Here is a 57,671-nt window from a genome sequence, read left to right on the forward strand (position 1 = left end):
GCACCTGGGACTGCTTCTACTCCCGGAACGAAGGAGCGAGAGGCGCTACCCACGAGTCGTAAAGATAAAAATGAGCAACTACGACAAGAAGTGGGTGAAACGCCCCCGCCCTAACTGACCGGCATTGCGGCTAGCTGTCCCGCGGCACGTCAGGGGGCGTGGGGTGCCACGCCGCCCGGCAGCAGGGCCTCCAGCGCGGACTCCACGTCCGCCGAGGACTCCTCCTCCAGCGACAACACCCGCCCCAGCTCGGCGCGAGGCAGCCGCAGCAGCTCCTTGCGCGACAGCCCGAAGACGTGCGCCAGGTGCCCCATGGGCCAGCGGGACTGCATGTGCAGGAAGGCCGCCTCGTCCAGGTCCTCGGGACGGCCCTCGGGCAGCTCCACGCGGTCGTAGACCACCCGCTCGCCCCCCACGCGCCGTCCGTTGCCGTAGGCGACGACCTGCTCGCCCTCGTCTGGATCAAACACGTAGACGTGCACCGTGGCGTTGGCCGCCCGGGACAGCAGGCGGGGCAGCGCATGGTGCGCCGCATACCAGTGCGCCCCCGGCCGGCCCTGCGTGAAGGGGGCCACGTAGGCCAGTCGCACCACCTTGCGGCGCCGATTGACCGACACCTGCAGGCCGGTGGCGCCCGAGGCACCGTCCAGCCGCAGCGCCTCACGGGCCTGCCGGAGCAACTCCAGCCCGTTGAAGCTTTCGAGTCGAATGAGATAGCCGCCGTGCGCTTCCAGGTTCAGCCCCCCGTAGGTGGGCGCCGCCTATAACCGAGCCTCCACCCTGCTGGCAACTCAAGCACCTCGAAAACCCAGCCGCTACCAGGAGTCCAAAGTATTCCGTTTCCGGCGCAGGGGTGACGCCACGCGTTAATTAAGCCCAGCCGTTTGCCAAGCCCGAGTCGACTCTTACGTTGAGTGTATGCGACTCGATAAGTTCACGGTGAAGGCGCAGGAAGCCATCACGGAAGGCCAGACGCTGGCCCGCCGCGCCGACAATCCCCAGTACGAGCCGGAGCACCTGGCCGCCGCGCTGTTGGGACAGAAGGACGGCATCGTCGACCCCTTGCTGCGCAAGCTGGGCGCGGACGTGAAGCTGTTCTCGTCCCGGCTGGGCGAGGCGCTGGGCAAGCTGCCCAAGATGCAGGGGGGCGAGAGCGCGATGCTCGGCCAGCGCCTGCTGAAGACGTTCGACAAGGCGGACGACGAGGCCAAGGCGCTCAAGGACGAGTTCATCTCCTCCGAGCACCTGCTGCTCGCGTTGACCCAGGACAAGGGCACGACGGGCGAGGTCATGAAGGCGTCCGGCATCACCCGTGAACGGGTGGTGGCCGCGCTCAAGGAGGTCCGCGGCTCCGGGCGCGTGACGAGCCAGGACGCGGAGTCCACCTACCAGGCGCTGGAGAAGTACGGCCGGGACCTCACGGAGGCGGCGCGCGCGGGGAAGCTGGACCCCGTCATCGGCCGCGACGAGGAGATTCGCCGCTGCATCCAGGTGCTCAGCCGGCGCACGAAGAACAACCCGGTGCTCATCGGCGAGCCGGGCGTGGGCAAGACGGCCATCGCCGAGGGGCTGGCGCGGCGCATCATCGACGGCGACGTGCCCGAGGGCCTGAAGAACAAGCAGCTGATCACCCTGGACATGGGCGCCCTGGTGGCCGGCGCCAAGTTCCGCGGTGAGTTCGAGGAGCGGCTCAAGGCGGTGCTCAAGGAGGTCGCCGACGCGGCCGGGCAGGTCATCCTCTTCATCGACGAAATCCACACGATTGTGGGCGCGGGCAAGGCCGAGGGGGCCATGGACGCGGGCAACATGCTCAAGCCGGCGCTGGCGCGCGGCGAGCTGCACTGCATTGGCGCGACGACGCTGGATGAGTACCGCAAGCACATTGAAAAGGACGCGGCCCTGGAGCGCCGCTTCCAGCCCGTCTTCGTGGGCGAGCCCAGCGTGCACGACACCATCAGCATCCTTCGCGGCCTGAAGGAGCGCTACGAGGTGCACCACGGCGTGCGCATCCAGGACAGCGCGCTGGTGGCCGCCGCCACGCTCAGCCACCGCTACATCTCCGACCGGTTCCTGCCGGACAAGGCCATCGACCTCATCGACGAGTCCGCCAGCCGCCTGCGCATCGAAATCGACTCCATGCCCACCGAGCTGGACGACATGCGCCGGAAGATGACGCAGCTCCAGATTGAGAAGGAGGGCCTGCGCAAGGAGACGGACCCGCACTCGCAGGAGCGCCTGGCGGCCATCGAGAAGGAGCTGGCCAACCTGCGCGAGCGCTTCGACGCGCTCAAGGTCCACTGGGACGCGGAGAAGACGGCCATCGCCGCCATCCGGACGCTGAAGGAGAAGCTGGAGAAGGTGAAGAACGACCAGGTCGCCGCCGAGCGCCAGGGCGACCTCAACCGCGCCGCGGAGCTGAAGTTCGGCGTCCTGCCCTCCCTGGAGAAGGAGGTCCAGACGCAGAACAGCAAGCTCGCCGAGCTGCAGAAGAAGCAGAAGTTCCTCAAGGAGGAGGTGGACTCCGAGGACATCGCCGCCGTGGTGGCCAAGTGGACGGGCATCCCCGTCTCGCGGCTGATGGAGGGCGAGGTCCACAAGCTGGTCCACATGGAGGAGCGGCTGGCCCAGCGGGTGATTGGTCAGCGCAGCCCGATTGAGGCGGTGTCCAATGCCGTGCGCCGCGCGCGCAGCGGGTTGCAGGACCCCAACCGGCCCATCGGCTCGTTCATCTTCCTGGGCCCCACGGGCGTGGGCAAGACGGAGACGGCGAAGGCGCTGGCGGAGTTCCTCTTCGACGACGACACGGCCATGGTCCGCATCGACATGTCGGAGTTCATGGAGAAGCACGCCGTGGCCCGACTGGTGGGCGCGCCTCCGGGCTACGTCGGCTACGAGGAGGGCGGTCAGCTCACGGAGGCGGTGCGCCGGCGTCCATACACGGTGGTGCTCTTCGACGAAATCGAGAAGGCACACCCGGACGTCTTCAACATCCTGCTCCAGATTCTGGACGAGGGCCGGCTGACGGACAGCCAGGGCCGCACCGTGGACTTCAAGAACACGGTGCTCATCATGACGTCCAACCTGGGCTCCGCCGACATCCAGGCGGGCATGGCGGGCAAGGAGGAGCTGGACGCCAAGACTCGCGAGAACGTCATGGACGCGCTGCGCGGCCACTTCCGCCCGGAGTTCCTCAACCGCGTGGACGAAATCGTCATCTTCGAGCCGCTGCGCAAGAAGGACATCTACCGCATCGTCGACATCCAGCTCGCCAAGCTGGCCAAGCTGCTCGCCGACAAGCGGCTGGCGCTGGAGCTGACGGACGCGGCTCGGGAGATGCTGGCGGAGCGCGGGTACGACCCGACGTACGGCGCGCGGCCCCTGAAGCGCGCGGTGCAGAAGAACCTGTTGGACCCGCTGGCGCTCAAGGTGCTCAGCGGCGACTTCCTCCCGGGTGACACCATCCAGGCGGACGCGGGCCCCACCGGGCTCACCTTCGCCAAGGTGCTGGTGGACACGGCGAAGAAGGTGAAGCGCGCGGAGTAAGGGCCGGGCTCTTGCGTGCTCCGGGGCTCCACTGTCTCTTGGTGGGGCCCCGTGCGTTTTCGGTCAGTCAGTGTCGGACATGCTGTCGGACATCTCGGCCTCGGAATCCGAGGCGGCGTTGTCCTGCCAGTGCTGCTCCATGGCGGCCACCATCGCGTTGATGGGATTGGCGGCAGTGCCATAGAGCTGGCCGAACGCGGTGGGATAGCCCTTGCGGATGGCGAGGGCATGCTGCCGGAAGGCCATGGCCCTGAGGGCATCCAGGCTCACTCCCGCCGTGGCCATGCGGGTCGGGTCCAATCCGAAGATTTCGTACTCCTCGTCGGCATCGGTGCCATCCGACGCGGTCATCGTGTCCTGGACCGTCTTGAAGTCGAACATGCTGAACAGCGCGGCCTCGAGGTCGTCATCTTCGACGTCGCCTCCCGTATTCGCGTCGCGCGCCACCAGCGCGTCGTCCGCCACCGTGCCGGCGCCTCCGCCGAAGTCCGCCTGGGCCAGGGGGAGCTTGCTGCGCACCACCAACCACTGCTGGATGTAGCGCTGGAGCGCAATCGCCAGCAGGGGTGAGTCATCCCCCAGGGCGTTGGCGTTGGCGCGTCGGGTCTGCAGCTCCGCGACCTCCGCCTGCAGCGCCGCCCTCTTGGCGGTTTGCAGTTCATTGCGCAAGCCCCAGCCCGGGAGGGCCGTCAGGTGGTTGTCCAGCCCGTTCATGCTCTGGACCGCCTCGGCGAAGGACAGTCGCGACAGCTCACCGTCGAGCGTGTCCAGATACGACTGCCAGGGCGTGGTGTGGTGGCGCTCACTGGGCCAGAGCGAGCCCGCGCGGCCGCCCACGTTCACCTCGGTGATTTCTCCATCATCATCCGCGCCGAGCTGCACCGCCACGCGCTGGATGGGAGCACCGCCCGCCCCCAGCGGTGCATCCACCTTGCGTTGAATCGGCTCGGTCAGCTTCAAGCCCGAGGCGCGCGAGCCCATCACGTCCGCTTCGTGCTCCAGGCCCGGCGCGTCGTTGAGGGACTCGCCTTGAAGCTGTGTCGTGGGCTGCACGCGCCCCTGCTTCTGCTGCACGACGTGCCACGCCTCATGGGCCAGGTGCTTCTCCTGCCCGGGGGCCACGTGGATGTCCGAGCCCTGTGTGTAGGCCAGGGCCTGGAGCTGCGCGGGCGCCGAAGAGTTGTAGTGGACCCGCACGTCGTCCATGGACATTCCGGAGAGCGACTCCACTCCGGACTTCAAGCCGTCGGGCAGCCCTGTGTCGTTGCGCGGCGAGGCGCGACGCTGGAGCGTCTGGGCCTGCTTCGCCTGGGCCACCACCCGGGGCGATGAATCGAACGCCTGCTGGAGCTGGGTGAGCGCACGTGTCCGGGAGCTTCCCCCCTGGGTGGCACCCGCTGGAGCGGACGGTGACTCATCCCGCGTGGACAGCGACTCCTGAATGAACGCGCCCATGCGAGGTCTCCCGTCGAGACGCGCAATGTACCGCGCGGGATTCAGGGGCTGACAGGATGCCCCGGGTGTCGCGCGCGTCCGACGGCTTCACGCCGGGGCAGGTCCTTTCCGAAGAGGAGACGTGGAGGGTGGCCTCCCCACGTCTCCGTCCACGGGCTCAAGAGGGAGAAGGCGGCGACTGCGACGCGTCCGCGCTGTCCGAGCGAATCTTGCGCGAGTTCTCCATCAGCTCCCGCCAGGAAGCCTCGTAGTCCTGGCGCAGGCGGGACCACTCACCGCCCTTCGCGGACATGAGGCGACGCAGCGCATCCCCCGTGCTCTTGAAGGAGCCGCGCAGGAACTGGAGTTCCTGCTTCGTGAGCAGCGAGTCCTCGGCCCGCGTCTGGGAGACGTTCGACTCCCAGGCATCGAACTGCGCGCCCAGCTCGCGCAGCTCCGCCTCGCGCTTGCGCTCGTAGGTCGCGCGCCTGACGCCCGCCTTCTCCTCCGCGTCGACCAGGGACTTGTTCGTGTCGTCACAGACCCGGAGCAGTTCCTGCTTGCCCCGCTCGAAGTCCTCCGTGCCGCGCTGCCGCCACTCCTCCAGCTTGCGGTGGAAGGCCTCGCGTCGCTCCTTCACGCCTCGCAGCTCCTTCAGCTCGTCGTCCGCCTGGCGGATGTCGGACTGCGCCTCGACCTCCGCGATTCGCGCGTCGATTCGTTGCTTCTCGGCGTCCATCTTCTTTAGATATGCCTCGCGCTCGTTCATGTCTGAGTGCCTCCTCCATCGCGCCGCTCGATGACGGCTTTCCGCGAGGGTATGGACGGGGACGGAGCCCGGCAGCGCGCCCAGGCGGAGGAACGAGGGGCTGGCGTGTCGTGCGCGGTGCTTGACCCCGGGCCGGCTCCGAGCGAAGAGCCGTGCCCATGAAGCCCTGGGAGACACTCGAGAGCGCGAACCTGCCGGACGTGGGGGAGCTGACCCTGGTCCGCCGAGCGGACGAGTACGTCCTGCGTGTGCGCGGCCAGACGCTGATGTCCAGCAGGATGCACGGCTCGGAGGAAGCGCTCGCGAAGGCGGGGTGCGCTGGAGTGGTGACGGCTGGAACCGGGCGGGTGCTCGTCGGAGGGCTTGGCTTTGGCTACACCCTGCGCGCCGTGCTGGACACCGTGGGCCCAGGCGTCCGCGTCTCCGTCGTGGAGTTGCTGCCCATCGTCGTCGCCTGGAACCGGGGCCCGAACCTGGCGCCCCTCGCCGGGGCTCCGCTCGAGGACAAACGCGTCACCGTCATCGAAGGGGACGTTGGCGACGTGATGGCGCACCACTCGGCCACCTTCGACGCCATCCTGCTCGACGTGGACAACGGCCCCAGCGCCCTCACCCACCCCGACAACCAGGGGCTCTACGGCCTGCGTGGCATCTCCACCGCCGCGCGTGCCCTGCGCTCCGGAGGCACGCTCGCGGTGTGGAGCGCGGGCCCCGCCCCCGCCTTCGAGCGCCGGATGGAGAAGTGCGGCTTCACCGTCGAGGTCCTCCACCCCCACGCCCACGGCACCAAGGGCCCCCGCCATGTCCTCTTCATCGGCAAGCTGGGCAGGGGCCGTCGCTGAGTCGGGCCCCAGAAGGGCTCGACAGAATATGATGACCGGTATATTCATCTCCTCGTGAGCAAGGGAGAGGACACACGGAGGAGGATGATCGCCGCGGCGGCGGAGATGCTGGAGCGCTCGGGGTACGCGGGCGCGGGCATCCAGGAGCTGCTGGAGGCCGGCAAGGCGCCTCGCGGGTCGCTGTACTTCCACTTCCCGGGCGGCAAGGAGCAGCTCGCGGTGGAGGCGCTCCAGGCGTCCTCCCTGGAAGTCACGCGGGTGTTGGGCGAGCACCTCGTCAGCGAGAAGGGCCTCGTCTTCGGGCTGCGTCGCGCGCTGGCCACGCTCGCGGACCGGGCGGAGGCGTCAGGCTTCGAGAAGGGCTGCCCCGTGTCGGCCGTGGTCCTCTCCTCGGGCGCCACCCCTGAGCCGGTGCGCGCCGCCGCCGCCGAGGCGCTGAGCACCTGGCAACAGCTCCTCACCGAGCGGCTCCGCGCGGAGGGCCTCACGCCCACCGAGTCGCGGCGACGCGCGGCCCTGTTGCTCTCTTCCATTGAAGGCGCGCTGCTGCTCATGCGCGCCCACCGCAGCCGCGCTCCCGTCGAGGAGCTGTCGAAGGAACTGGAGCGCCTGCTCTCGCTGGACCGATAGCGGGCCTGAGTCAACGCGGATGGGCCGCGTTGGCTCGGCTCCATAATATGTAGACTGGTCTATATATACCGAGGTCATCATGAAGATGTCGTCACCGGATGCGCTCGTCATCGGCTCCACGGGATTGATAGGGCGCTGGCTCGTGCCGGAGCTCACGCGGCGCGGGCAGCGGGTAGCGCTGCTGTCGCGCAACGCGGAGGCGCGGGCTCACGGGTATCGGGACTGGGTGGCCGCGCTGGGAGGGGCTCCGGAGCGGCTCGTGTTCCTTGAAGGTGACCTGGATGCACCGCGCCTGGGGCTGAGCGTCGAGGACGAACACGCGCTCCATGGCGTGCGCGACATCTTCCACATGGGCGCGCGCTTCGCCTGGCACCTGCCCGCTGACGAGGCGAGGCGCACCAACGTGGAGGGCACCCGAGCCGTGGTGGAGCTGGCCTCCCGACTGCCGTCCCTGCGCCGGCTCGTCCTCGTGGGCGGCTACCGCATCGGTCCTCGCCTCAACGCCTCGGGCGAAGTCGTCCCCGCGCCTCCATTGGGCTTCACGGGCCCTGGCGCATATGAGGCCTCGAAGGCGCTCGCGCATCAGGTGGCGCTGGAGACGGCCGCGCGGCTCGGGGTTCCCGTCACCACCGTGCACCCGTCCACCGTCATCGGTGACAGCCGCACCGGGGCCACGGTGCAGAGCCTGGGCCTCGGGGACACGTTGCAGCGCGTCCACGCGGGGACGATGCCCGTGCTGCTGGGCTCTCCAGACACCTTCGTCCCCGTGGTGGCCGTGGACACCCTGGCCCAGTTCCTCGCTGGCGTGGCGGAGCTTCCCGAGACACGCGGGCAGGAATACACGCTGATGGATCCAAGCACGCCTCCCCTCCATCAGCTCATCCGGTGGGCGGCGGAGCGCTCCGGTCGACGGGCACCGCGCTTCACCCTGCCCGTCTCGTGGGTGCGCTGGCTGCCGGAGCGACTGCTCGGCGCGGCCACGGAGTCGCTCGGCTTCCTCGACACGGCCCGCTACCCGGTGGAGCCCGCACTCGCGCTGGCCCGACGCATGGGCGTGGAGCTGCCTCCTGTGCACACGGTGATGGACCGCTGGTTCGACTTCCTGCGCGCCACCCACTTCGCCCCTGACATCGAGCGGGCTCGCGCCGCGGCGGTCCGTCCCGCCTGACCCCACCTGTCCGGAGCAGGCCTCCGCGCGCTCCTCGCACCGAGCGCCCTGTCCTGTGGTGTAGTGGCGCCGCCCTCGATACGGACCGGAGACCTCCTGGTGAACCGCCCTTCCCTGCTGGCCTTGCTCGTCGTCCTCCTGACCGCGCCCGTGGGGCGTGCACTCGCGGCGCAGCCCTCCGCCGTGCTGGGGGGCCTGGACGGCCTCTACCCGGAGCTGGACACCTTCTATCGGGACCTGCACCAGAACCCGGAGCTGTCGTTCCAGGAGGAGAAGACCGCCGCGAAGCTCGCCGAGCGCCTGCGCAAGCTGGGCTTCGACGTCACCACTGGCGTCGGGGGCACGGGCGTCGTCGCGCTGCTGCGCAACGGGCCGGGCCCCACCGTCATGCTGCGCACGGACCTGGACGGGCTGCCCATGGAGGAGAAGACGGGTCTGCCCTACGCGAGCAAGGTGACGGTGAAGAACCCCGAGGGCCAGCCGGTGTCGGTGATGCACGCGTGCGGACATGACGTGCACATGACGGTGTGGCTGGGCACCGCCACGCTGCTGTCCAAGAAGAAGGACCAGTGGCGCGGCACGCTGATGCTGGTGGGCCAGCCCGCGGAAGAGGTGGGCGCGGGCGCTCGGAAGATGCTGGCCGACGGCCTCTTCAAGCGCTTCCCCAAGCCCGACTTCGCCGTGGCCCTCCACAACACCACCGCCGCTCCCGCCGGACGGGTGGAGTACGTGGCCGGCTATGCGATGGCGCACGTGGACTCGGTGGACATCACCCTCTACGGCAAGGGCGGCCACGGCGCGTATCCCCACACCACCGTGGACCCCATCGTCATGGCGGCGCGCACCGTGCTCGCGCTCCAGTCCGTGGTCAGCCGGGAGAAGCATCCCCTGGAGCCCGGCGTCATCACCGTGGGCGCCATCCAGGGCGGCACCAAGCACAACATCATCCCGGACGAGGTGCGCCTCCAGCTCACCGTGCGCTCGTACAAGCCGGAGGTGCGCAAGGCGCTGCTCGACGGAATCGAGCGCGTCGCGAAGGGCGAGGCCCTCGTCTCCGGCGCCCCCCGTCCGCCCAAGGTCGAAGTCACCGAGGGCACGCCCGCCACCTACAACGACCCGGCGCTCACCCGCCGCCTCACCGACGCCGTGACGCGGGTGCTGGGCGAGAAGAACGTGGGCGAGGCCCAGCCCGTCATGGGCGGCGAGGACTTCTCCGAGTACGGCCGCGCGGGCGTCCCCGCGGTGATGCTCTGGCTCGGCGCCGTGGAGCCCCAGCGCTTCACGCAGTCCCGCTCGGGCGGTGAGCCGCTCCCCTCTCTCCATTCTTCCGGCTTCATCCCGGACCGGGAGCGCACGCTGCGCACGGGTGTCACCGCACTGACAACGTCGGCCCTGGAGCTCTTGGGCAAGCCCTGAGGCGCCTTGGTAGAACGGCGGCATGCCCAAAGCCGCCCTCGCACGCGCGCTCCTCCTCTCCGCCTGCTGGCTCTTCTGCGCCTGCGCGCGGCAAGTGCCCGCCTCCGCCCCCGAGTCCTCGTCAGGGGGTGCCCATCCGCCCGAGAACTTCTCGAAGCTGGTGGACACCGTCTTCGAGGCCTCGTTCGACTTCTCGCCCTCCAATGGCACGGCGGTGGGGCTTCACGCCTACGACAACAGGCTGGAGGACCTGAGCCGGCCGCGCATCGAGGCCCGCATCCGCGAGCTGGACACCCTGCTCGCGCGACTGCGCGCCGTGGACAAGGGCGCGCTCTCCTTCGACGACACCATCGACGCGGAGGCCCTGGAGGGCCAGCTCCTCGCGGAGCACTACGAGCTGAGCGTGCTCCGGAGCTGGGAGCACAACCCCATGCTGTACGCGGGGCTGCCGGGCGGCGCCATCGACGGGCTGATGAAGCGCGACTTCGCGCCGAAAATCGAGCGGCTGCGCTCGGTGATTGCGCGTCTGAAGGCCGTGCCCGCGGTCTTCGCGGCCGGCAAGGCCAACGTCCAGACGCCGCCGCGCGAGTTCACCGAGCTGGCGTTGCGCATGGCGAAGGGCTCCGTGGGCTTCTTCGAGGGCTCGGTGGCGACGTGGGCGAAGGACGCCGCGGGCAACGACGCCGTGCTCCAGTCCTCGTTCCTCGTGGCCAACCGCGCCGCCGTGGCCGCCGTGAAGGACTACGCACAATGGCTGGAGAAGGACCTGCTGCAGCGCTCCACCGGCAAGTACGCGCTGGGCGAGGAGCGCTTCCTCACCAAGCTGCGCTACGAGGAGATGATTGACCTGCCCCTGCCGGAGCTGCTCGCGCGCGGCGAGGCCAATCTGGAGAAGGACTACCGCGACTTCGTGGCCACCGCGAAGCGCATCGACCCGCGCCTCTCGCCGGCCCAGGTGATGGCCAGGATTGAAGTGGACCACCCCACGGCCCAGGAGCTCATCCCCACGGTGCGCCGCTCCGTGGAGGGCGTGCGCGAGTTCCTCGTCGCCAAGGACCTGGTCACCATCCCCTCGGAGGTGCGTCCGCACGTGGAGGAGACACCGCCGTATGCGCGCTCGGGCTCCTTCGCCTCCATGGACACGCCCGGGCCCTACGAGCAGAAGGCCAGCGAGGCCTTCTATTACGTCACGCCCGTGGAGCCCGACTGGGACGCGAAGCACAAGGAGGAGCACCTGCGCCTCTACAACGCGCCCGTCGTGTCGGTCATCAACATCCACGAGGTCTGGCCCGGCCACTACCTCCAGTTCCTCTACGCGCCCCGCTTCCCCACCAAGGTCCGCAAGCTCGTCGCGGTGGGAAGCAACGCGGAGGGCTGGGCCCACTACGCCGAGCAGATGATGTTGGACCAGGGCTTCGGCAACGGCGACCCGAAGCTGCGCCTGGCACAGCTCTCCGAGGCCCTGCTGCGCGACTGCCGCTACGTGGCCGGAATCAAGCTGCACACCGCGGGCTGGACGGTGGAGGAGGCCGCGCGTCTGTTCGTCGAGAAGTGCTTCCAGCAGCCGGCCAACGCCCACGAGGAGGCCCGACGCGGCGCCTACAACCCGACGTACCTCTACTACACGTTCGGCAAGCTGGAGGTGCAGCGCCTGGCCCAGGACTACCAGGCCGCGAAGGGCCAGGGCCTCAAGCAGTTCCATGACGCCTTCGTCGCCCAGGGAAGCCTCCCCCTTCCGCTGGTGCGGCGGCTGCTCCTGCGCTGAGGACCGCGTGCCGCGACGAGGGCCTCCGGGCCGGAAGACCCTCGCCGCGACTCGCGGGAGCACGCGCGTCCCCCAAGACGCCCGTGCTCCTCATTCCCCGGCGGCTACATGCAGCGCCCCGGGAAGATGCTGAGGCAGCCGTCACTCCCGCACCGGGTGAAGAGGGCGCAACGCCGGGCCTCGAAGTCTCCGAAGGCCCTCACCGACGTGGTGCGCCGCCCCTCCGCCGACGTCTCCACGCACATCTCGTAATCGGTGATGGGCGTATTCGGCACCTCGAAGAACGACTCGCCCGCGTTGAGCATGCCGCTGGTGGTCGCGCACGTCATCGCGTTCGCCGCCGTCGTCGCGCGGACCTCGACGGTGCGCACCGCGCAGAGGTTCATGTCCTGGATGCCCACGACGAAGATAGCGCCCGAGGGGTCACACGCTCCGCCCGTCACGGACCGGCAGCTGCCACCCACGCAGTTGCCTCCCGGGTTGCACATCTGACCGCTGGCCGAGTTGCAGCACGCCTCACCCAAATCACCGCAGTTGCGGCACAGCTCGCCTCCCGACTCCATCACGCACATCAGCGAGCCGCTGCACGTCCCGGTGGCGCTGACGACGCAGCACTCCTGGCCTTCGGCGCCACACGGCACGCACGTCCCGCTGTTGCACGCCAGCCCCGCGTTGCAGCTCGCGGAGTCGGTGCGGCACGCGCAGCCCTGCGTGCCCGCCTGGCTGGGGTCGCAGCTCGGGTTGCTTCCCTGGCAGCTTCCACAGCCCGCCATGACGACCATGCACAGCATCAACAGCCCCCGCAGGGGTGAGTTCAGGTTCACGATGGGATTCCTCATTCGCAGAGTCGAAGGGAGCACGGTGTCGGCGTCGCTCATGGGCGCAGCACCAGGTGCACGGTCTGTCCCTCGCCATCCACCGCGCGGACCAGGACCTCGAAGTCGTCGGAGACCGCCAGCGCCTCCACGAAGCGGTAACCCGCCTTGGTCAGCTCCACGGGAGCCACCTGGGACAAGGCAACGCTCTTCTTCCCGTCCGGGGTGGAGATGAAGGCCGCCTGCGTCTTGCCATCCTCGGAGGTGGCGGTGCCCACGGCCCAGCCGCTCGCGTTGAGGGACACGGCCTTCGCGGACACGAAGCCCTCGGGCAGGGGCAGCCACTGCGCGCCGTCCTTCTGGGACCAGCGGAAGGGCCTCTGCTTCTTGTCGGAGGTGCGCGCCGTCCCCAGCACCATGCCCACGTCGTTGAGCGCGGTGACTTCCGACTCCTGGTCCACCAGGACGTGGGACTCCTTGCCGACGATGCGCACCGCGCGCGCGCCCTTGCTCGTCGCCACGGTCGACGCGGCCTCGCCCAGGGCGTTGAAGAAGATGCGACCCGAAGCGAGCCCGGCCAGGCCCTGGTGTTTCATGGGGCCGACCTCGTCCACCAGGTACACGGTGTCCTTGTCATCCGGCCAGCGCACCAGCGGGGTGCCATGCGCGTTGCCCAGGAGCGCCTCGTAGCCGTCGACCCACACCTCCGCGCCCGACTTCACCGTGCTGGCCTTCAGCCGGAACGCGCTGGGGCCCTTGGACGTGTACGCGGTGCCGAACACGTCGCCGCTGCCGCTGACGCCCTTCACCTCCACGCGGTTCGCCTTGAGCACCTCGTGGAGCGCATACGTGTCCTTCGTGGTGATGAGCGAGTCCGACTCCTGGTTCGCCAGTCGCGCCACCACCGAGCCCCCGTTCAGCAGGTAGCGGGGAATGGCGGACGCCGGCAACGTCAGCCAGGCCTTGAAGGGGAACAGCACGACGACACACCGGAAGAGCGCGACCCGGAGCGTCTGGTTGACTCCGCCTGACGAGGCCTGGATGACGGTGGGGCCGGACCAGCCCGCGGGCAGCCGCATGGCGAAGCGCGCGGTGCGCTGGGCCTCGGGGACGCGCACGTTGAGCACGCCCACGCTCGCATCCACGCTCATCAGCTCCACCAGCGCGCCACCCGTGGGCGCGGCGCTGCTCAGCGTCACCTCGCCCACCAGCTCCGTGGGGTCCGGCGACTGGCAGCGGTTGGTGGACGTCAGCACTCGAACCGAGGACAGTCGGGGACGGGGCATGCCCGCGTAGGCCACGAACTGGCGGACCGACACGGGCTCGGTCCAGTCGAACTTGAAGACGATGTCCGTGTAGCCATCCACCCAGACCTGGCTGCCGGAGGTCAGCAGCAGCTCCACGTTGTGCGGACACGCGGAGTGGGCACAGAACGGGTCATCCGCTCCGCGCACCTGCCGGGCCAGGGCCTTCAGCGTGCCACGCACGCGGGTGACGCTGTTGGCGCTGCCCAGGTAGTAGGGCGTCGAGAGCGTCTCGTCGAACGTCCAGGTCAGGATGTTGCCGGAGCGCGAGCCGGTCATGCGCAGCACCACGTTCGAGTTGATGCCGAAGTCGCGCGCGGGGACGTTGAGGTTCAACGTGCCGGACGCCTTGGGCAGCAGCCAGTAGCCCGTGGCGTAGTCGTTGCCCTTCACGTGGATGCGCGCCGCGTTGAGGCGCACGTTAGTGCCGCGCCAGACGTCGTCCAGGACGTCCGCCTGGGCCACCGGAGTCCACCAGAGGCAGAGCAAGGCCAGCAGGCCCAGCCTGTTCAGAATGCGTTTCATGAAGACCTCGAATGCTTGGAGTGATTGAGACAGGAGGCGAAGGGAAGCGGTGGCTCAGCCGTCGCGCTGCGCGGAGGACTGGGCCATCAAGGACATGATGCGGGCGCGCACGGAGGACTGCTGTCCCGGGCGCAGCGCGAGGGCCTGGAGCATCTGGTAGATGGGCGCGCTGCCGTCGAGCCGGTGGGTGATGACGTTCAGGAGCGTGGACTCCGCGCCGGACGCGAGCTGGCCGGAGACGACCCAGGCCCGCAGCCGCTCCAGGTCCGCCGCGTCCAGCGTGCGCGCATCCAGCGCGTCGAGCAGCGCGGACTGAACGATGCGCTCCTTCTCGAAGCCGAGCGAGTCCAGCAGCATGCGGGTGGCCACCTCCTGCGGCGCCTTGCGCAGTGAGCCCGCCGCGGCGGCGCGCACCTCCGCCGAGTCCGCGCGAAGGTGGGGCCCCGCCTGGTCCAGCACGGACTCCTGGCCGGTGTTGCCCAGCGCGCGCAGCGCATGCAGGCGCGCCTCGTCATCGCGGGCATCGCGCAGCGCGTCCTCCAGCGGGCGCATGTACGCCGCCACCGCCGGATCGCCCTCGGGCAGGTGCGAGACGACGCCGCCCAGGGCGTACAGGGATGCCCGCTCCGTGCCCACGTCGTTCGACGCGCGGGCCTGGGCATGCATCGCTGTGAGCATCCGCCCCGTCTCCGGCTCGGGCTCCTTGAGGAAGCCGGCGCGCTGCACCATGAACGCGAAGGCGGCCTCGTGCTCGCGGGCCACCGGCGACTGGAGCAGCTCGCGCATCGTGGCCTGCGCCTCGGCATGACCGGCCCCCGCCAGCAGGTCCATGGTCAGCTCGCGCAGCCCGGGCGACACGCCCTTGCGCAGGAAGACGCCCGACAGCTCCCGCGTGCGCTCGGGCTCCAGCTTGAGCGCGGCGATGGCGCGGCGCACGAAGCCGTCCAGGCCCGCGATGGCCTCCGGGCTCGTGGCGGTGGAGAGCACCTGGAGCACGCGGTCGATGGTCATTCCATCGGCCTGGCTGCGCAGCAGCGCTATCTCCGGGTCTCCCTCGAAGGCAATCTGCGAGGGCTGGCGGATGATGGACTTGACCTCGCTGGTCGCGACGAGCGGCTTGAGCTCGCGGGAGGCGAACTCCACGCGCAGCCGCATCCGCCGCGACATCAGCGCGCCGCCGTCGGAGCGCGAGGCGTCCAGGGACTCGTCATGGAACACGCCCGCCAGCCGCCCGTCCGGGGTGCGCTCGAAGCGCGTGAGCGAGCGGAGGTCCTGCTGGAAGGGCGTGGTGCCGCCCGCGGCCCGCAGCTTCTGGTAGCGCGAGCGACGGCGCGTCAGCCGCGCGTCCCCGTCGCCCTCGAAGCGGAAGCTGGCCTCCACGTCGCCCGTCTGGGTGGACTCGACGGCGCTCCACTCGGAGGCGTCCTTCAGCTCGGTGGGGAACAGCTCGGCCGCCAGCGTCTGCGTGAGCTGACGGAACATGGGCGGCTCGGCCTCCGAGTAGCGCACGGCCAGGAGCGCGCCCCGGGCGTCCAGCTCCACCCACGCGGAGGCGGACGACGGAAGATGCGTCGCCACGGTGGCGGCATCGGGGAGGAGCGCCTGGCCCGACAGCATGGCCTCGTGCCGCTCCAGGGACTTCAGCGTCAGGCGCAGCCGCGTGCCGGTGGGGCGCACCTCCAGCGCCTGGAGCGCGAGCGAGCCCTCCAGGTGCAGCGTGCCATCAATCGTCGTGGACTCGCCGGCGGCGGCCAGGGACATCGACACGCGCTGGAGGTCGTCCCAGACGAGCCGATAGACGCGCTCTTCCCCCAGCGTCCACTGGTACAGGGGCAGCCGCGAGTCGCTCACGACGGCCGAGGTGTCTGCGACAGGCGCGGTGGCGCGCGTGAAGTACCAGGCGGACAGCGAGCCGGTGAGCAGCAGGGTGGACAGCACGGCCGTGCGGACGGCGAGCCTCGGGCGACGCATGAAGGACTCCAGGAATCGGAACTGAAGAGGACCAGGAAGAAGCCACCCCGACACACCTGCATCGGGGTGGCGACAGCGGGGCCGGCTCCGCCTCGACGGGAGGAGCCGGCTCCAGACCTGCGCGGATGGCTAGAAGATCTGGGCCATCGGCACGGTGACTTGCTGCGTGTAGATGTTGTGCTTGATGCCGAACCCGCTCCACGTGAAGACGGGGAACTCCGCGGACAGAGGCCCCAGCTCGGCGTAGAGCAGGATGCGGCCATCCAGGAAGCGCGCCTCGATATCGAGCTTCGACGTGAGCCGCAGGAACAGCGTGTTCGGGTTCGTCGGGTGCGAGGGCGAGCTCAGGTAGATGCCGACATCGCTGTACAGCGGCAGATTCACGCGGGTGATGGTCACCTCACCGCGCACGGCCGCCTGGAGCCCCGGGATGCCGATGCCCACCGACGCGAAGCCGTTGGCGGTGAGGTACGGGGTGATGATGCCGAAGATGTCCACGCCCAGCAGGTCCGCCGCGCAGTCACGGGTGATGGCGCCACCGAGGGAGATCTTGATGCCCGTCTCGGCGGAGACACCGCCCGACACGGTGACGGGGATGAACCACACCATGAAGGTGGTGGAGGCCTTGGCCGCGTCGCTCTTGTAGAAGGGCTTGTCCTCCGCGAAGGTCATGCGCAGCGGGTAGTTCCGGTCGTGGCTGTAGACGGAGAGGGTCAGCACGCGAGCGTCCAGCTTCAGCCGGATGCCGTTGCCCTCGGTGCCCGCCTCGCCGCCGACGTGGACCACCTCGAACCGAGGGGAGCCGAACACATTCGCGTACGCGTTGAACTCCGCGTAGACGCGAGCGTTGTAGTCGCACCACGGCCCCGTCAGCCCGAACGAATTCGCCTTCAGGTCGCCGCCGGGCGCGGTGACTTCCCAGCCCGCCTTGTAGTCGTAGCCACCGCCGAACGTGCTGTCGCCGGAGTAGCCGCTGTCGCCGTGCTCACCGCCGTGGCGCACCACGCCCGTGGACGGCTCCACCGGCGCATCCAGCTTCGCGATGTACTGGCCGTAGATGCTCAGGTACTGGGTGAGCAGCGTGGAGTTGAGCGTGTAGTCCTTCTCCTTCAACGTGGAGATCTTCAGCAGTTGCGCGTTGCGAACGAAGCTCCCCTCGCTGAAGTCGTTGCCCGTCAGGTTCAGACAGGCCTGCAGGTCCGCGGCGCGGCGCGGCCCCATGGCGGCGTCGAGCTGCCCCTTGTAGCGACGCGGACTCCAGTCGCAGGACGTCACCTTCGAGCTGTCCAGGCAGCCCTTCTCCTGGGCCTGAACCAGCCGCTCCTCGATGGCCTTGTCGAGCGCGTAGAGATGCTCGCCCACGGCGTTGTTCAGCTCCTTCGGGTCCCGGTCCTGCCGCTTGTAGAGGGCGGCGGCCTGCTGCCACTCGGCGTAGACGGCCTCGCGCTGGCGCAGCAAGGCGGTGAAGACCTCCTGCTCCTCCTGGCGCACGGTGAGCACGTCGTCGGCCGTCTTGACCAGCTGCTTGCTCATCGACTCGTGCCAGGCGTCCGTCGGCGTGGCCCACTTGCGGGCCTGCTCGTTGTTGGCCAGGTACGCGGCCTCGCTGGTGAACTCGTAGCCCTTGATGCCGTCCGGGTACGGGCCCGGCGAGAACTCGAAGTACGCGTTCTTCGCCACCGTCTGGTCCGCCCAGATGGGCGCCAGCTTCCTCTGGTCCTTGCTGTACAGCGTGCGGTTCGCGATGCCGTCCGCGCCGTACGCCGCGTTGAAGAGCGCGCGGTAGTCGTCACCGTACTGACCCGCCAGCCGCTCGAAGCGGCTGTAGCCCAGGTACTTCTCGTCCACGAACTCCTGGCACGAGGTGATTTGCGTGCCGTTCTTGTCCCAGGCCTCCAGCTGGGTGCGGTACGCCTTCTCCGCCTTCGTCAGGTTCTCCAGCCGCTTGCGGTAGAGCACCTGGCCCTTGAGTACCTGGCCCGCGAGGCTCTGGTCCATGCCGCTGAACTGGGTGACGCCCAGCGTGACGGGCTGCGTGCCCACCGTCGCCGTCTTGCCACCGAGTTCCTCTGGCAACAGCGCTACCTTCTTGGGAGACTGCTCCCAGCGCGCCTTCCACGCCGTCTCCGTGAGGCCCTGGCAATACGCGTCGAAAGCCTGCCCGCAGCTGCTCGAGCGGTAGTCCACGTTCGCGCACTGCTCCAGCACCGGCGTCGCGCACGGCGCCGCGACACTCGCCGGCGCCGCCAGAATCGTCACGGACAGTCCGGCCCAACGCAGCGGGCTCCCCAACAGACCCACTTTCATCCCCTTGGTCATATGCAGCTTCGTCCTTGGTGTGGGGCCGGCTTCGGGCTCGGCCCGCGCAGCCACAGAGCACACGCTGTGCCGCGCGCGGCTCACTCGGGGACGGGAGGAGACCGGCGCCCAGACGAGGACCTGGGAGCAACACGGCGACCGGGGGGCGTTGCCTGCGAGGCAACAGCCTCCACGCGACACGACGGCCTGCCTCGAAACGACGAACGAGCCCAAGGCCTCGAGGCTTCGAGGCCCGGGCTCGGCCGGGGACGACACGCACGCTTCAGGGAATCAGTGGCCCACGCGCTCGCACAGGTCGCCGCGAGCGAAGGTCCAGTCGCGTCGAACGGTGGCGGGGACCACGCCCAGCACCGCCGCGGTCTCCTGGATGCCCAGGCCCGCGAAGTAGCGGAGCTCGACGACGCGGGCCAGCCGGGGCTTGAACGCCTCCAGCTCCACCAGCACCCGCTCCAGGTCCAGGACGTCGATTTCGACACCGACCGGAAACTCGAAGACCTCGTCGCGCAGGTACAGCGGCTCGCGACGGGCGGCGCTCCGGCGCGCATTGCGCACGCGCACGCCCTCCACCAGCACCCGGCGCATCGCCTGGGCTCCCGCGCCCATGAAGTGTCGCCGCCGGTCCGCGTCCGAGATGTCCCCCGCCAGGCGCCGCCAGATGTCGCGCAGGAGCATCGTCGGCCCCATGGAGAGGCGGGGTGACTCGCCGCTCATGTCCGAATGCGTCATCTCCCGCAGCTCCTGGTACGCCACCCACCTCAGTGCGTCCCGAGCCTCCGCGTTCCCGTTGCGAGCGCCGTCCAGCAGCGATGTCATCTCCGACATGCCCATGGTGTCCTCCTGGGTCTCACATCCCATCGAGTCGCTTCGCCACGCCTGCCTACGATTTCGAACGAGTTCCCCCGCGAATCTTGAGAACAAAGAATTGTTTTTCGTGAATGCCGACAATTCCCTGCCCGGTGGGATTACCCAACCTGTGCTCGCAGGGTGGGTTCGCGCAACGCAATCTCACCAGTCTTTCTTGAATTTCTTGATTATCTACATCTCCAAGGACCACTGGAGCACGTTCGCGCGGCGAGACGTCGGGTGGTCCGCCCCCAGCAACGCCGCCTGCCAGGCGTCACCCCTTGCGGGCGGCCGGTGCGGGCGTGGAGAGGCCATCGCCCGGCCCGAAGGCGAGCGGCTTCCCGGCCAAAGGTGAGTCACGACGGACGTCAGGCGGTGGGCAGCCAGAGGACGAAGCGCGCACCGCCTCCACGCGCCCGCTCGTAGCGCAGGTCCGCGCGCATGCTCCTGGCGAGGCGACGGCACAGCGCCAGCCCCAGCCCCACGCCGGGCGCGGACTTCGCCGCCGTCTGCACGGATTTGGAGAACGGCTCGAAGAGCTTGCGCGCCGTGGCCGCATCCACCCCGGGCCCGTGGTCCCTCACCGCCAGCCCCACCGTCCTCCCGCGCCGCTCCAGCTCCACATGCAGGCGCTTGTCCGCCGCGCCCGCCGCGTACTTGGCCGCGTTGTCCACGAGGTTGAAGAGCACCTGCTCCACCGCGGACGGGTCCGTCAGCACCGCCACGCCCGGAGGCACCTCCAACTGCAGGGAGAGACCTGCCTGGAGCGCGCGCTCCGAGAGCCGCTCCTCCATCCGCGACAGCAGCGCGCCCACCTCCACGCGTCCCAGCCGCGCGGGAGTACGTCCCCGCTCGATTCGCGCATAGGCGAGCACGTTCTCCACCAGGTGGCTCAGCCGCTCCGCCTCCCGGTGGAGGATGTCGAAGTACTCCTGGCGGCGCGCCGCGTCCGGCACCATCCCCGCCGCCAGCATCTCCGTGTACATCCGGAACGTCGTCAGCGGCGTGCGCAGCTCGTGCGTCACGGCCGAGACGAACGCGCCCCGGCGCTCGCTGAGCGACATCACCCCGCCCAACAGCGCCACCACGGCCACGCCCGCGAGCGCCACGCCGCTCCACGCCACCATCAACACCAGCGGAAGGGACGACAGCGCCCCCGACGAGCCCGCCTCGCTCGGGGCCGCGCCCGGCACCAGCTTCACCGGCAGCGACGCCAGCATCCGCCCCTCCCCCATCACCGCCCCCGCGTCCTTCACGGGCTCCAGCGTCGCGCCCGGCAGCAGGTCCTCCACCTTCCCCTGGAGCCATCGCCGGAGCGCGGGCCAGTCCAGCCAGCACCCCTGGATGTACTCCTCACCGTCCACCTGGACGCGCCGACCGAGCAGCAGCGCGTCTCCCACCCAGATGGCCCGCATCTCCTCGACGACCTCCTGGGCGAGGTCCTGCTCCAAGGGCGCCACCTTGCCGTAGCCCACCACGTTCTGGCTCGCGGCCTGACGGGCGCTGCGGGAGCGCGCATCGAACTCGCTCGCGTTCTTCGTCCACTGGAGCGCGTCCGCCAGCTTGTTCCCGGCCTCCCGCCGCGACGTGGGGAAGGACGGCGTGGGAACGCGCCTCGCCAGCGCCTCCCGCACTCGAGCGTCCCGCAGCAGGCGCGACACCTGCTCCAGCCGCTGGCGAAGGACCTCCTCGTCCACTCCGGAGCGTGGGAGAGAGGGGGCTCGCAGCGCGGGCTCCACCACCTGGGGCGAGGACACCACCCCGTCGGGCCCCATCTGGAAGTGCAGCAAGACATGCTCCGGCGGACCCGCGAGCAGCGGCGAGGCCACCCAGGCGTGCCCCTCCGGGAGAGGGCGCCGCTCCGCATCCAGGACGCCGCGCGCGGGCGCCAAGGCCGCGTACGACTCCACCGCCACCGCGCTCTCCCGGGCCACCAGCGGCAACAGCTCCGAGTCGAGCCGCCACAGCGCCAGGCGCGCGTTCTCCTCGCGCCCCGCGCTCTCGCGCGCCTGACGGTCCGTGCGGTCCAACCGCAGGGCGAACACGGACAGCCACACCACACCCGCCAGCGCGAGCAGCAGACAGGCGCTCACCGCGAGCCAGACGCGCCAGGAGCGAATCATCTCGGGCCGCCCGGCACGGAGAACATGTAGCCCTTGCCGCGCACGGTGAGGATGACGCGGGGCTCGGCCGAGTCGTCGCGCAGCTTCTCCCGCAGGCGCGCCATCGTCATGTCCACGGTGCGCGTCTGCACGCTCCTCGCGGGCAGGTGCCACACACGCTCCAGCAGCTCTTCGCGAGAGATGGCCCGCCCCGCGTTCTCCCCCAGGTAGCGCAGCGCCTCCGCCTCGCGCTCGGAGAGGTCCGTCCGGGAGCCGTCATCGAAGCTCAGCTCGCGGCGCTCCACCACGAAGTGGCCTCCTGGGAAGTCCACGCGGGGAGCGCCCTGGGGCCGCTCCGCCGAGCGCCGGAGCACCGCGCCCGCGCGGGCCAGCAGCTCGCGCACCGAGAAGGGCTTCACCACGTAGTCGTCCGCGCCCAGCTTCAGCCCCATCACCCGGTCCTCCTCCTGGCCCCGGGCGGTGAGGATGATGACGGGCAGCGTCGGCCGGCTCTTGCGCACGGCGCGGAGCAGGTCCAGCCCGTCACCGTCCGGGAGCACCAGGTCCAGCAGCACCAGGTCCACCGGCGTGCGCTCCGCCAGCCGCTGGCCCTCCTCACGCACGCCCGCTTCGAGGACCTCGTAGCCCTCGAAGCGAAGCGCATCCACGATTCCGCGCCGGATGGCGGGGTCATCCTCGACGACGAGCACTCGGCGCGCGGCCATGACGGCATCCTACTCCAAGGTGAACTGACGCTTCGTGGCCTCGCGGCTCACCACCTGGCCGATGACACCGTCCAGCGTGGCATCCTCCTTCGTGGGGTTCTGCTTGCGAGCGTCCGCGAGGAACTGCTGACGCGCCTTGCCGAGGTCCTGGATGCGCTGCTGGAGCGCCGCGCGCTCCTTCTCTCGGGCCTCCAGCCACGCCTTGCGCCCTTCGGCGTCCAGGTTGCGCATCGGCTCGGGCAGGTCGGCGGCGGCAACGGCGCCCAGGTCCAGCTTGTTCTTCTTCACCGCGTCCACCAGGTCCCAGCTCTCGTTGGAGTAGTTCCCGGAGGACTTCGCCATCGAGCGCGCCGCCATGTTCTGCACCGACACGCCACGAGAGAGGCTGTCCTGCTCCTGCTGCCGCATCTGGCTCGCCTTGCCCGCGGCGCCGCCATAGACGACGTAGGTCTTGTTCAGCTCCTCGCCCAGCTTGGCAATCTCGTCGTCCTGCGGCGCGGCCAGCTCCACCACCTTCTGGTTCTGGTCGATGTTCATGTAGCTGCCATCGGCGAGCGTGGCGGCGGCCTTCCACTGGTCGGAGATGCCCTGCTCGTAGTCACCGCAGTGGATGGTGTTCACGGTGATGCCCCGCTTGCTGGCGACGGCCACGGCCTTGCGGAAGTCGACAGGGCCCTGGGTGAAGGTCTCGTTGCCCGCGATGAAGATGAGCCGCATCGCGTCCGGGTTCGTGCTCCAGGCGAGCTTCTGGGTGGCCTCCTGGATGACCTCGCCGCAGTTCTCCGACCCACCGGAGGTCCGCAGGGCGAAGAGGCGCTCGGAGATGGCATCCAGGTCCGTGGTGAAGGGCGTCAGCAGGCGAATCTCGTTCGAGCCCGCGCCCTCCCCCGCGTAGCCGTAGGCGTAGAGCGCCAGTTCGAGCCGGGGAGCGGCGCCCCCGCGACGGGCGCGCGAGAAGCGGTTCACGATGTTCCACAGCTGCGTGCGGGCCTGGTCCAGCAGGCCGTCCATGCTACCGCTGGTGTCCAGCAGCAGGGCAATCTGGATGACAGGCGCCGAGGCATCCACGGGTCCGGGCTTCGAGGGAGGGACCTCCACGCGAGAAGGAGAGGCCACCGCCACGGGAGCGGGAGGCGTCGCCACGGGCGGAGGCGGCGGCGTGGACGCGGGCTTGCCCAGCAGGAGGGCGGAGAGCGCGAGCACCGCGGCCGAGCCGAGGATGACGGGGAGCTTGAGGGCCGGTTTCATCGTGAGTCCTTTCGTGCGGCAGTGCCCTGAAGAGCACGCTTGGGACAGTAACGATGGAGACCGTCCGAAAGGTGTAACCGCCGTGTAACCGGGTGCGCGCCTACCGCGCGTCCCAGAGGAAACCCAGCTCCAGCTCGAAGGCTTCGAAGGGCTCTGCGCGAACCCTGGCGAGCGCCTCGTGAATCACCGGCGGGGCGTAGCTTCGGCCTTCGAGGCGATGGACCTCCAACGTCCGGGCTATCGGATCGATGATCCAGACGTGGCGCACGCCTTCGCGGGCATACAGGGGCAGTTTCAAGGAGCGGTCCAGTCGCGACGTGGAGGGGGACAGCACCTCGCAGACCCAGTCCGGGACGACCGTGAAGCCGACCGTCTGCGGAAGCTCTGGCATCCGCTCACGTCGCCAGCCCGCGAGGTCTGGAACGAGGACATTGCCTCCGGACAGATGAAGCCCCGGTTCGAAGAGGATGAGCCACCCTCCGGGCCCTCCCCGGCCCCGGTCGAACGGTCCGCTCAGCTCGCCTCCCAGTCGGGATGACGCCAGCGCGTGCCGCGGTGCTGGCCGGGGGCTGACGTGCAGTTCCCCATCGATGAGCTCCCCGACCACCGTCTCGGGAAGCGCCTCCAGGTCCGCATAGGTGGCCGGTTTCTTGTCCATGACGTCCCCATACCCATAAGCCTCGCCGCCCAACCCCAGTTCCATGGTCATGCGAGGGGAATAACACCGGGGTCTGACGTGTGAGGGTGTCCATGCCGCGACCACCCTCCCAGGTTGTATCGGTTGGACGGCGGACGCAAGGGGGGCGATGCACCGCCACCCGGCTCGGGCCACGCACGCGCACGTCGTGCAATCACCCGGCCAGCAGCACCGCCGTCTCAGGCGCTCCGGAGCATCAGCCGCTCCACGACGGAGCGCACCTCACGCAGCCGCGCGGGGTCCGTCACGGCGACGAAGATGGTGTCGTCACCGGCCACCGTGCCGGCGAGCCCCGGCACCTCCGGCTCTCGGTCCAACGCCAGCGCCAGGGCGGGCGCATAGCCGGGCCCTGTCTTCACCACGAGCATGTTCGGCGGCGCCTCGATGATGCTGACGCGCTGCCGCTCGGTGGCCACCACCGGCTCCGTGGACGCGCGCTGATAGCGCCCGCCCACCTTCTGCACGCCCAGCTTCTTCAGCCGCCGCGACAGCGTGGACTGGCTCGGCGCCTGCCCTTCCGCCTCCAGCAGCTCCTGCAAGACCGCCTGATCGCTGATCTCCCGCTCCGAGATGAGCCGAAGGATTTCGTCGTCCAGGTTCATTCCCACCACCATGCATGCGCGTGAATTTCCATGCAAGGAACCCGCATGAAAGATTGCGGGAACATTACCCTTGCGCGTCGCGTCTTTCTGCATAATATCCGCGCCCCATTCGCGGAAATGCACGCATGCTGGTGCATATTCATCCACCTATGCATCCGGTCCAGGCCGGGGAGCGCAGGCCCATGAAGCACGTCACGCACATCAAGGATCTCGGCCCCGCGGGTGTAGAGGCCGTCCTCGCTCAGGCCGCGGCATGGAAGAAGACGCCTCCGGGGCGTCATCTGGAGGGGAGCATCCTCGGGATGGTGTTCTTCAACCCGTCGCTGCGCACGCGCACCTCGTTCGAGGCGGTGATGCTGCGCGGCGGTGGCAACGCCATCATCCTGGATGTCGGCGCGGGCGTGTGGAAGCTGGAGCACCGCGAAGGCGCGGTGATGAACCTGGACCGGGCCGAGCACCTCAAGGAGGCCGCGCCCGTCCTCTCGCGCTTCGTGGACATGCTGGGCGTGCGGACCTTCTCGCAGGGTGGCGGCGACGAGGAGGACGAGGTCGACCCCATCATCAACGCGTTCCGCAAGTGGGCCACCGTGCCCGTGGTCAGCATGGAGTCCGCGCGCGAGCACCCCTGCCAGGGCCTGGCGGACGTGCTGACGCTGCATGAGACGTTCGGCACCACGAAGAAGCTGCCCGTGACGCTGACGTGGGCGCCGCACATCAAGCCGCTGCCCAAGGCGGTCCCCAACTCGTTCCTCCTGAGCGCGGCGGCGGCCGGCTGCGAGGTGCGCGTGGCGCATCCTCCCGGCTTCGAGCTGCACCCGGCCGTGCGCGCGGAGGCGGAGGCGTACGCCAAGGCCACCGGCGGCAGCATCACCTACACCCACGACCAGGACGAGGCGCTCGCCGGCAGCCGCGCCGTCTACGCCAAGTCGTGGGGCCCGACGGCCGCTGCGGCCTTCTCGCCCAACGACGTCACCGCGCTGCTCGCGTCGTATTCCGGGTGGATGCCCACGCTGCGCACCATGGCGAGCGCCGCGAAGGACGCCGCGTTCCTGCATTGCCTCCCCGTGCGTCGCAACGTGGAGGTCGCCGACGAGGTCCTGGACCACTCCAGCAGCCGCGTGGTGGACGAGGCGGGCAACCGCTTCCATGTCCAGCGCGCCCTGCTCCACTGGATGCGCTCGCAGTCCCGCTGAGCGGCGTCACCCAGGCGCGCCTCTCCCCTTCTCTTCCTTTCGAGGTCTCCCGTGCCCTTGTCACCCGACCCGTACTCCGCGCTTCGCAACGCCGCGCGCTATGTGCAGCAGTTCCGCCGCAAGACGTTCGTCGTGAAGCTCGGCGGCGCCATGCTGAGCGACCCGCGGCTGCGCCGCTCCGCGTGCGAGCAGATCGCCCTGCTCTGGACGTTCTCCATCCGCCCCGTCGTCGTGCACGGCGGCGGGCCGGAGCTGGACACGCTGTGCGACGCCCTCCACCTGCCGGTGGAGAAGGTGGCGGGCCGCCGCGTGACGTCCGCGCCCGTGCTGGACGCGGCGAAGATGGTGCTCGCCGGCAAGCTGCACACGGACCTGCTCGCGGACCTCCAGGCGGCGGGCGTGCCCTCCGTGGGCCTGAGCGGCGTGGATGCCGGGCTCATCAAGGCGCGCAAGCGTCCTCCCGTCATGGTGACGGAGCCGGGGGCCACCGAGGGCCGGCTGGTGGACTACGGGCTCGTGGGCGACATCGAGGCGGTGGACACGCGCGTGGTGGAGCACCTGCGCTCGGCCGACTACGTGCCCGTCATCGCGCCCCTCTCCGGCGGCGTCGACGGAGCCGTCTACAACACCAACGCGGACACCGTGGCGGCGGCGCTGTCGGTGGCCCTGTCCGCGGAGAAGCTCTTCTTCCTCGTCCAGGTGCCGGGCCTCCTGCGCGATTTGAATGACCCCTCGTCGCTCGTCACGCTCGCGAACCTGACGGACCTGGCGACCATGGAGAACACGGGCGCCATCTCCGGCGGCATGCGTCCCAAGGCGCACGCCATCCGCCACGCGCTCGTGGGCGGTGTGGGCAGCGTGCACCTGGTGAGCGGCGTGGCGCCCAACGCGCTGTTGGAGGAGGTCTTCACCAACGAGGGCAGCGGCACCATGGTGGTGCGCGAGAAGGCGCCGAAGAACGCGGGGAACGGGGGATGAAGGCGGCGGAGCTGCTCCAGGCGCTGGTGGCCATCCCCAGCGTTTCGGGTGACGAGCGACTCATCGCGGACACGGTGTCCGGGTGGGCGGAGGGCTGGGGTGCGCGCGTCCAGCGGAGGGGCCACAACGTGTGGTTCTCCGTGGGAAGCGGGCCGCGCCGGCTGCTCGTCAACTCGCACCTGGACACGGTGAAGCCGTGCGCCGGGTGGACGTACGCGCCCCACGCGCCCGAGTGGCGTGAGGACCGCCTGTACGGCCTGGGCAGCAACGACGCCAAGGGCTGCGTGACGGGGATGCTCGTCGCGGCCCGGACGCTCCTGAAGGAAGGGCCGCCCGCCGGCGGAGAAATCGTCTTCGCCTTCACCGCCGAGGAGGAGACCGGAGGCCAGGGCCTGGGCACGCTGCTGCCGGAGCTGGGGCCGCTGGATGCCGCGGTGGTGGGCGAGCCCACGAGCCTCAAGCCCTGCACGGCCCAGCGGGGCATGCTGCTCCTGCGCTGCACCGCGCATGGCCGCAGCTCGCATGTCGCGCACGCGCACAACGCCCAGGCGGTGAACGCCATCCACGTCGCGGCCGGAGACATCTCCACGCTGGCGGAGCTGCGCTTCCCGTCCCACCCGCTCTTGGGTGAGGCGCGGGCGCAGGTGACGCAGATCTCCGGAGGGCTGGCGCGCAACCAGGTGCCGGACGCGTGCGAGTTCTTCGTGGACCTGCGCACGACGCCGAGCATGGACCACGCGCAGGTGGCGACGCAGATTGGTGGCGCATTGAATAGCGAGGTGAAGGTGCACTCGGCGCGGTATCTGCCGAAGGCGACGGCCTCGCAGCAGCCCATCGTCCGGGCGGCCATCGCCGCGTCGGGCAACGAGCCGGTGGGCTCCAGCACCACGTCCGACTGGGCCTTCCTGGGCGAGCTGCCCACGGTGAAGGTGGGCCCGGGCGACACGCTGAGAAGCCACCTGGCGGACGAGTTCATCACCCTGGCGGAGCTGGACGCGGGTTCCGCCTTCTACACGCGCCTTCTGCGCGGCTACTTCGAGGAGGTGGCCCGTGGCTGAGACTCTGTGGGGCAAGGGCGCCGCGCTGGACGCGGTCATCCACCGGTTCACCGTGGGCGACGACCCCATTGTCGACCTGGCCCTGACGCCGCACGACGCGCTGGGCAGCGCCGCGCACGCGCGCATGCTGGGCAAGGTGGGCCTGCTCAAGCCGGAGGAGTCCCGAGCGCTCGTCGTCGCGCTGAAGACGCTGCACGACGAGGCGCGCGCGGGCCACTTCACCATCCGCCCCGAGCAGGAGGACGGCCACACGGCGCTGGAGGCCGCGCTGGTGGAGCGCGTGGGCGAGCCGGGCAAGCGCATCCATCTGGCCCGCTCGCGCAATGACCAGGTGCTGCTCGCGGTTCGCCTGCTCCTGCGCGAAGAGGTCCTGGCTCTCGGCGCGGGCGCGGTGAAGCTGGCGGAGGCCTTCCTGGACTTCGCGCAGGCGCACGCCCACGTGGCGATGCCGGGCTACACCCACCTGCGGCGCGCGATGCCGTCGACGTTCGGCATGTGGGGCATGGCCTTCGCGGAGGGACTGCTGGAGGAGCTGGAGGCGCTGCGCGGGGTGTGGGGACGGTTGGACCGCTGCCCGCTCGGCGCCGCCGCGGGCTTCGGCGTGCCGCTGCCCATCGACCGCGAATACGTCGCTCAGCTGCTCGGTTTCAGTCGGGTGCAAAGAAGCCCCATCGACGCGCAGAACGGACGAGGCCGCCACGAGTCCGCGGTGCTGGGCTGGGCCTGCAGCGTCGCGGGCACGCTGGAGAAGTGGCTGTGGGACGTGCAGCTCTACAGCACGGACGAGTTCGGCTTCCTCGGGCTGCCGGACGCGTTCACCACGGGCTCGTCCATCATGCCGCAGAAGAAGAACCCGGACGTGGTGGAGCTGGCGCGCGGGCGCTGCCGCGAGCTGCGAGGACTGGCGCACCAGGTGGAAGCCGTGGCGGGCGGCCTGCCCTCCAGCTACCACCGCGACTTCCAACTGCTCAAGCGCCCCACCTTCGCGGCGCTCGCTTCCAGCCGCGCGCTCTTCGACGTGCTCGCCCGACTGGTGCCGGTGCTCCAGGTGAAGGCGGAGGCGGCAGCGCGGGCTTGTGACGACACGCTGTACGCGGCCCACCACGCCTACACGCTGGTGGCCGGTGGGCAGGCCTTCCGCGACGCCTACCGCCAGGTGGGCCGGGAGCTTTCGGACGGCACGTTCCATCCGGACCGCGAGGCCCTGACGGCCACCCACCTGGGTGGCGCCGGGAACCTGGGGCTGCCCCAGGCCCGAGAGGAGCTCGGCGCCGCGCGCGCCTGGCTCGACGACACCCACCGCGCCCTGGCCACGGCCACCGCGCGCGTGTGGGACGTATGAACGCCTTCCCCGTGAGGAGTGACGACATGAGCAAGAAGAACGTGGTGCTGGCCTTCTCCGGCGGACTCGATACCGCTTTCTGCACGGTGTACCTGCGCGAGCAGGGCTACGCCGTGACGACGGTCACCGTGGATACGGGCGGCTTTCCTCCCGAGCAGCTCGCGAGCATCGCGGCCCTGTCCGCGAAGCTGGGCGCAGTGGAGCACATCAAGGTGGACGCGCGCGGCACCCTCTTCCAGGGCTACCTGCGCTACCTCATCGCCGGCAACGTGCTGCGCGGGCAGCTCTACCCCCTGAGCGTGTCCGCGGAGCGGGCGTGCCAGGCCGTGGAGGTCGTCCGCGTGGCGCGAGAGAAGGGCGTGCAGTCGCTGGCGCACGGCAGCACCGGCGCGGGCAATGACCAGGTGCGCTTCGACGTGGCGTTCCGCTCGCTGGCCGGTGACTTGGAGCTGCTCACCCCCATCCGCACGCTGGGCCTGAGCCGGAAGGAGGAGCTGGCCTTCCTGGCCGAGCGCGGCATCCACATGCCGCCGAAGCTGGGCTCCTACTCCGTCAACGAGGGCATGTGGGGCACGTCCGTGGGCGGCAGCGAGACGCTCAACTCGTGGAGCGCGCTGCCCGAGGCGGCCTTCCCCTCCGGGGAGATTCCCACCGACTTGAAGCCTCGTCCCCTGACGGTGGGCTTCGAGCAGGGCATCCCCGTGTCGCTGGACGGCAAGGCGCTGGGGCCCGTGGAGCTGGTGGAGGCGCTCAACGTGCTGGGGCGCCAGTACGGCATCGGCCGGGGCATCCACCTGGGCGACACCATCCTCGGAATCAAGGGCCGCGTGGGCTTCGAGGCGCCGGCCGCGCACCTGCTCATCACCTCGCACCGCGAGCTGGAGAAGCTGGTGCTGTCCGGCAAGCAGCTGTTCTGGAAGGAGACCGTGGGCAACCTCTACGGCTCGCTCCTGCACGAGGGGCACTTCTTCGACCCGCTCGTGAAGGACCTGGAGGCGTTCCTCACCTCCTCGCAGGACCGGGTGACGGGCGAGGTGCGGCTCGTGTTGCACCCCCGCTCCATGGTGGTGGAAGGCGTGCGCTCGCCGCATTCGTTGATGGACGCGAAGGTGGCGACGTACGGGGAAGCGAACGTGTTGTGGACGGGCTCGGAGGCCGCTGGCTTCGCCAAGCTGTACGGCGTCGCGCAGATGCTCTCGCACCGGGCGAAGGGAGGCTGACATGAAGGTCTTCGTCGACAAGGTGGGAAGCGTCACCCGCAACCTGGGCCTGGGGCGCACCGTGCACCTCACGCCCGAGGTCAAAGCCGAGGAAGGCGCCGTCATCGCCATCCGCATCCACGGCGAGAAGAGCGTCTACAACCAGCTCGAGGACGTCCACGGGCGCCTCGTCACGCTGCACGCGGGCGACATCATGGTGGGCGCGCTGGGGCACCGCAACGCGCTGCATGGCTACGAGGGCGTGGTGCCGGAGACCGTCACCGTGGGCCAGCGGCTGCACGTGCTGAACATGGGCGGCGTCATCGGCAAGTGCACGTCGCACAACCCTGGCGTGGGCATGCCCTTCGAGGCGGAGGTGCTGGGCCAGGTGCTGGAGTTCCCGGAGCTGATGTCACGCAACGGGCAGCCGGCGCACGTGATGTCCGGCGCGCTCAAGGGCACGAACGTGGCGGTGAAGTGCCCCGTCGTCTACGTGGTGGGCACGTGCATGAACGCGGGCAAGACGTTCGCCGCCAGCGCCATGGTGCGCAGGCTGGCGCAGGCCGGCTACCGCGTGGGCGGCGCGAAGCTCACGGGCGTGTCGCTGATGCGTGACACGCTGAGCATGCAGGACTCCGGCGCGGACGTGGTGATGGACTTCACGGACGCGGGCATCGTCTGCACGGGGCCCCGCACGGCGGCGCGCGTGGCGCGGGTGCTGTTCTCCGAGCTGGCGGTGTCCGACGTGGACGTCATCGTCGCGGAGACGGGCGACGGCATCATGGGTGAGTACGGCGTCCAGGCGATTCTGGCGGACCCGGAGCTCAAGGCCCTCGCGGGCGCGTGGGTGATGTGCGCCAACGACCCGGTGGGCGCGGCGGGCGGCGTGCGGCACCTGAAGGAGACGTACGGCATCGACGTGGACGTGCTGGCGGGACCGGCCACGGACAACGCGGTGGGCGTGCGCTTCGTGGAGCAGGTCGTGGGTGTGCCGGCGCGAAACGCTCGCGCGGACCCGGCGGCGCTGGGTGGTCTCATCCTGGAGAAGCTCTCGCCGAAGCTCGGCGCGGGGAGGAAGTCATGACGCGGGCGAACATCTACATCCTGGGGGCCTCCGGTTTTGGCGGAGGCGAGCTGTTGCGGATTCTCTCCGGGCATCCGGCCGTGGCCGGCATCCGCGTCGTGTCCCGGCACCACGCGGGTGCGCCCGTCCACAAGGTGCATCCGCACCTGCGCGGACTGGTGGACGCGACGTTCGAGGCGGAGCCGGACTGGCGATGGCTGGCGGACTCTCAGCAGCCCGTGCTGTTCAGCGCGCTGGGCCATGGCGAGCTGGCCACCCAGTTCCTCGGCCTGGAGAAGAAGTGGGCCGAGGCGGGGCTCGCCGACCGCCTGCTGCTCGTGGACCTGTCCTCTGACTTCCGGCTGGACCATCCGGGACGGTACGCGGGCGCCTATGGCAAGCCGCACCCCGCGCCGGACCTGCTGGGCACCTTCACGTACGGCCTCACCGAGTGGAAGCGCGAGGAGCTCAAAGGCGCCAGGCGCATCGCCAACCCCGGCTGCTTCGCCACCGCGGTGCAGCTGGCGCTCCTGCCCATCGCCTCCACGCCGGGCCTGGGCCTGCTGGCCGTCTCCGGTGTGACGGGCTCCTCCGGCTCCGGCTCGCTGCCGGGCGAGGGCACGCACCACCCGACGCGTGCGCACGACTTCCGCGCGTACAAGCCGCTGGAGCATCAGCACGAGGCGGAGGTCGAGGTCATGCTCGTGGCCCACGGCGCGCAGCGCCACCGGCTGGCCTTCGTGCCGCACTCGGCGCCCATGGTGCGCGGCATCTTCGCCACCGTGCAGTTCGAGTGGCCCGAGCACGGCGGCGCGGTGGTGACGCAGTCGCTGACGGACAAGTTCCGCCGCTATTACGAAGGCTCCAAGTTCGTCCGCATCGTCGAAGGCACGCCGCGCGTCGCCGCCGTCACCGGCAGCAACTTCTGCGACATCTCCGTGGCGACGAAGGGCCGCTCCGTGGCCGTCATGGCCGCGCTGGACAACCTGGTGAAGGGCATGGCCGGCCAGGCCGTGCAGAACTTCAACGTGTCCCTCGGCTTCCCCGAGGACACCGGGCTGCGTCAGGCCGCCTGCTACCCGTGAACGACGCCGCGCCCGCTCCGGTGGCCTCGGAGCGGGCGCGGTGGCCACGGCCTCTTTAGAGGGCCGGGCTAGAGAACACTGGTTGCGAGTCAGCGCGAGGGCCCGCAGTCGCATTTGTCAGGCTTCACCTGGCGCGAGCATCTGTTTCACTCAACGCCCCCACTTCCTCCCAGGCCCCGCCCATTCTCGGGCGTGAGTCTTCGCCGGGAGCACGTCAGGCCGCGCTCGAGCTCGCGTCGGAGGAGGCCCGCCCGGCCCTCCCCGCCGTGTGGACTGCCACGAAAGCGGTGCCCATGCCTCGACGCTCCCGTCCTGCGAGTGCCCTCGTCTTCGGTCGCAATCCCTCTCAGTACGACACCTTCGACGTGGAGGCCGAAGCCGCGGAGGCGCTGGGTTTCGACACGTACCAGGTGGACCTGGCCGCCCTGCTCCATGGCAACCTGGAGCGCGCGCTCGACGCGGTGCCGGAGCGCGGAGCGCTTCGCCTGCTCTACCGGGGCTGGATGCTCACCGAGGAGGAGTATGGCGCGCTCGACGAAGCCCTCTCCGAGCGCGGCCACCGGCTGCTGACCACCCCCACCCAGTACGCCGCCGCGCTGTACCTGCCGAACTGGTACCCGCGCCTCGCCCGCTACACCGCGCGCTCCGTCTGGACGGAGGGCACTGACGCACAGGAGGCCTGGCGCGCCGCCCAGGAGCTGGGGCCGCCGCCGTACATCCTCAAGGACCACGTGAAGTCCGCCAAGGAGCGCTGGGAGGAGGCCTGCTTCGTGCCGGCCGGCGCCACACCGGAGGACTTCGAGCGCACGTGCGCCAACCTCGTGGAGGAGCGCGGTGAGCGCTTCGAGCGGGGCCTCGTCGTCCGGAAGTACCTGCCGCTCAAGGTCTACGGCAGGACGCCCACCGGCCCCGCGCACCTGGAGTTCCGCCTCTTCTTCGGCCACGGCCGCCTGCTCGCGGCCGAGCCGTACCATGAGTTCGACGTCGAGGTTCCCGACTTCACCGCCTTCGAACCGCTGGGCCGCCGCATCGACTCGCCCTTCTTCTCCCTCGACGTCGCCATGCTGGAGGATGGCGGCTGGGCCGTCGTCGAGGTGAATGACGGCGGCGTCTCCGGCTTGCCCCCAGGGCTGGACCCTCGCACGCTCTTCGAGCCCCTCATGGGGGCCGGGTAGTCAGGCACCCGCCACGTTGTCCCCGCCCGAGAGCAACCTTCATGGCGCGCACCTGGGTTATGGTGCGCGAAGGTTTGACGTCAAAACAGGCAAGGAACGATGCACTTCGAATTGGCCTTCGTCCTCATCTTCGCAGTCGCGACCGCGGTGGCCATCGCGGCGCGGTACTTCAAGATTCCCTACACGGTGGCGCTGGTGGTGGCGGGGCTCACGTTGGGTGCGGTGCACCTCTTCGAGCCGCCGCATCTCACCAAGGAGCTGCTCTTCGCCATCATCTTGCCGGGCCTCTTGTTCGAGGCGGCGTTCCACGTCGAGTTCCGCAAGTTCTGGAAGAACAAGCTGGCCATCCACGCCATGGCGATTCCGGGCGTGGCGGCCTCGGCGGGCCTGACGGCGCTCATCCTCTCGCAGTGGGTGGAGGGGATGAACGTGGTGACGGGCTTCGGGATGCTGCCGGCGCTGGTGTTCGCGGCGGTCATCGTCTCGACGGACCCGATTGCGGTGGTGGGGTTGTTCAAGACGCTCGGCGCGCCCAAGCGCCTGCTCATCCTGGTGGAGGGTGAGAGCCTGCTCAACGACGGCACCGCCGTGGTGCTCTTCACGCTGGTGGTGGCGGTGGCGACGGGGGGCCAGTTCACCGTCGGCGGCGCGGTGATGGACTTCATCAAGGTCGCGGGCATGGGCGTGCTGGTGGGCAGCGCGGTGGGGTACGCGGCGGCGCGGGTCATCAAGCGCGTGGATGACGCGATGGTGGAAATCACCTGCACCGTCATCGCGGCGTACGGCTCGTTCGTCATCGCGGAGAACTTCCACTACTCGGGCGTCATCGCGACAGTAGTGGCCGGCATGCTCTGCGGCAACTGGGCCACGCACGAGGGCATGAGCCCCACCACGCGCGTCGCGGTGGAGAGCTTCTGGGAGTACTGGTCCTTCGCGCTCAACTCGGTGGTGTTCCTCCTCATCGGCCTGGAGGTGAACCTGTCGTCGCTGCTGGCGTCGTGGAAGCCGATTCTGGCGGCCTACGTGGCGGTCATCGCGGGCCGGGCGGTGGTGGTGTACGGCGTGTCCGCGCTGCTGAAGCTCACGAAGGAGCGCATGCCCTGGTCCTGGAGCGCGGTGCTCACCTGGAGCGGCCTGCGAGGCGCCATCTCCATGGTGCTGGTGCTCAGTCTTCCGGCGGACTTCGACCACCGCGAGCTGCTGGTGAACATGACGTTCGGCGTGGTGGTGCTGTCCATCGTCATCCAGGGCCTGTCCATGGCGCCGCTGTTGCGCAAGCTGGGCATCACCGGCCTGAAGGACGCGTACCAGGAGCAGTACGAGCTGGCGCGCGGTCGGCTGGGGGCCATCCACGCCGCGATGGCCGCGCTCGAGGCCCTGCGTCGCACGCGCGAGATTCCCGCTGACGTGCTGACCCAGTTGGAGAAGGACTACCAGGAGAAGGAGAGCGTGACGGAGAAGGAGCTCGCCCAGCTCAAGCAGCAGTCGATGCGCTTCCACGAGGAGGAGCACCAGGAGGCCGTCCGCCGCATGCTCATCGTGGAGAAGGAGTCGTTGCTCAAGGCGTATCAGTCCGCCGCCATCGGCAAGGAGGCCTTCGAGCGGCTCACCGCGGAGCTGGATGAGCGCATCGCTCACGCGGACGCCGCCGAGATGCACACGTCGGTGCCCGCCACGCCCACGACGCCCACGGGCGCCGTCGGGACCTGACGTCGGGCGCACCTCGCGTCACGGGCGGCCTTCGCGGGCTCCCGTGACGCGGGCCCGACTGGCCTGGCGTGCGCTCAGACCGCTGGCGGCTTCGAGGTGTCAGGAGTCTCTGAAGGCGCCGCGGAGAGGGATTGCTCGGGCAGACGAATCACCGGGTCCGGGCGCTCCACTTCCGAGGGAGTCGCTTGCACCGCGCTCGCGGTGGCTGCCCCGAGGGACTCCACCGCGGACACGGAGGTGTCCACGCGCGCCTCGGTGCCCGCATCGGAAACCTGGCCCGTAACGGACGTGTCCACGCGCGCCTCGGTGGCTGACGCGGGCGCCTGGACGGACGTGTCCACGCGGGCCTCGGTGGATGACTCGGGCGTCGCGGCGGACGTGTCCGCACGGGCCCCGGCGGCGCTCTGGGCCTCGCGCTGCTCCAGACGGGCACCGCCCTGCTCCGCCGCGCGGAGGAAGTCGTCGTACTCGCCCTTGCGCTCCTCGGCCTTGGATTGGGTCTTCTCGGATTGCTTCGCGGCGGCGGCCCTTCCCGCCATCAGCGCGCGCGCACTGACGAAGATGCCCACGCCGAAGGCCAGGACGTTCAGCACCGAGCCCAGCCCACCCAGCCACAGCGAGTCCGCCCCGCCCTGGACGAAGCCCAGCGCGAGGACGAAGGTGGCACCGGACACGGCCGCGCCAGCCGCCGTGTGCCAGGGCTTGAGCTCCATCACCCGGCCCGCGCCGTAGCAGAGCACCGGCAGCACGCCGAGCAACCACACGTTCTCCAGCAGCACCGCCACCAGCACCTTCAACGGAACGAAGGGCAGCGCCTGCACGCGCAGGCTCAGCCGCAGCGTCAGCGACACGCTGAGGGCCGAGCCCAGGACGAGCGCGATGAAACCCAGTCCCACGATGAACTGGAAACGACGGATTCGGACGCGCAGCGGCTCGAGGACACTCGGCTTGGGGCTCACGGGCAGGCAGCCTACCCCAGTTCAGCCCTCGTCCTCGTCCACGTCCGCTTCGCCGCCCGGTGTCCGAGGAGGCGGGCCCTCCGCGTAGAAGACCTCCTCCAGCACCAGCCCCTGGGGCGGCGCCGTCTGTCCCGCCAGCTTCCGGTTGCGCGAGGCCAGCACCTCCCCCACCCACGCCTCGGGCCGCTTCCCCTTGCCCACCTCGACGAGCGTCCCCACGAGGTTGCGCACCATGTGCTTCAGGAAGGCCGTGCCCTCGACCACAATCGAGATGGCGCCTCCGGCCTCTCCCTCCACCGTGACGCTGCGCACCTCGCGCACCGCGTGCTTCGCCTGGCAGTCCGCCGCCCGGAACGCGGAGAAGTCATGCCGGCCCACCAGGTGCGCCGCCGCCCTGCGCATCGCCGCGACATCCAGCGGCGCGAAGACCTCCCAGTGCGTCGTGCGATGCAGCGGGGAGCGCGTGCGACGATTGTTCAGCCGGTAACGGTAGCGCTTGCCGCGAGACCAGCGGCGCGGGTCGAACCCCTCGGGCGCCTCCACCGCATCCACCACCGCCACGTCATGCGGCAACAGGCCGTTGAGCCCCATGACGTACGCCTTCATGGGCAGCACCCGCTCCGTGTCGAAGCAGATGACCTGCCCCGTGGCGTGCACGCCGGAGTCCGTGCGCCCGGCTGAACGGACGGACACCGGCTCGCTCAGCAGGCGGGACAGCGCCTCCTCCATCACCGCCTGGAGCGAGCGTCCATTGGGCTGCACCTGCCAGCCCACGTAGCGGGTGCCCTCGTATTCGAGCGTCAGCTTCAGCCGAGGCATGTCAGCGGTACTTGAGCCAGGACTCGAGGATCTCCGCCACCATGCGCCCTGGGGCGATGTCGTTGCGGCGGGCCACCGACTCCACCGCCTCCAGCACCTCCGCGGAGAGGGGCACGGCCAGCATGCGCGGCTCGGTGCGCTCGTCGGGGCCACCCGGCGCCAGCGCGGCGATGCCCGGGGGAATGGTGAGCGGCGCGGTGACGGCGGGAGGAGGCTCGGACACCGGGGCCGGAGGCGCCATGGGAGCCGGCGGCGTCACGGGGTCCAGCGTGGCGACGACCTCCGACAGCTCCAGCGCCTCCTCGGAGGTGGGCGCGGTGGCGACGCGGTTGCGCAGCCGGCGCTGCTCCTCCTGGAGCTCCTCCTCGAAGAGCTGCTTGATGAAGTTGGCCAGGTGCAGCGGCGTGGGCGTGAAGTCGTACGCGTCCAGGAACGCGTCCAAGTCCTTCTGCATCTCCGCCGCCGTCTGGTAGCGCCTGTCCCTGTCTCGCTCCAGGGCCTTCATCAGAATGACTTCCACGCGCTCGGGCAGGTCCTCGCGGAAGTACGAGGGCGCGTAGATTTTCCCCTCGGTGATGCTGCGCATCACGGCGACCTCGGACTCGCCCGTGAAGAGCTTGAAGCCCGTGAGCCACTCGTAGAGCACCACGCCGAGCGAGAACACGTCGCTGCGACAGTCCAGCGCCTTGCCCAGACACTGCTCCGGGCTCATGTAGCTGAGCTTGCCCTTGATTTCGCCCGTGCGCGTCTGGCCCACCTGGTTGGCGGCCTTGGCGATGCCGAAGTCGAGAATCTTCACCGAGCCGTCGAAGGCGACGACGATGTTCTCGGGCGACACGTCCCGGTGGACGATGTTGAGCGGGCTGTCGTACAGGTCCGCCTTCGTGTGCGCGTGGTGCAGGCCCGCGCAGACGCACGAGGCGATCTTCACCGCGTACACCAGCGGGAAGGGAATCCCGAGCGCCTCCGCCTTGGGCACGACGCGGCGCATGTCCCGGCCGGCCACGTACTCCATGGCGATGAAGTAGCTCTCGGCGATCTTCCCCAGGTCGTGAATCTGCACGACGTTGGGGTGGTTGAGCTGGGAGGCGAGCCGGGCCTCGTTGAGGAACATCTTCACGAAGGCCGCGTGCTTGGACAGGTGCGGACGGATGCGCTTGATGACGACGGGCGACTCGCGGCCGTCCTCGCCTTCCTGATGCGCGAGGAAGATCTCCGCCATCCCTCCGACGGCGATGCGGTCGATGAGCCGGTACTTTCCAAAGCGACCGGTTTCGCGCTGCTGCGGTGCGACGGGAGACATGGCGTCCGGACCTTACCCGCGCCAGGGGCCTGACGCTAACGAAGTTGGACGACGTGGACCTTCAGGGCCGGCTCCTGGCCCGGAGGGCTCGGAAAGTCGAGGGAAGAAGGAGCCGAGGAGCCCGCCGTCCTGCCCTGTCGTCCTGCCAGCGAGAGGCCCTCCGACACCATGGCCTCGAAGCGCTTCGCTGGCAGGCCCGCATGGTTGCAGCAGGCGACCAGCCGGCCTCCGGGCGAGACGACGCGCGCGGCGGCCTCGGCCAGTCGGGCGTAGTCGCGAGCGGCGGAGAAGCGGGCCTCCTTCGTGTTGGAGAATGACGGCGGGTCGGCGATGACGAGGTCGAACGTCTCGCCCTTCTTCGCCAGACGCTTGAGCCAGTCGAAGACATCTCCGGCCACGTAGTCATAGCGGTCCACGGGCTGGCCGTTGAGCTGGGCGTTCTCCTCGCCCCACTCCAGCACGCGGCGGCTCGCATCCAGGTTGAGCGCCCGCTTCGCGCCGCCCGCCATCGCCACCACGCCGAACGCGCAGGTGTAGGCGAAGAGGTTGAGCACGGTGAGGCCGCGAGCCTCCTTGAGCAGCCACGCGCGCGTGTCGCGCATGTCCAGGTACAGCCCCACCGAGAGGCCCTGGCCGGGGCGGATGAGGAAGGACAGGCCGTTCTCCAGCGCGGTGAGGGACTCCACCGGTTCGCCTCGGGCGGCGGTCTCCGGGGCCAGCGTCTCCTTCGCCACGTTGGCGAGGACCCGCGCCTCGCGGGGACGGCGCTTGAGATAGAGGCTCGTCGGCGCCCAGGCCGCCATGGCGGCGTCTAGCAGCGCCTCTTCCTCGGAGGGCGTGAAGTCGCGATAGAGGCTGAGGACATACAGTCCGCCGAAGCGGTCCACCGTCACGTCGGGGACGCCGTCGGCCTCACCGTGGAGGACGCGGAAGGCGGTGGTGCGAGCGTCGGTCAACAGGGGGCCGCGCCGGGCTTGCGCGGTCCGAAGCGTGTCCACGAGGGTGGGCATGGGCCCTCCCTGTATCAGCTTCCCAGTCGGGCGCGAGACCAGACGCGCTCGAGCGCCTCGGTGGCGGCGCGGGAGAGGTCCACGTAGTCGGTGCCCAGGAGCTGCCCTTCGCGCACGCGGACGCGGCCGTCGACGATGGTCCAGGCCACGGGCGAGCGGGCGAGCTGACCGATGAGGTACGGCGAGTAGCCCGTCTCGGGGTCGGCCGCGGGGATGGAGTCGTAGACGACGAGGTCCGCGAGGCTGCCTTCCTCCACGGTGCCCGAGGGCAGGCCGAACAGGCGCGTGCACAGCTCCGCGGGGCCGTTGACGAGCAGGTGCGCGAGGGTGCTGTCCACGTCCGGCAGGTGGCCCGCGCGGGAGATGCGCAGCACGCCGACGAGGGCCGCGAGCAGTTCGTCCTGGAGGGTGCCGTGGCCGCCCGTGCCCAGTCCGAGCAGGTGCAGTCGAAGGAGGATGGCCTCCATCGGGTCCGTGCCTCGCTCCAGGGTGCGCACGCCTCGGGCCGCGAGCGAGACGAACGTCTCCGTCTGCTCCAGGCGCGCGGCCTCGGAGCTGTCCAGGGCGCGCGCATAGCCGGCGATGGCGCGAGGACCGAGCAGGCCCAGCGCGTCGAGCCGGGGCACCACGCGCTGACCGTGGCGGGCGTAGGTGGTGCTGAGGTCGTCCTCGTTCTCCGCGAGGTGGAAGACGGTGGGGACCTCCAGCTCCGCGCTGAGGCGGGAGATGCGAGAGAGGAGCGAGTCCTCGCAGGTGTACGAGGCGTGGAAGCCCAGCGCGCCGCGCACCAGGTGGTGCTTGGCGTAGCGGCGGGCGAAGTCCGCGTTGGCGTCCAGCCACGCATCGGCCTGCGCGGCGCCGTCCATGCTGTGGGTGGAGTGACTCGTCACCAGTCGGAGACCAACGCTCTCGGCGGCGCGGGCCTGGGCATCGAGCCCTCCGGCGACGTCGGAACAGGCGAGGTGCTCCACGACGAGGGTGACACCGTCGCGCAGCGCGCGGGCGGCGGCGAAGCGAGTGAGGGCCTCGATGTCCTCGGAGGACACGAGGCGGGCCACGCGGCGCATGCGCTCCAGCCGCTCGCGAGGAGGCAGCAGGAGGAACTGGCCATTGGGCGGGAGGAGCTGGCCGTTGACGAGGTGCGAGTGGCTGTCCACCAGCCCGGGAGCGACGAGGCGGCCTCGACAGGCCACTTCCCAGTCACCCGGAAGGACAGGCACCTGGGCATCCGGAGCGACGCGGCGGATGACCCCACCCTCGACGACCACGGCCATACCGCGCCGGACCCGGCCATCCGCCCGGAACACAGCGCAGTTTTTCAGCAGCAGGCGACCTTCCATGTCCGGCAACTGTCATAGCACGGGTCCCGGAAGACGGGCGCGGGGTAAGTCCCGGAATCCGGGGTCCGAAACGAAGACTTGCCAGGGCGGGAGACTCAGGGCAGGGCGCTGGCCCGCCGAGCCGAGGGGTCCATGGGGCACGACAGCCCACCGTCGCGGGGCCACCCTTCCCGAGTGGTGGGGGTATTGCACCAGTCAACGAATCAGGGCGGGGCCGTATCGCACGCAGTCTCAGGGGGGACTGGTATCCGAGGGTATCCCGGTGCCTTGCATTTCCCCTCGACACAGCGCACTCGAGGCGCCTCCGAGCACATGCCGCAGTAGTAGCCACAGGAAGCATGCACGAGGTGGCTGATGCGTGGCAGTTCCTCGTTTACCACCTTCTTCGAGCCGACCAGCCAACACGCATCATAGGGAACAGGCCACAACGAAACACGGGAGCAGTCATCATCTACCTGACAGGTTGAGAGTTTCTCTATCTCACTGGCGGCGGTCCACCATGTGTCTCGGCATTCAGGCGTGAGTTCCCAATTTCCATTCGGGTCGAGCAGATCCTCACGGCCAGCTGACACAAGGCACTCAGAGATCTTCCTGGCATGCGCGACGTCGCGAGGCACCACCGAATGTGAACACCCCCACAGGGGCAACACGAGGAGGAGCCCCAGGCCCTGAAGAATCGTCATGCCCTCAATCACTGCCATCACCCTGTTCATGACCTTCAAGGGATGACCTCCTCCCCCAGGGAGCGAGGCCGAGTCTCCATCCATCGCTCATGGTGGCGGGTTCGCAGTACGACCTGGAGCGTGACGACGCCACGCTTGGTGGCGCCAGCCCTCCGCTCGCAGCAAACGCGCAGTCTGTCTCCAGCCAGCGCACCTTCATGGCACTCCCGCCAGGAGAAGTTGGGCCAGTTTCCCCACTGCTCGAGGCGGGGGCCATTCAGGACAACGCCCGTCGCGCGCCGCAGAAGAGAAAGCACCTCGGGCCGCGATTCACAGGAGGCGTTGGACTGAGCGCGCCCCCAGAACATCAGGGCAAGTTGCCCCTCCGAGAGATAATAGAGCCAGACGCGCCCTGCTCTCTCTGCCAGCACCGCCGTTCCCGCAGAGGGAATCCCGACCTCGCGCCCCCACGGCTCTGAGCAAACTTCCGTCAGGAACCGACCTGCTACATGGATGGGCACGCAATTCTTTTCTGCAGCTTCCTCGGCCAGGGAAAAACCCGAGATGAGCATCACCGCCAACGTACCGTGGAAGAATCCTCGTCGAGCAGACATCAGTCCCCCTTCGGGCCTTCTTTGCTGAAGGCAAGCCATCCTCACCACCTCCCACGGGCGTATTCAAGGAGTTCACGGAGTTGACGAGAACGTTCCTTGGCCCCAGCCGTCTTGTTGAAAGGACCATCCCCGTGAGCGTGTCTCAGCTCCGCGATACAATCCTCAATCTCACTCGGCTCAAGCCAATGGAACCGTCCAGCCCTGCGCAGAAAGTGCTCTCCGTCGTGCACACAAATGCGCTGACCGATCAACGCCTCCTGAGCCTTTCGTGGATACCTTTCGATCACAACTGCCTGCATCGAGGCGTAGACCAACACCAGTGCCACCGAAACCGGCCCGGAGAATTCACGAGTATTCAGATAGAGCGTGCGATGCACGCGACTGCCGTATGTCCCCAATGGAGAACAAAGTATCAAAGGGAGATGTCGGACGGCTCTTCGGAAGCGCAGGGGGTCTGAATCACGAAGAAGCTCGATGGCTTCGATCACCAGAGCAAAGTCGCGCTCACCCTCTCCATAAATCGTGAACCCCTCACAAGAACGCTGGTCATGCGCTGTCAGCACGAGGCGATGGGTCCATCGGTCAACCACTGCCTTCAGACGGGCCAGAACGCTCACGGGATGACCTCGATTTCGGGAGAGACGGCTCGCACATCCATCCACAGGTCATATTAACCTTCGTACATCACGATTGGACGATAGCGCAGGCCTCGCGCCAACGCCCTTTCCCGGCCCCGGAGCACCTGATGCCCAAGCACCAACGAACTATTGGTAATCGGCTCTCGACACGTTGGCGATATGTCACCATGGCCGTGCTCTTGGGGCTGATTGTGTCGCTCGGCGTGCCGTATTGCGGGCGGTGGTGGCGCATCGACACGTGCCTCGACTCGGGTGGCGCCTGGAATCAGGAACGGAGCACCTGCGAGCACTGACCACGCTGCCCCACCAGGATTCGGGGCCGGCGAGTCCTCAATCCCGGTCCAACCCGCTCCTCCTGCGCCCCAACAACCCTGCTTCTTCGCAGGGGCCCAGGGGCGAAGTAGCCGGGAGCCCCATCAGCTTGAGCTACCCATGCCCCTGGACGTTCGCGAACTGATTCATCAAGCGATGGTCGAGCCTCGCCAAGGAGTTCAGTCGCTCGCCACTGAGCTCCGAATCGCCCTTGGCCATGGTGACCCTGACACAGCACGAACCTTGGCCAATGCACTGCTGGCACTGGATGTCGATACCCTATTGGAACAACAACGCACTGGCGTCCTGGACGCGTGGACTGAACCCACCCCAAACCTCGCGAATCGAGTCCCTCCCACGTGCAACTTCACGGACGAATGTCGCGGCAATGTCCTGGAAGAGTGGAGCCAGGGCCATCGCTGGTGATGACGCAGCTCCACGCTTCAGGACAAGAGTCATTTCCTCTCGGGTCGCAGGCCAGCTCACAGGTCGAGCCCCCATCCGTGTGAGCGAAGTTCGTCCCGCCGGCGCACACCAGGCCTGGGCCACAATCGCTCGGAGCCGCGCAACGAGTGCCGATGACCGCGAGCATCTTCGCGGCGGGGTCGCTCGCGTTCGCGTCACACGTGCAGCCTGCAAACCCCCAGGTCAGCAAGAGAAGCACCACCGCACTCCACGACAGCCGATAGGCACGACGCATGTGGTCTCCATCTCGGACCGCCTGCTGCATTCCGACAGCTCCCGAGGCACAGGCAGCACCCTGCCACGCCCAGGACCCTACTCGCCCCCTGTCCTTCCCTGCAGCCATGCCTTCGCAGGGGCCCAGGAGCGAAGTAGCCTGCGGCCCACATGAGAACGCGGTCCCTCCTCCTTCCCGGTCCAGCGGCCCTGGCGGCACTGGTGCTCACCGTGCGGCTCGGGATGTCGCCGCTCAAGAACTTCGACCTGTTCTTCCACCTCGCCGGTGGACAGTTCGTCTTGAAGAACGGCTTCAGCCGCATCGACCCTTTCAGCGTCACCGGCACCGCCGGCTGGGTCCCCCACGAGTGGGGCTTCGGCGTCCTCTGCGTCGCCCTGGTCCGCTGGCTCGGCGCCGCCGGGCCCGCCCTCCTGGTCGCAGGTCTCGTCGCGCTCAACCTCATGCTCCTGTGGACCGTCCTGGAGCGCGCGGCCTCCGGCCGGCGTGGGTTGCTCGCCGTGGCGACGCTCGCGGCCCTCCTCGTCGTCTACGCCCCCACGTGGCCTCAAGAGCGCCCCTACCATCTGGGGCACCTGCTCTTCACCCTCGCGGTGCTCGCCATCCAGTCCTGGCGCGCCGGCAATGACCGCATCCTCTGGGTGTTCCCCTTCCTCGGCGCCGTCTGGGCCAACGTCCACGGGAGCTGGCTCCTGGGACCGGCGCTGCTCGGCGCCACCGCCGTCGGCCAGGCCCTCGACGAAGGCACTCCGGAGTCCCGCCGTCGCTCGCTGCGCGCCATCGGCTTCAGTGTCGCGGCGTTCCTCATGGCGGGACTGGGGCCGGACGGGCTCAACATCTACCTGTATCCGCTCCACCACTCGCTGCTGCCGTCCACGCAGACCATCGTCGAGTGGCGCCCGCTCAACCTGGACCTCGCGTCGAGCTGGGCGTACCTCGCGCTCGGCGGCGCGGCCTGCTTCGCCGTGGGACAGGCCCGCGTGCGCAAGGTGGCCATCCTCCTCCCGGCCTTCGTGCTCGGCCTCGCCGCCATCAAGGTGCAGCGCCACGCGCCCTTCGCCGCCGTGCTGCTGGCACTCGCGCTCCTGGAGCATGTCGCGTTGAGCCGGGCCACCGCCGTGGCAGCGGATGCGCCGGTCGGCGCGTGGAAGCGCTTCTGGGCGCGGTTCGATGAACTGACCGCCGGATGGAGTGAGAAGGCCGGCGGCGCGCTCTGGCCGACGCTCGCCCTGCTGGGGCTCGTCCTGATTCATGCGCAGAGCCCGCTGCCGTTCGAGCAGGGCGTGAAGCGCTCCGTCATCCCCATCCCGGTCTTCGAGGCGCTGCGCAAGCACCCTCCGGGCAAGGTGCTCAACCCCTTCGTCATCGGCGGGCCCATCTCGTTCTTCGCGGGCGCCGACTACAAGGTGTTCATCGACAGCCGGAATGACCCGTTCCCCATGTCGGTCCACGAGGACTACGACAAGCTCGTCTGGGGTGAGCCCGGCTGGGAAGAAGCCCTGACCCGCTATGACCCGGACTACCTGCTCTGGGACATCGAGAACCCTGGCAACATCCTGCTCGACAACCTGAAGGTCCTCGGTGGCTGGCGCGAGGAGGCACGGGACGGCAACTACGTGCTGTGGATTCGTGAGCGCACCACCGCGACGGGCCACCCATGACAGGCCGGCGGCGGGACGTACGAAAGGCGGGGCTCGCCGTGGTGGGCCTCGTGGCGATGCTCGCCTTCGCCTACAGCCCGGTGCTGCGTGGAGAGCTGCTCGCCGGGCGCGACGTGTTCCGCATCTTCTTCCCCGACTCCGCCTTCCTGCTGGAGTCCCTGCGCGCGGGAGAGCTGCCCTTGTGGACGCCCTACCTCCGCCTGGGCCAGCCCTTCGCGGCCACGCTCTACTCGCAGGTGTTCTATCCACCGCGATGGGTGGCGGTGCTCATCTCCGGCCCCATCGTCTCGATGACGGTGATGCACGTCGCGCACGCGGCGCTCGCGGCGTTGGGCATGTTCCTGCTCGTCAGGAGGCTGCGTGCCTCGTGGCCCGCGTCGCTCGTCGCGGGAGCCATGTTCGGCCTGTCGCCGATGATGACGGACCTGGGCATCCAGCAGAACGTCGTGGACGCGGCGGCGTGGAGCGGGTTCATCCTCCTCGCCGCGCATGACCTCGCGCATCGGCCTGGCCCCGGTCCGCTCTCGCGCCTCGCCATCTTCTCCGCGCTGTCTCTCTTCGCTGGCTCGCCCGAGACCACCCTGTGGCAGGGAATCGTCGCGGTGCTGGTGGCACTCCTCACGGATACGTCGGGGCGTCGAACTCCTGAAGGAACTTCGGCGACGCGTGGACTGACTGGCCCAGCGGCCCTTGCCACAGCCTCGGCGCATCGCGCCGAAGTCGCGCAGCCGAGCCTGCCTCCGTTCGACTCCACCCCGGAGCCGCCGAAGGAGGGCCATCGAACACAGCTGACCGCGAGGCTCCCGAACACGGGGCTCGAGCAAGCTCGGGCCACCGACCTTCTCGAAGAGCGCGGCACGGCAGCGGGGCCCCCATTGGCGAGCAGCGAGGCGCGCTCCCACAAGGTTCAACTCCACGACGTCCCCACCGCGGACGCGCCTTCAAGCTCGCGCGACACGAGACTCCGGGCCCGAGGGCTCGCCGTGGCACGCGTCACCGGTGGCTTCATCCTGTCCGCCGTGCTCGCCTCGGTGGCCTTGTTCCCGACGGCCGAGTTCGCTCGAAACTCCCTGCGCTCGCAGCGTGGCTGGGCCGAGCAGCTCGCATGGTCCGTGTCCTGGCCGCAGGTGTTGTCCTCCGTGTGGCCGCTCGCGGACTGGCCTCGTGACAGGTACTGGGGCGAGGACCAGTGGTTCATCCTCAACCTCTTTCTCGGCACCCTGCCCTGCGCGCTCGCCATCGTCGGCGGACTGCATGGCCCTCGTCGCGCACGGCCCTTCGTCGTGGGCGCACTGGCGCTGGTGATGCTCAGCCTGGGCCGCCACTTCCCGCCCTCGGCCTGGGTCCTCCAGTCCGTGCCGCCCTTCTCCCTCTTCCGCTACCCAGCGAAGTACTTCGTGGGCGCGGCCTTCTGCCTCGCGGTGCTCTCCGCCTTCGGCCTGGATGCCCTGGGACGCCTCGCACGCAAGCTGCCTCCTTCTCGACTCAAGGCCGCCATCGCCTTCGTCGCCATGGGCGCCGCCATCGCCGCCATCGGCCCCCTGGTGCGAATGCTCCCCATGCGCGCCTCCGCCGAGGCCGGTGCGCCCTGGGTGCCCTTCGCACTGGGGCTCGCCACCCTCATCCTGTTCCTGCTGCCCTGGTCCTTCGCGCGCCCACGTCGCGTCCGTCATGGACTCGCGGCGCTCGCCGTCCTCGAACTCGCCGCGGCGCACTCGCTGCTGGGCATTCCCAAGTACACACCCTGGGACTCACTGCGACAGCCCTTCTCCTTGCGCGCCCTGCTGCCCCAGCCCTTCCAGGGGCGCATCAGCGCGGACATCGAAGGCCCCGAGGACCCCACTCGCGCGGTGGTGACGAACACCATCGAGCGCAGCCTCGACCGCCTGATGCCGAACCGCTTCGTCGAGGAGCGCCTGCCCGCGCTCGAAGGCTACGGCGCTCCCGAGCCCATGCGCTCGGACCGCTTCCACCTCGCCGGAGAGCGCAGCGTCTATGACCTGGCCGGCGTCACCCACTACCTCCGCCAGGGCCCGCCCCCGTTCGAGGACCTGGAGCTGCTCCACCGGGCCGAGGACGGCACCACCCTGTCCCGCTCACGCACCGCCCTGCCCCGGGCCTTCCTCGTCCAGCGCGCCCGCGTCGTGACGGATGACGAAGCCCTGGAGGCGGTGCTGGATGCGGACCAGCCCTTCCGGGAGATTGCCTTCCTCGCCTCGGGCGAGCCCATCGACCGTCCCGAGTGCGAAGGCTCCGTGCGGACCTCCAGCAGCGGAGCCCAGCACCTGGCGCTGGACGTAAGGGCCTGCGACGACAGCTACCTCATCGTCTCCGACAGCTACTACCCGGGATGGCGCGCGACGGTGGACGGCAAGGATGTGCCCATCCACCGCGCGGACCACTCGCTGCGCGCCGTGCGCCTCTCACCCGGTGAGCACCACGTCCGCTTCGACTACACCCCGCTCAGCTTCCGCGCGGGACTCCTGCTGTCCCTGCTCGGCTGGGCGGGGCTCGGCTTCGTGTGGCTCAAGGCGAGACGTCGTCCGCTCGCCCGTGAGTAACGGACCTCACGACTCCACGCCGTTGCGCTCCGCGTTCGCCACGAAGGCGTCGCGCAGGTACGCCGAGAGCCCGGGCTTCACGCTGTCGATGTTCTCCGTGAAGCGCGAGTCACTCACGTACATCTCCCCGAGCCCCCGGTGGATGACGTACGAGCACGGGTAGAACCACTTCGAGATGTACTGACGATGCGCCTCCGCGAGCGCCAGCACCTCGGGCTCCGTCGGCGCATGACCTGCGCCCAGGTGCTCCGCGAGCGCCTTCATGAGCTGGTCCCCCTCCGCCTTGAGCGTGCTCCAGTCCTCCTTCTTGTAGCGCGAGGTCCTCCGAGCCGACTCCTTGTAGGCCTCCGTGTCGCCCCAGCGCTCATTCACCTCGGCCTCGTACTTCGAAGGGTCGAAGTCCCCAAACGCCTCGAACATCTTCTCGCCGTCCATCGTCTTCCCCTGGTCCAGTGCGTCCAACGCCGAGTCCACGGCGTGGCGGAGTGCGTCCAGCCGCGAGGCCCGCTCGGACAGCAACTGCCGCTGCATGAGCAAGGCCGCGCGAAGGTCGAAGCGAGAGTCATTCAGGATGCGGCGGATCTCCTCCAGCGGGAAGGCCAGCTCCCGGAAGAAGAGCACCTGCTGCAACCGCTCCAGGTCCGCCTGGGTGTAAAGCCGATACCCCGCCTCGCTGCGCCCGGAAGGACACAGCAGACCGAGTTCATCGTAGTGATGCAGCGCCCGAACGCTGACCTTCGCCAATCGGGCCACCTGGCTGACCGTCAGAGCCATCTCTCTTCACCTCGGATGAGATGTCTAAGGCCTCACGTCGCGTGAGGGTCAACCCCTCCCGACGTCGAGACGCCGCGAAACGAGCGGGCAGCCTGCCTCGGGCTCACTCGCCTCGCGCCACGTCGGGCGGAGCGTCCACGGGAGGACGAAAGACATACAGCATCAGCGAGGCCCCCTCCGCCACGCGCACCGTCGCGTCGCGCCGCAGCACCCAGAGCTGGCCAGGCTTCGCGGGGCGCTCCTCCGCCGCCGTCAGGGAACCCGCGCCCTCCGCCACATAGGCGATGACGGGCTCCGCGCGCGTGGCCTTGAGGACGTGCTCTCCCTTGGCGAGCACCACGCTCGACATCTTCCCCTCCAGCGCCGGCAACGTCTCCACCGCCACGCCACCGGCCTGCTCGGCCAGCAGCACCAGCGCGCGGGTGGGCGCGTAGGTGAAGGGCTCCGGCCCTTGCGCCAGTCGCGGGTCCGTCGGCTCGATGTACAGGTTCCCGTCGAAGCGCGGAGTCGCGAACACCAGGTTGCCCAACATCTGGTCCTCCGAGCGATTGAACCACGCGTGGCCGGTGAAGGGCTCGGAGGCAATCAGCGCGCCGGGATGATGCGTCCCGCGCCGCTCCGCCAGCGCGCCCTCCCTCCCCCAGATTTGATGCACCTCCGCCTGCCCCGCGACGATGACGGTGGCCTCATGCGTGCGACGGTGGATGTGCAGCGGACACGCCTGCCCGCGCCCCATGACGTGCAGGTGCACCGTGGCGGTGTCCGAGAAGAAGAAGGTGTCGGAGACATCGGCGGCGTCGGGGTTCTTCTTCGCCAGCGACTCGAAGACGGCGGGCACGTCGAAGACCTCCACCTCCGGGTCCTCGGGCACCGTCATCGCGCGCTTCACGGCGAACAACACCGCCAGCAAGAACACCGTCAGCACCAGCGACAGCGTCCGGTACAGCACCACCCGGCGACGCAGCATGGCGGAGTCCATGGAGGTGGAGTCACTCAAGGGGGCCATCCTGGACTTCGCGTCGCGCTCCCGGCCACCTGCACGGCCGCCGAGCACGAGCGCACAAAGAAACATGGCGGGGCCCTCGATGAAGAGGACTCCCGCCACGTGAGCAGAGGCACCGCCGGAAGGCGACGCCTCCGAGACATGAAAGCTTAGTAGGCGTTGTTCTCGCCGAAGCTCTTCATGGTCTTCTTGTTCAGGGCGACGTTGGAGCTCTGGCCGTCGTTGGCGACGTTGGAGTTACCCGCCAGGGCCGCCGCGGAGGCGCCGAACAGCTTGCGAATGTTGTCGCCGAACAGCGTCACGACGCCGATGGCGGCGATCGCGATGAGGGCAACGATGATGATGTACTCGGTCATGCCCTGACCACGAGCCTTGCGGAGCTGGTTCTTCTTCGAGATCGCCTTCATGGAAGTCTCCTGGGGGTTCAGAACGGGAAAGACACCCTGTTACTCGGGGTTGAAAGGCACAGTACGGGAGATCCCACCTGCACCTCCATCCGTCATCGGGAGGATGGGGCCAATCCCCTGTAATTCCCGGCGGATAGGCCTTTTTCTCAGCGTTTGGAAGGCCGCTCAGGGGCCAACCGGGGCCGCGACGGGGGTTTTCGGGGGGGCGCACGCCGAGGCGGGGAGAGCATCGCACAGGTTGCGCACGGCCCGTGCGAGTTCCGCGTCGGCCGGGAACTCGGCGGCCACCTGGCGGCCCAGGGCCAGCGCGGGGACGGCGTCCACCGGGGTCCACACCGTCCGCGTCGCCCAGGCCCGCTCGGCGACGAGCTTCAGGTACGCGGCGATGAGCCCCGGCTCCCGCCCGCCCTTGGCCACCTCCGGCTCCAGGAGCTGCGCGGCCAGCGTCAAATCCTTCTGGGCCAGGGCGGCCTTGCCCAGCGCCACCGTCGCCTCGCGGTTGTCGGGGTCCACCGAGCGCCACAGCGTGGCCACGCCGCGCACCAGTGGATCATTCGCCGCGTGGTAGCGCTCCATGTTGCGGTACAGCCGCGCGGCCTCCTCGGCCGTGGGCGGGTGCGTTCGCAGGTAGTCCTCCAGGAACAGGCGCGAGCCCCCTTCCGGAGAGCGGCGCTCGTCCTTCACGCGCACGTCGATGTTCGCCACGAAGAAGGCGATGGGAGATGCGTACTCCAGCAGGTTGTGGTCGTCCGTGTTGATGGGGCCCGGGCCCGCGAAGGCGAGCTGCCCGTCCTCGCTGTGCACCTGCTTGGACAGGAGCGCGAAGACATCCGTCAGGCCCACGCGCGCCATGTCCGCGCGCACGTCCGGCACCGCCATCCGCTGGGCCAGGCGCTCCGCGTCGAAGGCCAGCGGCTTGCGACTGGCCACCAGCACCAGGTCATGCGGCCCCAGCCACGTCGTCGCATGCGGGAAGGTGTCGCGCAGCGTGCGGACCACCAGCCGGATGAGCTCGTCGTTGCTCTCGTAGGTGTGAATCCACTGCACCAGCACGCCGTCGTCCGCGAGGTGCCGGTCCACCGTCTGGAAGAAGTCCCGCGTGAAGAGGCCGGACACGCCCGCCACCCACGGGTTGGAGGGCACGCTCACCACCAGGTCGTACTTGCGGTCGGCCAGCGCCATGAACGTCTTCGCGTCGTCGATGTGCACGCGCGTGCGCGGGTCGTCCACCGCGTTGCGGTTGTCATCCTTGAACAGGCGCGCCGCGTCGATGACGGCAGGCGCAATCTCCACCATGTCCAGGCGCTCCACCGGGTGCGCCAGCACGCTGCCCGCGGTAATCGCCGCGCCCGCGCCGACGAGGAGCACGTTCTTCGGCTCGCGCGGGTGCAGCAGCGCGCCCAGGTGGCCGGCAATCACCTGCGTCTCCACGTCACTGCCGTTGGAGGCGTCAATCTTCCCGTTGAGCTTCATGAAGCGCAGGTGGTCCTGCGGGTAGTCGGCCACCATCACCGTGGCGAAGGTGTCGTCCCGGTAGAAGATGGGGTGGATGTTCTTCTCCGTCTCCTCCACCAGCTTCGCGTAGCTCTCCGGCGGCTTCTGGTGGGAGCGGATGGAGGCGATGCCCGACAGCCGGACGGACCAGCCGCTCATCCCGCCAAGGACCACCGCCGCCAGGAGGGCCGCGGCGCCCACCGGCCACAGCGCGCGCACGGGGCTGGCGGGACGATTCGGCAGCGCGTGGAAGGCCAGCGCGGCGGCGGCGAGGTTCGCCACCACGCCCGCCACGAAGTTGCCCTCCATGCCCCACCACGGCATCAGCACCAGTCCGCCCAGCGCGGAGCCGGTAATCGTGCCCACCGTGTTCCAGAGGTAGACGCCGCCCAACTCCCGTCCGACTTCGGACACCTTCGCCGTGGCCACGCGCGCCGCAGCGGGGAAGGCCGCGCCCATGAAGAAGGTGGGCACCAGCAGGACGAGGCAGCAGAAGCCAAACGTCAACAACTGGAACAAGGGCCAGGTGTCCACCGAGCGCGTCATCATCCACTGCGCCGAGCGGAACAGGTGCGGCAGCCGCACGTAGAGCGGCAGGGCCACGCAGAGGCTGGCCACCAGCGCCACCTGCATCTGCGCGTACAGCTTCAGCGAGTCCGACTTCTGCGCGCGCGTCATCAGCCAGAAGCTGCCCAGGCCGATGCCCAGGATGAACGCGGTGAGGATGAGCGTGAAGGCGTACGTGGACGCGCCCAGGACGATGGACAGGAGGCGAATCCAGGTCACCTGGTACAGCATGGACGTGAAGCCCGACAGCGCCACGCCCACCAGCGCCGCGCGCACCGCCACCCGGGGATAGGCCAGGTTCGCCGCGCCCTCCGACACCGGCGCGGCCTGTCCCGGCGCCAGCGCGGGAGGATGCCTGCGCGCGAGCAGGAGCGCCGCCACGGCCAGAAGCAGGTTCAGCCCCGCCGCCAGCTTCGCCGAGGCGGACAGGCCCAGCACCGGCACCAGCTTCGTGCCCGCGATGAAGACGCCCAGCGCCGCGCCCAGGCTGTTGACGGCGTACAGCCGCGCCAGCTCCCGCTGCACTCCGGACAGGCTGTCCGCGAAGTGCCGCACCAGCGCCGGCAGCGTGCCGCCCATCAGGAGCGTGGGCACCACCAGCGACACCGCGGCCACCAGCAGCCGGGGCCCCACGCGCCACCCATCCGGCACGCCGGGCGCCACCGCCAGCCACAGGGCCCCCAGGGCGTCCAGCACGTACGGGAAGGCCAGCGCGTACAGCGCCACGCCCAACTCCAGCACGCCGTACAAGGCCAGCGGGCTCTTCACCCGGTCCGCTGTCCGCCCGAAGACAGATGCGCCGAGCGCCAGGCCGCCCATGAAGGTGGCGAGCACCACGGCATGCGCCTGCCCACTGTTGCCCAGGACGTTCCCGAGATACTTGGACCAGACCAACTCGTAGACCAGCGCCGTACCTCCTGAAAGGAAGAGGAGGACGGCCACAAGGTTCTTCGGGAAACGCGCGATGAGGGACATAAGGGGACAGCGCGGAACCTTACTCGTTATGTTCGGGACCCACCAATGAACGCCCACCTCCTGCAAGCCGCATTGCTCGCCTGGTCTCCTGGCCTGCGGGTAACCCGCGCGCAGGGAGACTGCGCCGTCGTGCTCCACCGCCCCGCGGAGGAGCTGCTCGACAGACCTCTCCATCAGGCCCTCGGCATCTCCGCCGAGCGGGCCCGTGAGCTGGATGCACTGGCTCGCGAGGACCGCCGCGCCGTGGAGTTCATCTCCTCGGCGTTGGGGAGCGAGGACGCCACGCCGTTGCGACTGGCGCTCGGCATGGACGAGGGCGAGGCCAGCACCTGCGTCCAGGACCTCAACGTCCTCTTGGAGGGAGCCCCGCCGGTGCAGATCTCCCGGCTGTCCAGCTCGCTCAGCCACGAGATTCGCAACCCCCTGTCCTCCGTGAAGATGGCGGTGCAGACGCTGGCCCGGAACACCGGCCTGTCGGACCGGGACAGGCGGCGGCTGACCATCGCCAACCGCGAGATTCGCACCATGGAGCGCATGCTGTGGCTGTTGTCCGAGTATGGCCGCGACACCACGCCCAACATCGACGCGCACGCGCTGCGCTCGGTGATTCAGGAGGCCACGAGCATGGTGGCGCCGGAGCTGGCCGAGCGGCGAATCGAAGTGCGCGTGGACGAGGAGCCGGAGCTGCCGCGCGTGCGCGTGGACCCCAACCGCCTGCGCCCCGTGCTGGCCCAGGTGCTGCTCAACGTGGCCATGGGTCGGCCCGAGGACAGTCCGGTGGAGGTGACCCTCCGCCGGGGCCCGCCGGGCCGCGTGCTGATGGTACTCAAGGACCCGGCCGCCGCCCTTCCCCCGGAAGAGAACGGCACCCTCTTCGAGCCCTTCGGCTCGAGGCTGGCGCGCGGCGCGGGGCTGTCACTCGCGGCGCTGCGGCGGGTGATGATGGGACAAGGAGGGGACGTCGCCGCCGAAGGCAGCGCCGAGCCCGGCATGGTCTTCACGCTCACATTCGCCACCTGAGAAGGAAGCCATGATGGAGACCCTTCTCATCGTCGATGACGACGTGTCTCTCCTCGAGACGCTGAAGATGCACTTCGAGGAGATAGAGCACGACGGCCAGCCGCGCTACCAGGTGGCCACGGCCACCAGCGCCGCCGCGGGTCTGCGCGCCGCGCAGGACTCCATGCCCAGCGTGGTCATCCTCGACATGATGCTGCCGGACCGCACCGGCCTGGAAATCATCGAGGAGATGAAGGGACTGTGCGGCGACGCACGCATCATCCTCGTCACCGCCTACCACGACATGGAGACCACCATCCGGGCGATGAAGGCGGGGGCCTTCGACTACATCCACAAGCCCTTCGCCGACCCGGCCGCGCTGGACCTCGTCGTCGAGCGCGCCCTGGAGTACCGCCAGCTGTCGCGCCGCGCGGACGAGGTGAACCGGGAGAATGCCGCGGTGCGCCTGGGCGACATCGTCGGCACCAGCCCGTCCATGCAGCAGCTGGTGAAGGAGATTGGCAAGGTGACGGGCAGCCACGCCACCGTGCTGATTACGGGCGAGAGCGGCACCGGCAAGGAGCTCATCGCCCGCGTCATCCACAACTACTCGTACGACGAGCCCCGGCCCTTCATCGGCATCAACTGCTCCGCCATCGTCGACACGCTGCTGGAGAGCGAGCTGTTCGGCCACGAGAAGGGCGCCTTCACCGGCGCGACGGCCGGCAAGCCCGGCAAGTTCGAGCTGGCCGAGGACGGCACCGTCTTCCTCGACGAGATTGGCGACATGTCGATGATGCTCCAGGCGAAGCTCCTGCGCGTGCTCCAGGAGCGCGAGTTCGAGCGCGTGGGCGGCGTCAAGCGAATCAAACTGCGCGCCCGCGTCATCGCCGCCACCCACCGCAACCTCTCCGAAGAGGTGGAGCACGTCCGCTTCCGCGAGGACCTCTACCAGCGCCTCAAGGTGATTACGCTCCTGATTCCCCCGCTGCGCGAGCGGCGCGAGGACATCCCCCTGCTCGTCAAGCACCTGCTGGAGCGCATCAACGAGAAGGTGCACAAGCGCGTCACCCGCGTGCCCATCGAAATCATGGAGCGCCTGACGCGCCTGCCCTGGCGGGGCAACGTGCGCGAGCTGGAGAACGTGCTCACCCGCGCCGTGGTGCTCGCGCCGGGCGATGTGTTGCGCGGCGACGACCTGCCCACGCTGGACATCCCGCCCTCCCCGGAGTCGGCCCGCCTCGCCAACAACACCATCATGTTCACCGCCCCCGCGGTGGATGACGCCAGCCTCATCCCCACGCTCGACGAGGCCGAGCGGCTGCTCATCGCCCGTGCCATGGCCGTCACAAAGGGGCACAAGGGTCGCACCTGCCAGATTCTTGGAATCAGTCGCCCCACCCTCGAGCGCAAACTGCAGAAGTACAATCTTTCACAGGGACAGAACCCTTTGGGGCACGGGTTCACCGTGAAGGACGACCCGTGAACACTGTCCGGGTCGCGACAATGGCCCCTGCCCTTTGAACGTTTCGTTCAACATGATCAGACTGTTTGAACGTTTTGTTTCAGGTTTTGGACACAGAGGGGTGGGTGCTACGGGCCTCTAGCGCTAAGTACCCGGCATTCCTGGATGTGTTCCTTCCGGAGCACTTCATTCCCGGCTGGCACGTTCCTTGGAAAAGGTAAGTCCCGTTGCCGCTGAAGCAGGCGGCCGGTCCTACCCCCGATTGCTTTCCACGGAGTGAATGCCATGCACGGTTTCAATCGCCCCCTCGGCCCTATCGGTTCCAACGTCGTGGCGCCGCTCCAGGCAACCAGCTCCGGGATGATGGTCACCGCGAACAAGCTCGTTCCGGGCCAGGAGGCGATCGACTTCAAGGGCTACTTCAAGGTCGAGTCCTTCCCGCACAACTCGACCATCTACCGCCCTGGCGACAGCACGGACCGCGTCTATCTGCTCAAGTCCGGCCGCGTGCGGCTGATGCGCATCGGCAAGAATGGCACCCGCTCGGTGGTGTCCATCCTCCGCCCCGGTGACTTGTTCGGCGAGCTGTTCCGCCCCGAGGGGACGCCGATTGAAGAGATGGCCATCGCCGCGGGCGAGGCCGAGGTGTGGAGCATCGAGGGCCGCGACTTCCGCGCGCAGCTCGAGGCCCGGCCGGCGCTGGCGGTGGACGTGGTGCGCGCCTACGCCGAGCGCGTGCGTGCCCTGCGCAAGCGCGTGCTGGGGCTGACCTTCAAGGAAGTGCCCGCGCGGCTGGCGGACACCCTGCTGACGCTGGTGGAGGCGCACGGTGAGCGCTGCCCCCACGGCGGTGAGACGGACCTGCGCGGAATCACGCAGCAGGACCTGGCGGACCTGGTGGGCGCGTCGCGCTCGTTCGTGTCCACGCTCATCAACGAGATGAAGCGCGAGGGCGTGCTCGGCAATGTCGGCCGCATCCTCTGCGTGAGAGACCAGAAGGCGCTGCGGAAGATTGCCTCCAAGGAGAAGTGAGCACGACAGTCCCCCGCGAGGCATCGCGGAAGACCTGACGTCAACGACGGGCCTGACCACGGGATGTCCACGTGGCCGGGCCCGCGTCGTTTTGCGGGGGACGGCAGCCGCCACGAGCAAGGCACGCGCCTCTCCTCCGAGCCACGCGACTCAGGTGCCGTGCGCCCGCCTTCGAGCCCTCGAAGCAGGACGCGGGACGGGTCTCGGGCGCGGCGGTTGGAAGCCGCCCCGCCTCCCGACGTGACATTCGACGAAACGTAGATCCGCTGCGGGCGACTTCAGGCCCGGGCCTTGAGTTCCTCGACCTCGGTGCGCAGCAGCCAGTCGTCCTGGAAGTCCGTCGCGGCGGCGGCGATCTGCCCCAGCCGCTCCGGCTTCGCCTGCCCGGAGTCGCGCAGGGTGCGCACCTCCCGGTAGAGCGCCGCGAGCGACGGGTGCAGGGCCAGCGCCTTGCGCTCCCGGGCCTTCGACTCGCCATCACCTTCCGCGAAGGCCTCCAGCTCGCCGAACCACCTGTCCCACGTCGCCGGGTCCGCCGGCCCACCGGCCACCGAGGGCAGGTGCGTGGTGACGAAGAGCCTCGCCACCGCGGGCACGTCCAGCGCGCGGCCCGCGAGTCGAGCCCGCAGCGCCAGCACCTCGCCGCCGCCCGCGGAGAAGCCCTCCAGCTCCAGTCCGCTGGCCAACGACAGCTTGAACGTTCCTCGCTCCGGGAGGTGCCCCGCACCGAAGGCCACCAGCGCCGGACCGTTCCATGGCCGACTTCCATCCCCCTTGCCACCGAGCGAGGTGAGGACCGGACCCTCCAGCCGCACCAGCGCGGTGGTGAGTCCCGGGGCCACCTCGGCGGGCGCGGCC

45 protein-coding genes (1 of these 45 running past the window's edge) are annotated in these 57,671 nt (G+C 69.3%); 21 read left to right on the forward strand and 24 right to left on the reverse strand.

Annotated features, from left to right (window positions below):
* Positions 1–149: 149 nt before the first annotated feature.
* Positions 150–680, reverse strand: coding sequence for a hypothetical protein (locus LZ199_RS44005; RefSeq protein ID WP_253999826.1), 531 nt, complete (start codon positions 678–680; stop codon positions 150–152).
* Between the two features lie 238 nt (positions 681–918).
* Between LZ199_RS44005 and clpB the strand changes: the two genes are divergently transcribed.
* Positions 919–3,543 carry an ATP-dependent chaperone ClpB gene (clpB, locus tag LZ199_RS44010; RefSeq protein ID WP_253999827.1) on the forward strand — a complete coding sequence of 875 codons (2,625 nt, stop codon included), beginning with the start codon at positions 919–921 and terminating at the stop codon, positions 3,541–3,543.
* Between the two features lie 63 nt (positions 3,544–3,606).
* On the opposite strand, the gene LZ199_RS44015 is transcribed toward clpB, so the two are convergent.
* Positions 3,607–4,998, reverse strand: a complete 1,392-nt coding sequence (locus LZ199_RS44015) for an eCIS core domain-containing protein (RefSeq protein ID WP_253999828.1) — start codon at positions 4,996–4,998, stop codon at positions 3,607–3,609.
* 157 nt (positions 4,999–5,155) lie between these two features.
* A complete protein-coding gene (locus LZ199_RS44020) occupies positions 5,156–5,746 on the reverse strand; it encodes a sll1863 family stress response protein (protein WP_253999829.1) in 591 nt (196 codons plus the stop codon).
* A gap of 158 nt (positions 5,747–5,904) precedes the next feature.
* Here LZ199_RS44020 and LZ199_RS44025 point away from each other — a divergent pair, with 158 nt between their 5' ends.
* From LZ199_RS44025 to LZ199_RS44045, 5 genes are all read left to right on the forward strand, one after another.
* Positions 5,905–6,588, forward strand: coding sequence for a spermidine synthase family protein (locus tag LZ199_RS44025; protein WP_253999830.1), 684 nt, complete (start codon positions 5,905–5,907; stop codon positions 6,586–6,588).
* Positions 6,589–6,672: 84 nt separating this feature from the next.
* Complete coding sequence (locus LZ199_RS44030) at positions 6,673–7,218, forward strand: TetR/AcrR family transcriptional regulator (RefSeq protein ID WP_253999831.1); 546 nt, start codon at positions 6,673–6,675, stop codon at positions 7,216–7,218.
* Positions 7,219–7,297: 79 nt separating this feature from the next.
* Complete coding sequence (locus LZ199_RS44035; RefSeq protein ID WP_253999832.1) at positions 7,298–8,386, forward strand: SDR family oxidoreductase; 1,089 nt, start codon at positions 7,298–7,300, stop codon at positions 8,384–8,386.
* Positions 8,387–8,485: 99 nt separating this feature from the next.
* Positions 8,486–9,802: an amidohydrolase gene (locus LZ199_RS44040; RefSeq protein ID WP_253999833.1), complete on the forward strand. Its 1,317-nt coding sequence runs from the start codon at positions 8,486–8,488 to the stop codon at positions 9,800–9,802.
* 22 nt (positions 9,803–9,824) lie between these two features.
* On the forward strand, positions 9,825–11,567 hold the full coding sequence (locus LZ199_RS44045; RefSeq protein WP_253999834.1) for a DUF885 domain-containing protein: 1,743 nt from the start codon (positions 9,825–9,827) through the stop codon (positions 11,565–11,567).
* A 104-nt stretch (positions 11,568–11,671) separates the two neighbouring features.
* On the opposite strand, the gene LZ199_RS44050 is transcribed toward LZ199_RS44045, so the two are convergent.
* The 10 genes from LZ199_RS44050 to LZ199_RS44105 all read right to left on the reverse strand — a co-directional run bounded on the left by LZ199_RS44050 (position 11,672) and on the right by LZ199_RS44105 (position 24,730).
* The gene (locus tag LZ199_RS44050) at positions 11,672–12,391 is read right to left on the reverse strand and encodes a hypothetical protein (RefSeq protein WP_253999835.1); all 720 of its coding nucleotides are present in this window, start codon (positions 12,389–12,391) and stop codon (positions 11,672–11,674) included.
* A 50-nt stretch (positions 12,392–12,441) separates the two neighbouring features.
* A complete protein-coding gene (locus LZ199_RS44055) occupies positions 12,442–14,211 on the reverse strand; it encodes a hypothetical protein (RefSeq protein WP_253999836.1) in 1,770 nt (589 codons plus the stop codon).
* 54 nt (positions 14,212–14,265) lie between these two features.
* Positions 14,266–16,182 carry a HEAT repeat domain-containing protein gene (locus LZ199_RS44060; protein ID WP_253999837.1) on the reverse strand — a complete coding sequence of 639 codons (1,917 nt, stop codon included), beginning with the start codon at positions 16,180–16,182 and terminating at the stop codon, positions 14,266–14,268.
* A gap of 129 nt (positions 16,183–16,311) precedes the next feature.
* A complete protein-coding gene (locus LZ199_RS44065; protein WP_253999838.1) occupies positions 16,312–18,489 on the reverse strand; it encodes a hypothetical protein in 2,178 nt (725 codons plus the stop codon).
* Positions 18,490–18,771: 282 nt separating this feature from the next.
* Complete coding sequence (locus LZ199_RS44070; protein WP_253999839.1) at positions 18,772–19,323, reverse strand: ECF-type sigma factor; 552 nt, start codon at positions 19,321–19,323, stop codon at positions 18,772–18,774.
* Positions 19,324–19,712: 389 nt separating this feature from the next.
* Positions 19,713–21,467, reverse strand: coding sequence for a sensor histidine kinase (locus LZ199_RS44075; protein WP_253999840.1), 1,755 nt, complete (start codon positions 21,465–21,467; stop codon positions 19,713–19,715).
* The gene (locus tag LZ199_RS46565; RefSeq protein ID WP_176435292.1) at positions 21,464–22,171 is read right to left on the reverse strand and encodes a response regulator transcription factor; all 708 of its coding nucleotides are present in this window, start codon (positions 22,169–22,171) and stop codon (positions 21,464–21,466) included. The genes LZ199_RS44075 and LZ199_RS46565 overlap by 4 nt, the downstream gene beginning before the upstream one ends.
* A 9-nt stretch (positions 22,172–22,180) precedes the next feature.
* Complete coding sequence (locus LZ199_RS44095) at positions 22,181–23,419, reverse strand: vWA domain-containing protein (RefSeq protein WP_253999841.1); 1,239 nt, start codon at positions 23,417–23,419, stop codon at positions 22,181–22,183.
* A gap of 100 nt (positions 23,420–23,519) precedes the next feature.
* A complete protein-coding gene (locus tag LZ199_RS44100; protein ID WP_253999842.1) occupies positions 23,520–24,077 on the reverse strand; it encodes a Uma2 family endonuclease in 558 nt (185 codons plus the stop codon).
* A gap of 218 nt (positions 24,078–24,295) precedes the next feature.
* Positions 24,296–24,730 carry an arginine repressor gene (locus LZ199_RS44105; protein ID WP_323390366.1) on the reverse strand — a complete coding sequence of 145 codons (435 nt, stop codon included), beginning with the start codon at positions 24,728–24,730 and terminating at the stop codon, positions 24,296–24,298.
* Between the two features lie 170 nt (positions 24,731–24,900).
* On the opposite strand from LZ199_RS44105, the gene LZ199_RS44110 reads away from it, so the two are divergent.
* From LZ199_RS44110 to LZ199_RS44150, 9 genes are all read left to right on the forward strand, one after another.
* Positions 24,901–25,911: an N-acetylornithine carbamoyltransferase gene (locus LZ199_RS44110; protein WP_253999844.1), complete on the forward strand. Its 1,011-nt coding sequence runs from the start codon at positions 24,901–24,903 to the stop codon at positions 25,909–25,911.
* A gap of 51 nt (positions 25,912–25,962) precedes the next feature.
* The gene (gene argB, locus LZ199_RS44115; RefSeq protein ID WP_253999845.1) at positions 25,963–26,889 is read left to right on the forward strand and encodes an acetylglutamate kinase; all 927 of its coding nucleotides are present in this window, start codon (positions 25,963–25,965) and stop codon (positions 26,887–26,889) included.
* Positions 26,886–27,947, forward strand: a complete 1,062-nt coding sequence (locus tag LZ199_RS44120) for a M20/M25/M40 family metallo-hydrolase (protein WP_253999846.1) — start codon at positions 26,886–26,888, stop codon at positions 27,945–27,947. The genes argB and LZ199_RS44120 overlap by 4 nt, the downstream gene beginning before the upstream one ends.
* On the forward strand, positions 27,940–29,289 hold the full coding sequence (argH, locus tag LZ199_RS44125; protein ID WP_253999847.1) for an argininosuccinate lyase: 1,350 nt from the start codon (positions 27,940–27,942) through the stop codon (positions 29,287–29,289). The genes LZ199_RS44120 and argH overlap by 8 nt, the downstream gene beginning before the upstream one ends.
* 26 nt (positions 29,290–29,315) lie before the next feature.
* A complete protein-coding gene (gene argG / locus LZ199_RS44130) occupies positions 29,316–30,509 on the forward strand; it encodes an argininosuccinate synthase (protein ID WP_253999848.1) in 1,194 nt (397 codons plus the stop codon).
* A gap of 1 nt (position 30,510) precedes the next feature.
* Positions 30,511–31,572 (forward strand): P-loop NTPase family protein, encoded by a 1,062-nt coding sequence (locus tag LZ199_RS44135; protein WP_253999849.1) that lies wholly within the window; start codon positions 30,511–30,513, stop codon positions 31,570–31,572.
* On the forward strand, positions 31,569–32,636 hold the full coding sequence (gene argC / locus LZ199_RS44140; RefSeq protein WP_253999850.1) for an N-acetyl-gamma-glutamyl-phosphate reductase: 1,068 nt from the start codon (positions 31,569–31,571) through the stop codon (positions 32,634–32,636). Before LZ199_RS44135 ends, argC begins: the two co-directional genes overlap by 4 nt.
* A 293-nt stretch (positions 32,637–32,929) precedes the next feature.
* Positions 32,930–33,811 carry an ATP-grasp domain-containing protein gene (locus tag LZ199_RS44145; RefSeq protein WP_253999851.1) on the forward strand — a complete coding sequence of 294 codons (882 nt, stop codon included), beginning with the start codon at positions 32,930–32,932 and terminating at the stop codon, positions 33,809–33,811.
* 99 nt (positions 33,812–33,910) lie between these two features.
* Entirely contained in the window at positions 33,911–35,521 is a 1,611-nt protein-coding gene (locus LZ199_RS44150; protein WP_253999852.1) for a Na+/H+ antiporter, read from the forward strand.
* Between the two features lie 74 nt (positions 35,522–35,595).
* On the opposite strand, the gene LZ199_RS44155 is transcribed toward LZ199_RS44150, so the two are convergent.
* From LZ199_RS44155 to LZ199_RS44180, 6 genes are all read right to left on the reverse strand, one after another.
* On the reverse strand, positions 35,596–36,480 hold the full coding sequence (locus tag LZ199_RS44155) for a hypothetical protein (protein WP_253999853.1): 885 nt from the start codon (positions 36,478–36,480) through the stop codon (positions 35,596–35,598).
* A 21-nt stretch (positions 36,481–36,501) separates the two neighbouring features.
* The gene (gene truA / locus LZ199_RS44160) at positions 36,502–37,299 is read right to left on the reverse strand and encodes a tRNA pseudouridine(38-40) synthase TruA (RefSeq protein WP_253999854.1); all 798 of its coding nucleotides are present in this window, start codon (positions 37,297–37,299) and stop codon (positions 36,502–36,504) included.
* A gap of 1 nt (position 37,300) precedes the next feature.
* Positions 37,301–38,602, reverse strand: coding sequence for a serine/threonine protein kinase (locus LZ199_RS44165; protein ID WP_253999855.1), 1,302 nt, complete (start codon positions 38,600–38,602; stop codon positions 37,301–37,303).
* Positions 38,603–38,637: 35 nt separating this feature from the next.
* Positions 38,638–39,612 (reverse strand): class I SAM-dependent rRNA methyltransferase, encoded by a 975-nt coding sequence (locus LZ199_RS44170; protein WP_253999856.1) that lies wholly within the window; start codon positions 39,610–39,612, stop codon positions 38,638–38,640.
* 14 nt (positions 39,613–39,626) lie between these two features.
* Complete coding sequence (locus LZ199_RS44175; RefSeq protein ID WP_253999857.1) at positions 39,627–40,952, reverse strand: amidohydrolase family protein; 1,326 nt, start codon at positions 40,950–40,952, stop codon at positions 39,627–39,629.
* 1,317 nt (positions 40,953–42,269) lie between these two features.
* Complete coding sequence (locus tag LZ199_RS44180) at positions 42,270–42,845, reverse strand: hypothetical protein (RefSeq protein WP_253999858.1); 576 nt, start codon at positions 42,843–42,845, stop codon at positions 42,270–42,272.
* Positions 42,846–43,033: 188 nt separating this feature from the next.
* Here LZ199_RS44180 and LZ199_RS46410 point away from each other — a divergent pair, with 188 nt between their 5' ends.
* From LZ199_RS46410 to LZ199_RS44190, 3 genes are all read left to right on the forward strand, one after another.
* The gene (locus tag LZ199_RS46410) at positions 43,034–43,159 is read left to right on the forward strand and encodes a hypothetical protein (protein WP_256569859.1); all 126 of its coding nucleotides are present in this window, start codon (positions 43,034–43,036) and stop codon (positions 43,157–43,159) included.
* A gap of 868 nt (positions 43,160–44,027) precedes the next feature.
* Complete coding sequence (locus LZ199_RS44185) at positions 44,028–45,536, forward strand: hypothetical protein (RefSeq protein ID WP_253999859.1); 1,509 nt, start codon at positions 44,028–44,030, stop codon at positions 45,534–45,536.
* Entirely contained in the window at positions 45,533–48,097 is a 2,565-nt protein-coding gene (locus LZ199_RS44190; protein ID WP_253999860.1) for a YfhO family protein, read from the forward strand. Before LZ199_RS44185 ends, LZ199_RS44190 begins: the two co-directional genes overlap by 4 nt.
* 6 nt (positions 48,098–48,103) lie before the next feature.
* Here LZ199_RS44190 and LZ199_RS44195 read toward each other — a convergent pair whose 3' ends face one another.
* From LZ199_RS44195 to LZ199_RS44210, 4 genes are all read right to left on the reverse strand, one after another.
* On the reverse strand, positions 48,104–48,871 hold the full coding sequence (locus tag LZ199_RS44195) for a MerR family transcriptional regulator (protein WP_253999861.1): 768 nt from the start codon (positions 48,869–48,871) through the stop codon (positions 48,104–48,106).
* A gap of 103 nt (positions 48,872–48,974) precedes the next feature.
* Complete coding sequence (locus LZ199_RS44200; RefSeq protein ID WP_253999862.1) at positions 48,975–49,868, reverse strand: hypothetical protein; 894 nt, start codon at positions 49,866–49,868, stop codon at positions 48,975–48,977.
* A 155-nt stretch (positions 49,869–50,023) separates the two neighbouring features.
* Positions 50,024–50,281, reverse strand: a complete 258-nt coding sequence (locus LZ199_RS44205) for a hypothetical protein (protein WP_141643904.1) — start codon at positions 50,279–50,281, stop codon at positions 50,024–50,026.
* Positions 50,282–50,446: 165 nt separating this feature from the next.
* Complete coding sequence (locus LZ199_RS44210; protein ID WP_253999863.1) at positions 50,447–53,284, reverse strand: fused MFS/spermidine synthase; 2,838 nt, start codon at positions 53,282–53,284, stop codon at positions 50,447–50,449.
* Between the two features lie 78 nt (positions 53,285–53,362).
* Between LZ199_RS44210 and LZ199_RS44215 the strand changes: the two genes are divergently transcribed.
* From LZ199_RS44215 to mrpC, 3 genes are all read left to right on the forward strand, one after another.
* Complete coding sequence (locus tag LZ199_RS44215; protein ID WP_253999864.1) at positions 53,363–54,337, forward strand: sensor histidine kinase; 975 nt, start codon at positions 53,363–53,365, stop codon at positions 54,335–54,337.
* Positions 54,338–54,350: 13 nt separating this feature from the next.
* The gene (locus LZ199_RS44220) at positions 54,351–55,802 is read left to right on the forward strand and encodes a sigma-54-dependent transcriptional regulator (RefSeq protein ID WP_253999871.1); all 1,452 of its coding nucleotides are present in this window, start codon (positions 54,351–54,353) and stop codon (positions 55,800–55,802) included.
* Between the two features lie 264 nt (positions 55,803–56,066).
* Positions 56,067–56,813 (forward strand): Crp/Fnr family transcriptional regulator MrpC, encoded by a 747-nt coding sequence (gene mrpC / locus LZ199_RS44225; RefSeq protein WP_163861913.1) that lies wholly within the window; start codon positions 56,067–56,069, stop codon positions 56,811–56,813.
* A 278-nt stretch (positions 56,814–57,091) separates the two neighbouring features.
* Here the strand turns inward: mrpC and LZ199_RS44230 are convergent, their stop codons facing one another.
* Positions 57,092–57,671 carry the 3' portion of an aromatic amino acid hydroxylase gene (locus tag LZ199_RS44230; RefSeq protein ID WP_253999865.1) on the reverse strand. 992 nt of this gene lie beyond the right edge of the window, so only the last 580 of its 1,572 coding nucleotides appear in the window; the start codon falls outside the window, past its right edge; it ends in the stop codon at positions 57,092–57,094.

Origin of the sequence: Myxococcus qinghaiensis (assembly GCF_024198215.1) — a bacterium.
GTDB lineage: Bacteria > Myxococcota > Myxococcia > Myxococcales > Myxococcaceae > Myxococcus > Myxococcus qinghaiensis.

What these genes read in the sequence shown, in the direction of transcription:
- LZ199_RS44135 (WP_253999849.1), top strand. Translation starts at nt 30,511, where the DNA reads ATGAAGGTCTTCGTCGACAAGGTGGGAAGCGTCACCCGCAACCTGGGC.
- LZ199_RS44015 (WP_253999828.1), bottom strand. Translation starts at nt 4,998, where the DNA reads ATGGGCGCGTTCATTCAGGAGTCGCTGTCCACGCGGGATGAGTCACCG.
- LZ199_RS44105 (WP_323390366.1), bottom strand. Translation starts at nt 24,730, where the DNA reads ATGGTGGTGGGAATGAACCTGGACGACGAAATCCTTCGGCTCATCTCG.
- LZ199_RS44145 (WP_253999851.1), top strand. Translation starts at nt 32,930, where the DNA reads ATGCCTCGACGCTCCCGTCCTGCGAGTGCCCTCGTCTTCGGTCGCAAT.
- LZ199_RS44075 (WP_253999840.1), bottom strand. Translation starts at nt 21,467, where the DNA reads ATGATTCGCTCCTGGCGCGTCTGGCTCGCGGTGAGCGCCTGTCTGCTG.
- LZ199_RS46565 (WP_176435292.1), bottom strand. Translation starts at nt 22,171, where the DNA reads ATGGCCGCGCGCCGAGTGCTCGTCGTCGAGGATGACCCCGCCATCCGG.
- LZ199_RS44035 (WP_253999832.1), top strand. Translation starts at nt 7,298, where the DNA reads ATGAAGATGTCGTCACCGGATGCGCTCGTCATCGGCTCCACGGGATTG.
- LZ199_RS44205 (WP_141643904.1), bottom strand. Translation starts at nt 50,281, where the DNA reads ATGAAGGCGATCTCGAAGAAGAACCAGCTCCGCAAGGCTCGTGGTCAG.
- LZ199_RS46410 (WP_256569859.1), top strand. Translation starts at nt 43,034, where the DNA reads ATGGCCGTGCTCTTGGGGCTGATTGTGTCGCTCGGCGTGCCGTATTGC.
- LZ199_RS44220 (WP_253999871.1), top strand. Translation starts at nt 54,351, where the DNA reads ATGGAGACCCTTCTCATCGTCGATGACGACGTGTCTCTCCTCGAGACG.
- LZ199_RS44045 (WP_253999834.1), top strand. Translation starts at nt 9,825, where the DNA reads ATGCCCAAAGCCGCCCTCGCACGCGCGCTCCTCCTCTCCGCCTGCTGG.
- LZ199_RS44030 (WP_253999831.1), top strand. Translation starts at nt 6,673, where the DNA reads ATGATCGCCGCGGCGGCGGAGATGCTGGAGCGCTCGGGGTACGCGGGC.
- clpB (WP_253999827.1), top strand. Translation starts at nt 919, where the DNA reads ATGCGACTCGATAAGTTCACGGTGAAGGCGCAGGAAGCCATCACGGAA.
- LZ199_RS44055 (WP_253999836.1), bottom strand. Translation starts at nt 14,211, where the DNA reads ATGAAACGCATTCTGAACAGGCTGGGCCTGCTGGCCTTGCTCTGCCTC.
- LZ199_RS44215 (WP_253999864.1), top strand. Translation starts at nt 53,363, where the DNA reads ATGAACGCCCACCTCCTGCAAGCCGCATTGCTCGCCTGGTCTCCTGGC.
- LZ199_RS44070 (WP_253999839.1), bottom strand. Translation starts at nt 19,323, where the DNA reads ATGTCGGAGATGACATCGCTGCTGGACGGCGCTCGCAACGGGAACGCG.
- LZ199_RS44065 (WP_253999838.1), bottom strand. Translation starts at nt 18,489, where the DNA reads ATGAAAGTGGGTCTGTTGGGGAGCCCGCTGCGTTGGGCCGGACTGTCC.
- LZ199_RS44170 (WP_253999856.1), bottom strand. Translation starts at nt 39,612, where the DNA reads ATGCCCACCCTCGTGGACACGCTTCGGACCGCGCAAGCCCGGCGCGGC.
- LZ199_RS44185 (WP_253999859.1), top strand. Translation starts at nt 44,028, where the DNA reads ATGAGAACGCGGTCCCTCCTCCTTCCCGGTCCAGCGGCCCTGGCGGCA.
- LZ199_RS44120 (WP_253999846.1), top strand. Translation starts at nt 26,886, where the DNA reads ATGAAGGCGGCGGAGCTGCTCCAGGCGCTGGTGGCCATCCCCAGCGTT.
- mrpC (WP_163861913.1), top strand. Translation starts at nt 56,067, where the DNA reads ATGCACGGTTTCAATCGCCCCCTCGGCCCTATCGGTTCCAACGTCGTG.
- LZ199_RS44060 (WP_253999837.1), bottom strand. Translation starts at nt 16,182, where the DNA reads ATGCGTCGCCCGAGGCTCGCCGTCCGCACGGCCGTGCTGTCCACCCTG.
- truA (WP_253999854.1), bottom strand. Translation starts at nt 37,299, where the DNA reads ATGCCTCGGCTGAAGCTGACGCTCGAATACGAGGGCACCCGCTACGTG.
- LZ199_RS44165 (WP_253999855.1), bottom strand. Translation starts at nt 38,602, where the DNA reads ATGTCTCCCGTCGCACCGCAGCAGCGCGAAACCGGTCGCTTTGGAAAG.
- argG (WP_253999848.1), top strand. Translation starts at nt 29,316, where the DNA reads ATGAGCAAGAAGAACGTGGTGCTGGCCTTCTCCGGCGGACTCGATACC.
- LZ199_RS44150 (WP_253999852.1), top strand. Translation starts at nt 33,911, where the DNA reads ATGCACTTCGAATTGGCCTTCGTCCTCATCTTCGCAGTCGCGACCGCG.
- LZ199_RS44095 (WP_253999841.1), bottom strand. Translation starts at nt 23,419, where the DNA reads ATGAAACCGGCCCTCAAGCTCCCCGTCATCCTCGGCTCGGCCGCGGTG.
- LZ199_RS44110 (WP_253999844.1), top strand. Translation starts at nt 24,901, where the DNA reads ATGAAGCACGTCACGCACATCAAGGATCTCGGCCCCGCGGGTGTAGAG.
- LZ199_RS44025 (WP_253999830.1), top strand. Translation starts at nt 5,905, where the DNA reads ATGAAGCCCTGGGAGACACTCGAGAGCGCGAACCTGCCGGACGTGGGG.
- argC (WP_253999850.1), top strand. Translation starts at nt 31,569, where the DNA reads ATGACGCGGGCGAACATCTACATCCTGGGGGCCTCCGGTTTTGGCGGA.
- LZ199_RS44190 (WP_253999860.1), top strand. Translation starts at nt 45,533, where the DNA reads ATGACAGGCCGGCGGCGGGACGTACGAAAGGCGGGGCTCGCCGTGGTG.
- LZ199_RS44195 (WP_253999861.1), bottom strand. Translation starts at nt 48,871, where the DNA reads ATGGCTCTGACGGTCAGCCAGGTGGCCCGATTGGCGAAGGTCAGCGTT.
- LZ199_RS44100 (WP_253999842.1), bottom strand. Translation starts at nt 24,077, where the DNA reads ATGGACAAGAAACCGGCCACCTATGCGGACCTGGAGGCGCTTCCCGAG.
- LZ199_RS44020 (WP_253999829.1), bottom strand. Translation starts at nt 5,746, where the DNA reads ATGAACGAGCGCGAGGCATATCTAAAGAAGATGGACGCCGAGAAGCAA.
- LZ199_RS44175 (WP_253999857.1), bottom strand. Translation starts at nt 40,952, where the DNA reads ATGGAAGGTCGCCTGCTGCTGAAAAACTGCGCTGTGTTCCGGGCGGAT.